Here is a 57,009-nt window from a genome sequence, read left to right on the forward strand (position 1 = left end):
ACTGTTCGGCGAACGCCGCGACGGGTTCTGGCGTTGGTACGGGTTCGTTGGCCCCGCACAGGCAGACCCAAACGGTGACGCCTACCACGGTAAGTCCCGATATCCATCAGGCGCTTGATGTTCATTGACTCCCAGCGCCGGAGGTCTCCTTCGATTTGGTAGGTGCTTTCTACATGAGCCCGCAGAAGTGTCACGTCGGCCTCTGTTAAATCCTTGACGCGAGTGTCGGGATTTACGCCTGTTGCAGCGATTATTTTTTGGGCCCGCGACAGGCCTATTCCGAAAATGTATGTCAGACCTATTTCGACGCGCTTATCGCGTGGAAGGTCTACCCCGGCAATCCGTGCCACACTTTTGTCTCCCTAATTTTCCTGTTTGGCTACAATGTTGAATGAGGCGGCACCTGCGTGCAGCGCCCAATCTTGCTGTTGTCTAACCTTGGCGCTGTTTGTGTTTTGGGTTAGTGCATATCACCATCACTCGACCGCGACGGCGGATGACGCGACATTTTTCACAAATCTTTTTGACAGATGCTCGAACTTTCATCTTTCTTCCTGCCTGGAGAACCCCGCTCTACCGGAACTCAGCCACGCTGGCCCGTAGAGCGGTGGGAGGAGAGGCTGGGCAAGGTGTAGGCCTCTCCTCGATTAAATTGTATAAAGTACGGGTTGTTTATTGAAGGAGCCCGCTTGCACCCACTCCCTTTGTTGGGGTCAAATTCGCTTGCACCCAAATTTGGGCGATCGATACTTTTACCGCGTAGCAGTCACTTAGCCCTCTACGCTGGTGGGTTGTTGACGCCCTTCTCGCCAACACTACAAACGTAGCATTATAGCATAAATTTGAAGCTTTTTACCAAGTTCTCTCTAATAAAACTTAAAATTAGTTTTTAGAAAGTTTTATCTAAGCCTATTTTTTCCGAAGGCGATATGTAATTCTGCCTTTGGTCAAGTCGTAGGGAGTTAATTCGACCTTGACGCGATCGCCGGGCAAAATCTTGATGTAGTTGCGACGAATCTTGCCGGAAATGTGAGCTAGCACGTTAAACCCATTATCTAGGTCAACGCGAAACATCGCATTGGGAAGAGATTCCGTCACTGTCCCTTCCATTTCAATTAAATCTTGCTTAGACAATTTGGTATTTACCTCAATTTTACATTTGATTAACTAGGAGTATCCCGGTATTGGCTTCAAAACCTATTTACCAACTAAGGATCTGCCGATTTTAGATTTTAGATGCTTCGACTTCGCAAGCGAACAAGTTTTGGATTTTAGATTGACTCCACAGAGGCATCAAATGAGCAGAAACTGCGGTCTAAAATCAGGGTTTGCGACGATGATTGTCGGTGGCTTGTATCCGTTTTGGGCGGGTCTAAGGCGAACGGGGCAATAATTCGGGCGACTCGATCGAATGCTTGACTCTAATTAACTTGTTGCTTCAGCTTTACTTGAGTAAAGTTGTGGCAAGTATAATCGAGTTCAATCCTGTTTCTAACAACCCTCACAAAACCCGATCGCACACAAAGCTCCTAGTTAACATATCTTAGCAAAATTTGGTGAGTAACAAGCTCTATTGAGAGGGTTCAAGAGTCGCCAGAGAGGGCTTGTTGCAGTTCAGCAGTGACTAATCCCATATCGCGATCGCCATCAACCGCAACTAACTGTTCGCGAGCGCTGTAAAACTCAATCAAAGGCTCAGTTTGTTCGCGATAAACTTGCAACCGGCGGCGGATCGTCTCCTCATTGTCATCCTGGCGACCCCGCGACAATAGGCGAGTCACCAAAACATTATCAGGTACGTCCAAATTGACAGCTCTGATATCGCAGTCCTTACCAGACGTACTTCCCTCTACACCAACATCACAGAGCAGTTTGTCAAAAAACGCTGCCTGTGCCACAGTGCGGGGAAAGCCGTCGAGAATCCAGCCTGCACTTGCATCTGGTTGATTCATGCGTTCTTGGACGATATCCATCAATAACTGGTCGGGAACCAACTCACCAGCATCCATGTAGGCTTTCGCCTGTAGCCCCAAGGGTGTTTTCGCCACCACGCAGGCGCGTAGAATGTCACCAGTAGAAATGTGCGGTATTTTCCAGAGAGCGGCTAATATTTGAGCCTGAGTTCCCTTACCTGCCCCTGGAGGCCCCATAAAAATCAGTTGCATTGCGATTACTTCACCATTCCTTCATATCGTTGGGAGATGACGTAAGTTTGAATTTGCTTAGCAGTTTCGATCGCGACACCCACTAGAATTAGCAGGGAAGTTGCACCAAAACCTCTAAAAGTTTGCACGCCGATCGCACTTTCTACAGCCGTTGGTACAATAGCCACCAGACCGAGAAATATCGCGCCCAAGAAAGTCAAACGGTTCAAAACCTTCTCCACATAATCGCTCGTTTTCTGACCAGGACGAATGCCAGGAATACTAGCGCCCATTTTCTTCAAGTTCTGAGACATATCTACAGGGTTGACAATCAACGAAGCGTAGAAATAGCTGAAGAACAGAATCAAAGTCAGATAAAAGAGCGCGTAAGCCCAAGGCGCAGGCCCGTTAGGACTCAAAACATTAGCAACTTCAACCAAAAATGGGTTATTCAGAGACTGAGCGAGGAAAGAAGGCACAATCAACACCGAAGATGCAAAAATAATCGGCATCACTCCGCCTTGATTCAAGCGCAGGGGCAGATAGCTGCGACTCTCCCGATAAACCTTGCGTCCGACTTGGCGGCGGGCAGAAATAATCGGAATACGGCGAGTACCTTCCTGAACAAACACAATCCCGACAATCGTCACCAAAAATACCAGCAGCAGAACCACTACGCGACCGACAATCGCGTTATCGCCACTTTGGGCCAACTCAAAAGTTTGTCCCAAAGAGCGCGGCAAAACCGACACAATGTTGATAAATATCAGCAACGACGCTCCGTTCCCGATGCCTCGTTCCGTCACCAATTCCGATATCCACATGACAAACATCGACCCAGCAGTCAGGGCCAAAGCAGTTTGTGCTATGAATAAGGGCGCTGGAGCTTGAGCAAAAGGGCTGACCCAAATCGCAATGCCAATGCTTTGCAGAATTGCCCAGCCCAAAGAAACGTAGCGAGTAATTTGAGATATCTTGCGCCGCCCCGCTTCTCCTTCATTTTTCTGCAAATCTTCTAAACTTGGCAGAGCAGCGGTTAGAAGTTGCACGATAATTGAAGCATTGATGTAGGGCAAAATCCCCAGCGCAAAAATCCCCAATGCTGACAGGCCGCCTCCTGAAAACAAGTCCAAAAAGCCAATTAAAGGGCTATTTTGGACGTTTTGGGCAAAGGCAGCTCGATCGATGCCGGGGACTGGCAAGTGGACACCCAGACGCACTAAAATCAATAAGCCAAGGGTTACGAGGATACGGCCCCGCAAACCTGCAGCTTGAGCCATCTGCATGAATGTCTCTTGTGCAGTTGGCGCTTTCTCTCTACTAACGTCCATAGTTACGATTTGGGATTTTAGATTTGGGATTTTCGACTAAATCATTTTCTGATAGCAAACTTGAGGATTTGAGATTTGGACTTCTTCTCAAACCTCAAATCTTCAGGCAATTAATTCGCAATTTCCGCCTGCGGCTTCAATTTTGGTGCGAGCACCTGCGGTAAAAGCCTTGGCGCGCACTTGCAGGGGCACATTTAGTTCGCCATCTCCTAAGATTTTCAGCGGGCCATTGTCAGCGGTGACAATTTTTGCTTGAAGCAAAGAGGTGAGAGTAACTTCTGTGTTTGCTGGCAGCGATGCTAATTTACTTACATTAATGGTAGTGTACTCTTTGCGGTTCACTAAAGGGAAGCTTTTGAGCTTGGGCAGGCGGCGGTAGAGAGGATTTTGGCCGCCTTCAAAACCCGGTCTAGTGCCGCTACCGGCTCTAGATTTTTGACCGCGCATCCCTTTACCGGAGCTCGCGCCTTGACCGGCAGAAATACCTCTGCCTAAGCGTCGCCGGCGCTTTTGGGAGCCTGCTTTGGGTCGGGCGTCTTGCAATCTCATAGTTTTAGTAATTGGTAATTGGTAATTGGTATTTAGAGAGCCGGCGCGCAGTAGTTTTGAGTGCGTGAGTTTTGAGTTGCGGATTTTTTTGATTCTCAACGCCAGCACTTAACACTCAAAACTGACAGTTTGCCATTCCCTATGCCCTAACCGTAGAGGTTTTCTACTGGGATTCCGCGTTCTTGAGCAACTTCGGACAAGGTGCGGAGGGTGGAGAGGGCGTTGACTGCAGCTCGGGCGTTGTTCAATGGGTTTCCAGAACCTAGCTGTTTGGCTAAGATGTTGCGGACTCCTGCTAGTTCGAGAACTGTTCGGACTGCTCCCCCTGCAATTACGCCTGTTCCGGCTGCGGCCGGACGCATCATGACTTTGGCTCCGCCGCCTGCACCGTTGATGGGGTGAGGGATGGAGTTTGCTTTGGTGAGGGGGACTTCAATGAGGTGTTTTTTGCCGTCAGCGACGCCTTTTTTCACTGCACCGATGACGTCGCTAGCTTTGCCGACTCCCACTCCAACTTGACCGCGTTCGTTGCCGATAATGACTATGGCGCGGAAGCTGAGTTTTTTACCGCCTTTGACTACTTTAGTAACGCGACGAATCTGAACAACTCTTTCTTGCCATTCGGATTCTTTTTCGCGTCCTTTGTTGTTGCTGCTGCTTTTTTTCTTGGTGCGCTGTTCTTTTTGTTCTGCCATAGTTTTGTCTTGGGGAATTGAGGATTAGTAACTGGTAGTCTGCAATGAGGAATTAACTATTAGGAATTAAGAATTTTATTGCTTCTTTCTTCCTTCTTCCTTCTTCATTCTTCCTTTTTCCTTCTTCCTAAAAGTCTAACCCGGCTTCGCGAGCTGCATCTGCGAGGGCTTTAACGCGACCGTGGTAGAGGTTGCCTCCGCGATCGAACACGACTTTGACTATGCCAGCGCTGGAACAGCGTTTGGCAATCAACTGACCGACTTTGGTGCTGGCGCTGCAGTTGTTGCCAGAACTGAGTTCGGCTTTCAATTCTGGATCTAGGGTTGACGCGGCTGCCAAAGTGTGCTGGGCGGTGTCGTCGATTACTTGGGCGTAGATGTGCTGGTCCGATCGAAATACCGCTAATCTGGGACGCTCGGCGGTGCCGAACACCTTGCGCCGCACGCGGCGGTGTCTGCGGTGGACTGATTCTTTGCGAGTAAGCTTCATGTTTACTTCTTACCTGTTTTGCCTGTTTTACCAGCTTTGCGCCGGATGACTTCGCCGCTGTAACGAATGCCTTTACCTTTGTAGACTTCAGGCGGACGCACAGCGCGGATGCGGGCTGCTGTGTTACCTACGAGTTCTTTGTCAATGCCGGAGACAATGACGTTGGTGTTGCCTTCAACTGCCATTGTGATGCCTTCTGGAGGGGGCATTTCAACTGGCTTGCTGTAACCGACGTTTAAAATCAGGTTCCGTCCTTGAACCTGTGCCCGATAACCTGTGCCGACAATTTCCAGACGGCGCTGAAAACCTTCTGATACACCTTCGACCATGTTGGCGACTAGGGTGCGGCACAAGCCGTGCAGTTGTCTGGCGACGCGAGATTCGTCTCGGCGGGTAACGAGTAAAGTCTCGCCTTCGAGTCCCATGAGGATTTCTGCTGGTATCACTCTGGAAAGTTCACCTTTTGGGCCTTTGACGGCTACTTTTTGGCCGTCTAGGGTGATGGTGACTTTAGTGGGAATGCTAATCGGACGCTTGCCAATTCGCGACATATTTTTTGTCCTTTGTTTTTAGTGATTAGTGCTTGATTGTTAGTCTTTAGTTATTAGTCTTTGAGCGATCGATTCTGGAGTTTGTTGCCAATAATCGGCGACTAATGACCCGCAATAAACGGGTACTGTGCCCCGATACTTTTGAGTTGATGCTCCCAAAATGTTAGATTTTTGTTGAAACTCTCAGATTCACTGCGCTGGAGCGTCAATCTAAAATCTAAAATCTAAAATCGAATGACTAATGACTACCAAACATAACAAAGCACTTCTCCGCCCAAACCTTGGCGTCGGGCTTCTCTATCGGTCATAATGCCGCTGGAGGTGGAGATAATGGCGATGCCAATTCCGCCTAATACTCGGGGCAATTCTTTACGGTTCGAGTAAACGCGAAGTCCTGGTTTGCTGACTCGCTTAAGTGCGGTGATAATGGGCTTGCGAGTTTTACCTTTGTACTTTAGAGAAAGCACTATAGTTCGCTTGACCCCTTCTGGTTCTGCTTCTTCAAATTCGCTGATAAAGCCTTCATTTTTGAGGACTTGGGCGATGCTACGAGTCATTTTTGTAGCTGGAATTTGTGTTGTCTGGTGGCGCGCCATGCAAGAATTGCGAATGCGCGTCAACATATCTGCTATGGTATCGTTAGCTGCCATCTTTTGCTTCTTACTCTAGTGCTTAGTTGTCCCGGAACGGCATTCCCATTTCTTTAAGCAAAGCGCGTCCTTCTTCGTCGGTTTTTGCTGTGGTGATAATTGAAATGTCCATGCCTCGAATTTGATCGATGCTGTCATATTCTATTTCTGGAAAGATGAGCTGTTCTCTCAGGCCCAAGCTGTAGTTGCCGCGACCATCGAAGCTTTTGGGGCTGATGCCGCGGAAGTCGCGGATGCGGGGTAGTGCGAGGTTGATCAGCCGATCGAGAAAATCGTACATCCGATCGCCGCGCAGCGTCACCATAACGCCGACGGGTACTCCTTTGCGGATTTTGAAGCCTGCGATCGCTTTTTTCGCCCGTGTCACCACTGGTTTTTGCCCGGTGATGATGCTAATTTCGTTGATCGACGAATCGAGTGCCTTAGCGTTTTGAGATGCTTCTCCCAAACCGCGGTTCACTGTGACTTTGACGAGTTTGGGAACCTGATGGATATTAGTATATTTAAACTGATCCATCAGTGTGGGAACGATTTTTCCTTGATAAAGAACTTTGAGTTTGTCCGGCATAGTTTTTGTGTTTCGTTAACTGTCCCTGGGCTTGGTCAGGGAATTGTTCTTTGTCAGTTGTTAGTTGTCAGTTGTCAGTTGTCTTTTAAGGACTAAGGACTAAGGACTAAGGACTGATGACTAATTATCGAGGATTTCTCCGGTTTTTTTGAGTTGTCGCAGTTTGCGGCCGTCTTCACTAAATGTATAGCAGACGCGGCTGGCGATTTTCTCTTTTTCGGAATAGTGCATGACATTTGAGCTGTGAATGGGAGCCTCAAAGGTGACTATTTTCCCGGATTCTCCCTCTTGCTGGGGCTTGACGTGCTTGGTTCGGATATTTACGCCTTTAACAATTACTTTGCTGACTTTGGGATATGTCTTGAGGATTTCTCCGACTTTTCCTTTTTCTTTGCCAGTAATTATTTGCACGGTGTCGCCTGCTTTGACGTGCATTCTGTAGCGCTGCGGTTCGCTAGTTGCTTTACCCTTTTTTCCGTACATTTTAAAGTACCTCCGGGGCTAAGGAAATGATTTTAGTAAAGTTTTTGTCGCGCAATTCGCGGGCGACGGGGCCGAAAACGCGAGTGCCTTTGGGGTTGCCTTCTGGATTGATGATGACGGCGGCGTTGTCGTCAAAACGAATGCTCATGCCGCTGTCGCGACGCAAGCCTTTGCGGGTTCTGACAATGACGGCTCTGACGACATCGGATTTTTTGACTGCCATATTGGGGATGGCGTCTTTGACGACGGCAATGATGACATCGCCGACTCCGCCGTAGCGACGGTTGCCGCCTCCCAATACGCGGATGCACATTAGTTTGCGGGCTCCGCTATTGTCGGCGACATTGAGGTATGTCTGGGGTTGAATCATGGTGATTGGGGAAAAGGTAGTTTGATGCTTGCTAACTGCTAACTGTGAATTGCTAATGGATGGTCGATCGAGCTCGATGGCCGATCGCGCTTTTGAGCAATCCAGAATTAACTGTTAGCCATTTTTTGCACCGAAAATCTCAGCAACCGTCCAGCGTTTGGTTTTGCTCAAGGGGCGAGTTTCAGTGATGCGGACGCGATCGCCTGGTTTGCACTGATTTTCTTCGTCGTGAGCTTTGTACCGCTTGGTGCGGACTACGATTTTGCCGTACTTACTGTGGGAGGAGCGGTTTTCGATCGCTACTACGACGGTTTTGTCCATCTTGTCGCTGACTACTACGCCAACTCGTTCTTTAACTGCCATAGCTATCTATCTTTAATTGTGCAATTGAGTTTTTTTGAACTACTGTGCGAGCTTCGGCTGCTGCTTACTCGGGACTGACTGCGGTTGCAGCTTGCTGTGCGTCGGCTGCTTTCGATGCGGCTTTTTCGGCTTTAGCTTGAGCGTCGGCTGCGATTTGGCGCTCGCGTTCAACTGTCATTAATTGAGCCAGCCGATGTTTGGCGTGCTTGAACAGGTGAGGCTTTTCCAGGCGGCCGGTAGCTTGCTGGAGCCGCAGATCCATGAGTTGGCGCTTGACGGCTAAAATTTGCTCTGCTACTGCTGCATCGCTTAATTCTCTAGCTTCTTTAATCTTGGTCAAAGACATAATTCTGTGCTTTATCGTGAGCGATCGAAAGAGTGAAGACTTAATTGTCTAGATGCTGAAGGTCGAAGGAAAGAAAAGTTATGAATTGCCGATTTTAAATTGCTGTCGCCCTTTAAAATTCAGACCAATGCCGACCTAACTCTACCTTCGATTTTCGCTATGACTGGCCTTCTTCGCGGCTGATGAACTTGGTTTTAATCGGTAATTTGAAAGATGCCAAACGCATTGCTTCGCGGGCTGTTTCTTCGGCTACACCGCCAATTTCAAACATGATCCGGCCTGGTTTGACGACGGCTACCCAAAACTCCGGCGCGCCTTTACCAGAACCCATCCGGGTTTCTGCTGCGCGCTGGGTGACTGGTTTGTCGGGAAAAATGCGAATCCAGATTTTACCGCCCCGGCGGATATAGCGGGTCATGGCGCGCCGTCCGGCTTCGATTTGGCGGGACGTTATCCAGGCGGGTTCGACGGCTTGGAGCGCGAAGTCGCCAAAGCTAACTGTATTGCCGCGGGTGGATTGACCGCTCATTCGCCCGCGCTGTTGTTTGCGGAATTTTGTTCTTTTAGGGCTTAACATGGCTTTGGGAGTTGGGATTTTGGTATTTGGTAATTGGTAATTGGCAATTGGTAATTGGCAATTGGTTTTAAATGACAATTGACCATTGACAACTAACAGTTAACAATTAGCTAGCCTTCGTTCGATCGATCTTCAAAGTTCTGGCGACGGCGCTTTTGTTTAGTCCGGGGCACGGCTGCGTTTGGTGCAGATTCTTGTTCTTGTCCGGGAATAATTTCGCCTTTGAAAACCCAAACTTTAATGCCCAGAATACCGTAGATGGTTTGAGCGGTGCAGTAGGAGTAGTCGATGTCGGCCCGCAGCGTGTGCAAGGGGACTCGGCCTTCGCGCGTCCATTCGGTACGGGCGATTTCTGCGCCGTTTAGCCGTCCGCTGACTTGAATTTTGATGCCTTGGATGCCGACTTTTTGGGCGCGGGTGATTGCTTGGCGGACTACTCGGCGGAAGGATACGCGCCGTTCTAGTTGCTGGGCAATGTATTCTGCGATCAGTGTGGCATCGGCGTCTACGCGCTGAACTTCGACGACGTTGATGCGAATTTGGCGGTTGTTACCGATTAGCTGTTGCAAACCGACGCGCAAGGTTTCGATACCTGCTCCGCCGCGGCCTACGACAACGCCCGGTCTGGCGGTGAAGACTTCTAGGTCGATTTGATCGGCTTTCCGTTCAATTCTGACTGAGGAAATGCCAGCATTGCTGAGGGTTTTGCGGACGTACTTGCGGATTTTGTAGTCTTCTTGCAAGAGTTCTGGATAGTTCTTCGGGTCAGCAAACCAGCGAGAGCGGTGCTCTTGGGTAATGCCGAGACGAAAACCAATTGGATGTATTTTTTGGCCCATAATATTTGATTAGTTAATTGGGAAAAAGGTAATTGGTAACTGGGAATAAGTTCGAGGGAAGTCGGAAGAAGGAAGATGTAAAAAACAACTGTCTGCGACTCCGTGATTTCCGTGCTTTGAGGAAAAGGTAATTGGCGATCGCCTATTTTTTCAACTTTAAGCTGTTTATTACCTATTACGTTTTTCCTTGGTTTAGTCTTCTAGGATCGGAGCAACTATTACGGTGATGTGACAAGTTGGCTTGCGGATTTGGTAGGCGCGACCTTGAGCGCGGGGTCTGAAGCGCTTGAGGACTGGGCCTTGGTCTGCGTAAGCTTGAGAGACTACTAGCTTACTTTTGTCTAATCCTGCGTTGTGTTCGGCGTTGGCTACTGCCGATCGCAAAACTTTGACGATGGGTTCGCAGGCGCGGTAGGGCATGAATTCGAGTAAAATCAGGGCTTCTTGGTAGCTTTTGCCGCGAATTTGGTCGAGGACTCGGCGTACTTTGAAGGGGGATGACCGAATGTAACGGGCGATCGCCTTAATTTCGGATGTGGTATCTATAACCATTTCGATTTGGGTAAGTTGGTAATTGGTAATTGGGAAAAAGGTAATTGGTAATTGGGAAAAACTTTTTCCAGTTACCTATTACCTGTCACCTAATTTGGCTATCTTTTTGCCTTTTTATCGCTGTGACCTCTAAAGGTGCGAGTGGGGGAGAATTCTCCGAGTTTGTGACCTACCATTTGGTCGGTGAGGTAGACTGGGACGTGCTGTCTGCCGTTATGAACTGCGATCGTGTGACCTACCATTTGAGGCAGGATTGTGGAAGAGCGCGACCAAGTTTTAATTACTTGTTTTTTGCCTTCGGCGTTGAGTTTTTCAATTTTTGTAAGCAGGTGATCTGCTACAAAGGGGCCTTTTTTTAGCGATCGAGACATGGTTTTGGTAATTAGTAATTAGTAGTTGGAATTGAATTGGGAAGAAAGTTGCAGGAATAAAAGAGCACGGAAAACTTTTTCGTTGTTCCTTCTTCCTTCTTCCTTCTCCCTTCTTCCTTCTTCCTTCTTCCTTAACTTTGTCTGCCGCCCTTGCCGCGCTTGGAAGATTTGCGGCGGCGACGGACGATTAAAGAGTCGCTGCGCTTTTTCTTTTTTCGAGTTTTGGCACCCAATGCTGGTTTACCCCAAGGTGTGACGGGCCCAGAGCGTCCGATGGGCGCTCTGCCTTCGCCACCGCCGTGCGGGTGATCTACCGGGTTCATGACGCTACCGCGAACGGTTGGTCTGCGGCCTTTCCAGCGGGTGCGGCCTGCTTTACCGAGGCTGATGTTTCTAGCGTCTGTGTTGCCAACTTGACCGATGGTGGCGTAGCAGTCGGCGCGGACTTTGCGCTGTTCGCCGGAGGGCAGTTTGAGGGTGACGTAGGTACCTTCTTTTGCCATTAGCTGAGCGCTGGAGCCTGCGGAACGGACGATTTGTCCGCCTTTTCCGGGTACTAGCTCTACGTTGTGGATGCTGGTACCGAGGGGGATGTTTTTCAGGGGTAGGGCGTTGCCGATTTCGATCGGCGCGTCTGGGCCTGAGACTATTACTGTACCGACGGTTAAGTTTAGCGGGTGCAGGATGTACCGTTTTTCGCCATCTTTGTAGAATACAAGGGCGATGCGGGCGTTGCGGTTGGGGTCATATTCGATCGACTTGACGGTAGCAGGAATGCTGTGTTTGTCGCGCCGGAAGTCGATGTCTCTATAAAGCCGTTTGTGACCGCCTCCCCGGTGGCGACAGGTGATGACGCCTCGGTTGTTGCGGCCTTGTTTGGTGTGCTTGTTGCTGGTTAGAGACTTTTCGGGTTCTGACGTGGTAATTTCAGCAAAGTCCGAGACAGTTTTTTCTCGGGTGCTGGATGTATAAGGTCGGTAAGAACGAATGCCCATAATCGATTTTAGATTTTAGATTTTAGACTTGGGATTTTAGATTTTAGATTTGGGATTTCAGATTTGGGATGATCAGTTAACTTTGCTGTTTCCTGGATTGGGAATTGGCACGAGCTAACTGCAATCTAAAATCTAAAATCTAAAATCCAAAATTGGCTAAACTTCTGGGAATAGCAGTTTGCGGATCGACTCTCCGTCTAGCAAAGTGACGGTTGCTCGCTTGTAACAAGGTTTAAAGCCGACGAATTTACCAACTCGACGCTTTTTGCGCGGCGGGTTTTGGGTGTTTACGCCGATGACTTTCACCTTAAATAGCTCTTCGATGGCTGCTTTGATTTGAGGCTTGGTCGCTTTGGGGGCTACGTCGAATGTAAATTGATTTAATTCCATCATTCTGGTAGCTTTCTCGGTGAGAATCGGACGCTGGATCAAATCTGCGTAGTCGCGGGGGTCGATTTTACTCACCGTAAATCTCCTGAATTTTTGTGATGGCGGTAGAGGTGACAATGATTTTGTCAGCCGCGAGAACGTCGTAAACGTTCAGGGAAGTTGCCAAGATGACGTTGACTAATTCGATGTTGCGTCCTGACAAATAGACGTTTAGTTGCGGTTCTGGCAAGATTAACAGAACTTTTTTATTTGGGTCGATGCCCCAACGGGCGATCGCGCTCAGCAATTCTTTGCTTTTCGGTCTCGGAAATTGCTCTGCAAATTCTTCAACCACAATCATGTCTTCGGTGCGACTTTGGAATGCTGTCCGCAAAGCGAGACGGCGTTCCTTTTTGTTCATTTTGACTTCAAAGTCTCTGGGTTTCGGCCCGAATATGACACCGCCGCCCCGCCACAGCGGAGAACGGATAGAACCTGCTCTGGCTCGACCGGTGCCTTTTTGACGCCAAGGTTTGCGACCGCCACCTCTAACTTCCGAGCGAGTTTTGGTGCAAGCATTTCCTTGACGGGCGTTATTCAGTTGCCGCGTCAATGCTCTGTGAACGATGTGAGACGCATTTTCTTCTTTGGCTACGCGCAGTTCTAAAGTTGTTTCCCCAACTTCTTCGCCTTGCCAATTTCGCACTACACAATTAACCATATCTTTTGTCCTTTGTCTGTTGTTAGTTGTCTGTTTTTTAGTTTTCGCTTTGTCGCTTTGTCGCTTTGTCGCTTTGTCAGCTTTAAGTTTTTGGCTCTTAGTTCTTCTTGCTACTCGCCCGCCAACTACTATCTACTGACTGCTGACTGCTGACTGCTGACTAACGTCCTACTTTTTTCTCAGGCACAACATTGACTAAGGCGCCAGGTTTGCCGGGAACTGCTCCCTTAATTAGCAACAAATTCTGCTCTGCATCCACCCGGACAATTGTGAGTTTGCGGACGGTGACTTGAACGTTGCCCATACGTCCCGCCATTTTTTTACCGGGATAGACGCGGCCGGGAGTTGTTCCAGGTCCGATCGATCCAGGTTCGCGGTGATTTTTGGAACCGTGAGACATAGGGCCTCGTTTGAAGTTGTGGCGCTTTTGAAAGCCTGCAAAACCTTTACCGATGCTTGTACCGATGACATCTACTATTTGTCCCGGTGTAAAGCTATCTGCTTTTAGTTGTTGACCTAATTCAAAGGAACTGGTGTCTTCCAATCGGTATTCGTGCAAGTGGCGCAATGGAGTCGCCCCCGACTTGGCAAGGTGTCCCAATTTTGGCTGGTTGAGAGCCTTCGGCTTAACGTCGCTGTATCCAACTTGAACGGCACCGTAGCCGTCAGTTTGTTTTGTTTTGATTTGAGTTACTGTACAAGGCCCTGCTTGAATGACGGTGACGGGGATTGCTCTCCCTTCTTCGTCAAACACTTGAGTCATGCCTAGTTTTGTACCAAGAATGCCTACAGACACGGATTTTTTCCTTTTATTTACGCAAGAGGTTTCGGATTGAGATTTTTTTTACGTCAATCCGCTTGCTCTTGTGCAGAAACATTTATTTCAGTGTTCCTGCAATTAACTGTTATCAACCAACAGCTTTCCTCGGTGTTTAAAATTTGAGTTTTAAATTTGGGAGCGAGCTTGTGGAAGTCTTGCAAGGGTTGAGATGCGCGGCTTTTTACCCGATCGCTCTCCGAGTTTTGTCTCGGTCTTGCTTGTTTGCGCCAGGACTTGAGCGGCAAGCTACTCAGTATCCTTAACGGCGACAATTTACAATAGTATATGAAGTGTTTGCCGTTTGTCAAGGCCGCGAGCATAAGTTGATGAATTAACCACCGGTGGCCGGAAACCGGAATTTTTTTAACGACAATACTTTGGTCAAACCGTCAATCAGATTGAAAAACCCGGTTTTTTGATTCGGATCGTCCCGGACTAAACTTTTCGCCTCAGCTTGAGGATTTATAATACTCCAAGCTCGCAATTGGCGATCGACCACATTTAAAACAGCAGGCAAGACAAATTTATGGGACTGATTACGACTGGTTCGGATATGATTCGGGATTTGGAAAAGTCGGGGTCGCTAGCCCTGTACGTTCCTTTAGAGGGAGGATTTGAGGGTCGTTACCTGCGGCGGCTGAGGGCTGCGGGCTACGGTGCCCATACGATTACGGCGCGGGGCTTGGGCGATTTGGCGATGTATTTGACGGGGGTTCACGGAGTGCGGCCGCCGCATTTGGGCAAAAAAACTACTGGCAATGAAGGGGCTGTCGGTTATACGTACTACCTGCCGCCGATGTTGAAAACTCAATTAGACAATTTGCCGCCGAAAGCAAAAGGACTGGTGCTGTGGATTATTGAAGGGCAGGTTTTGTCGAGTCAGGAAGTTGAGTATTTGACTGTTTTGCCGACGTTAGAACCGCGAGTTAAAATAGCAGTGGAGATGGGGGGCGATCGAGTTTTTAGCTGGAAGCCGCTTAAAGAAGCTTTAGTTACAGCTTAAATTCTGCTATTTGCGATCGCAAATCAACTAAAAAACGCAGCGAGCAACGAAAGCTCAACAGCTTCGGCTCGCTGGTTTTCTTCTTTTTTGGAAAAACTTTATTTAATTAACAGGAAAATCTTATGCTTCAGAACCGCGATTATACAATCATCATTGACAAAAGCGGCAGTATGTACACTAAAGATCGGACTGGCGGTAAAAGTCGGTGGGCGCTGATCCAAGAATCGACGATCGCCCTAGCGAACAAATGCGAAGAACTGGATCCAGACGGCATCACCGTTTATGTGTTTTCCGGTCGTTTCAAGCGCTACGACAACGTAACATCAGCTAAAGTCTTGCAAATATTCCAAGAAAACGAACCTTCGGGGAATACAAATTTAGCTGCGGTACTGCTAGACGCTCTAAACAGTTATTTTCAGCGCAAAGCATCCGGTAAGACCAAGCAAAATGGGGAAACAATATTAGTGGTGACGGACGGTGAACCCGACGATCGCAAAGAAGTGATGAAAACGATTATAGAGGCTTCGCGGAAGATCGATCGAGATGAAGAGTTAGCAATTTCTTTCATTCAAGTAGGGAATGCGCCGGAAGCTACTAAATTTCTCAAAATATTAGATGACGAATTACAAAGCGCTGGGGCTAAATTTGATATCGTTGATACCGTGACGATGGACGATCTTGAAGACATGACACTGACGGAAGTATTGTTAAATGCAATCACTGATTGAAGAATCGGGGAAATTTCGCGCGATTATATTTGTGGCTGGTTGCTGGACAGCATTTTTTAGAGGGTTTTAAGTTATGGAATCGATCGATCGCCTGTTAGCTGAACTTAAGGCAGAATATCAAGCATCTCAAAAACTTCGCGAGGTACAAAGTCAGCCGTCAGTGGAAGCACAACCGCTTTCGCAACCAGCAGCAGTGCCGTCAAATAAAACATCAAAAACAACAAATATCAATTTGTATCCTGGTGCTTTAGAGAAGGATTTAGCTGAAATTAAGGCTGAATGCGAAGCACAAAATAAACATCAGGAAGTTGCTGCACAAAAACCGCTTAAGTCTCCGAAAAAAGCAGAAAATAAAGCTCAGGAAGTGACTGCACTAGCACCGCAACCCCCAGAAAAGATTGTGCAGTCAGAGTTAGACATCCAAACCCGCAGGCAGAAGGTTAGGCAAGCTCAAGTTTGGCTGAAAAATTTGGATAAGAATTCCGATGAGAGATATTGGTTCGATCAGTTTGCTTTTAAGTATAGTTCGAGGATAGATGCGGCGATCGACTATTTACAAGTTGTGGACGAGTTTGATTGAATGTTGACTGTTGACTGTTGACTGTTGACTGTTAAATTCTGAATGCGGACTAAGGAATGAAAATTTAATAACTTAAGGGATTTCTCGTTACCAGGAAGAGCCTGGTAATGCAGGTGCGGAGGCTCTCTTTGCCTCCTTCTTTCTCGCAACTTACGAGATAGAGGACTGTAGGAGGTGCTTAAGCTATTAAGTTTTCGATCCTAAAGTCCCCGCTACGAACCAAATGGTCGATCGCCCTTTGGAACAGACGTAGGATTCAGCAGAAATGAAGCTGCTGTTTTTGCTGTGATTTCAGATAGCTGAATTTGTGTAAACTCAACAATACCTTCAGCTATAAAAGAATCTCTCAACTCAGCTTTTTCTCCGCTGTTAAAAACAGTTTCATAAAAAACTTCGCGAATCCCTGCAGAAATGATTAATTTCAAACAATAAATGCAGGGTTCTAAAGTCACGTAAATGCTAGATCCAGCCGTAGATATCCCGTGTTTGGCAGCTTTGGCGATCGCATTTGCTTCAGCGTGCACCGCCCGCGACGGCAAAGTTTTGCTGGCGTCGCAACTGCTTAAACCCGGATAGCAAAAGCCTTGAGTCGTACAGTGTACCGAACCTGACGGCGAACCGTTGTAACCCGTGGCTAAAACTTGCCTGTCTTTAGCAATTACTGCGCCGACGGGGAAAGCCAGACAAGTCGATCGAGTAGCAGCTAATTTTGCTAACATTAAAAAGTATTCGTCCCAATTTGGTCTGTGAGGGGGTTCGTAATTGTCTGGTGTATTGTTCATTTAAAAGCTAGAATGAGAACTGTATTGAAACAAGAAATTTATTGTCATAGTCCAGTTGAGCCAAATCCCTTATCTCCCCTAGAACTCGAACGTAACATTTTAATCTCTTCAATTTCCACACGAATTACTGGCGCTATTACCATTTGAGCAATTTTCATGCCTCTTGTCACTTGAAAGGAAGTTTGACCGTGATTGATTAAGATGACTTTGATTTCGCCTCGATAGCCTTCATCTATGGTTCCTGGTGCATTGAGGACAGTGATTTGGTGCTTGAGAGCTAAACCACTTCTGGGACGGATTTGAGCCTCTGTTTTTTCTGGTAATTCTATTGATATTCCTGTATGAATTAACTGGCTTTCTCCCGGAGTAATTTCTAATTCATCTATAGAAAATAAGTCCATTCCAGCATCAGTATCATGGGCATATTGCGGGATTATCGCTAATTCATGGAGTTGCAGAATTTTTAGTTTCATCTTGTTTGGTATTTACTTGATATCAAATCCTGTAGCATCTGACTTGTAGATGCGGGGGCGGGTTTATGAGAGTGTCTATTATGGCAATTATTGTTGGTGAACCCGCCCCTACAAAATTTAACATCATAGAAGTCCGAAGCGCACAACGGACATGATATTACGGGGCTAGCCTTGCTTTTCCCAGACGAGTAGCTGTGTACCACTTGGCAATGTCCGGTGCCCAATTCTCAAAGTGAGGCCACATCATTTCGCAGAGTTTTTGAATTTCTAGTTGAGCATTTTTCTTGTTTCTTAAGTCGGCAAAATGCAGGAAAGACCTCAAATTGAAACTGACTACAAAATGCTGGCGGTAGTCAAAGGGTAATTTGCCTCTGGCGTGTTCCTCCGACATCCCGCCGTCGAAGTCAATTTTGTAACGTTTAGCGGCTTCTAGACACCACTCTAAATCTTTTTCTCTTTGTTCGGGAGAATAGTAATATTTTTTGCCTTCGCGATCGGTATAATAATCTACTGGACGCAGGTAAAAAATATCTTCGATATCTTTTTTACCGACTGCTGCATCCAGAAATTGATTTCCCGTGTAGCGAAGAGAATTATGTACTACTAAACCATTAGCAACAAAGTTATGCCAGTCACCATCCACTTCTAAGTCGTAAGTCATGTGTTGACCAACATATTCAACACTCTTGACTTTTACGGCATGAGACTGCAATTTTCTTCCCTTGGGCTTGGGCTTAACTTCCCAATCTTGAGGATCTAAAATTGGTGAATAAGCTTGATAAAATTCAATCTCTAAATTATTTTGATGGATATGTTCGTGACATTCTTTACAGACAGTCACTAAATTATCAAAATCATAAGCGAGAGATTGATTTGCAAAAACTGGTATTAAGTGATGAGCGTGAAGACTACCACCCCTCATGGCACATTTTTGACAAATATAATCAAACTTTTTGTGGACTTGGGGTGCAATTTGCCGTGTCCAAGCGCCAATCAATTGTCGCTCGGTAGAAGTGCCACCTTTCCAAAAATGAGACTCAGCACCTCTTTGTGTGTAAATTTTTGCATTTTCTATCCGTTTTTGGCGACTGTCTTCAGAGAGGTTTAGTTCATAACCTCCTTTGCCTTTATTCCAAGGTTCATTGCTCCCTGGTTTTCGCTTATTTAGAGACAGTCCATAAGCATAGACCCATTTTTTAACGACCTCAATTGAGCAGTTAGCTAAAGTCGCCATTTCATCAGCGTGCAATCCTTTCTCAAGTTGCTCCACTAACCAATTTTGGTCGCGATAGAGAGCGTTAGGGTTATAATTCCAGGGCTTATGACCTTCAGGGAAGCGCGAACCTGAATAGGCTAAAGATAGCCCATGTTTGTTAGTCCATGCTTTAATCGTATTGGGAGAGCAGTTAGATAAGTCAGCAATTTTTTTGATTGTCAATCCTTGCGAAATTTTGGTTTCAAGCCATGACTTGTCTGTGTAAATCCTATCATCTGTCACCGACACACCATTACACATAACATGGGAATTTTGGTTAATACGAACCACTGTTTCATCTGCGTGGGTTATTAACCCAACCGCATCTTTCATGGTTTGCCAACCGTCGGGGGTAAATAAACGGTGATTAGCGGTACATTCTAAAGTTTTGCCGTCTTCCAATGTTACCTTATAAACCGGCTGAATACCGCTGCACATTACCTCTTTGATATGACCTACTTCAAACAAGCCTGTTTGTTCATTTAAGACTCGTAGGCGCATTTTACGAATTCTTTGTTTGCAGTCACGACGGTATTCGCCTGGTGGCTCACCATTTCGACCTAGAATAGACCGAGAACGAATCGCTTTTTCCCCATTAGTCCAAAGGTCATAAAGTTCTCCAATTGTTTTGCTCAAATTTTTCTTGCCAGCACTTCCCTTACAATCAACAAAAGTGATTAAGGTATCAGCAGCAAGACATTGAACATCGAATGATACTCCTACACGATGTGTCCTCGCCTGCTGCATGACACTGTGAGGAAAATAGCCGCAATTAAAAATAATTTGGGGATGTTCTAAGGGGCCGTAATGCCCGCGATCGCCCGCTAGGAGTCGCTTAACAATTATTTCGCCACATTCTGCCTCAGAAGGCCACGAATCCCGCTCGTCAAATACAAAGTTCTCAGTATAGTCTTGATGGAGTGCAGCATAAACTACTTGCTGAGGATTTGGTGTTTGAGAAATAACTTCTACTCTGAATCTCTCCATGATATTTTATTTGTGTTCCCAACAGTAGTTTGAAATTGCAACATCCTAGATTGTTTCATATAATAGCATTTATGGCAAGTTATTTTTATGCTAATAATTCGTTAATGTAGCTAATTTTTGGTGGGTTCCCAGTATAGCTTGGGAATAGGGAGCTTGGGAAGATGTGTCGATCGCCCTAGCAGGTGACAAGGGTGCATCGCACTATAACAAAAAGCATTTTTTGTTGTAGTTATAGTAATATTGCTGTAGATAGGTTCTAAGGTCTAAAATTTTGTTTGAGCGGAATTTTAATTACAAACTCCGTGCCTTCTCCCGATTGTGAATTGCAACTTAAAGTACCCTGATTGACCATACTGGGATTTTTCGGTTAACAAAAGTTGAGTTTGTGTGGGGGGCAGATCGCCTTTGGGAACATCACCAATCATCTGTATGCTGCCCCAACACAGCTCGTTTTCTGAAAGTCTTTTACAGCGAGATCCTTCACCGAAATTGAAATCACAAACTCTGTACCTTCACCTAAATTTGAGTTGACTTCTAAAGTTCCAGAGTGTTTCTGGACTACGATTTGACGGGCGATCGCCAATCCTAGCCCTGTTCCTTGGCCCACGGCTTTAGTTGTAAACAGATGATCGAAAATTTTTTGCTTCACATCAGGAGTCATGCCAATCCCATTATCTTGAATTCGGATCGCCACCCGATCTTCAGACAATTGGGTTTTGACAGTAATTTGGTTACAGTTGGCTTTGATCTGAGCAAAACTGCATCCTTGATTTGATTCCTCAACGGCATCGATCGCATTTGCCAACAGATTCATAAATACCTGATTCAACTGTCCCGCAAAGCATTCTACTTTTGGTAAATCACCATAGTCTGTGATGACTTTAATTTCCGGGCGAGATTCATTGGCTTTGAGGCGATGCTTGAGAATCAAGAGCGTGCTGTCAATGCCCTCGTGGATATCGAAAAAAATAGGGCGATCGCAATCAGAACGCGAGAAAGTTCTTAAACTGGTGCTGATCGTGCAAATACGAGCCACTCCTTGTTCCATCGAATCCATCAACTTAGGTAAATCTTCTCGCAAGTATTCCAAGTCTATTTCCTCCACAACTTCCTGTAGTTTGGCACTCGGATGAGATAGTTCTTGCTGGTATAAATCGATTAGTTGAAATAAATCTTTAATATAATCTTTAGCAGGTTTGAGATTGCCAACCAGAAAGCCGAGCGGGTTATTAATTTCGTGTGCGACACCCGCCACTAAATTACCCAAAACAGACATCTTTTCGCTGTTGATTAACTGAATTTGAGATTGTTGGAGTTGTGTGAGTGCGGCTTCTAAATCAGCGGTTTTTTCAGCTACACGCTGTTCTAGATTTTTGGTTAACTGCCGTAGCTGCACATGAGTTTTCACCCGTGCTAGCACCTCAATTTCTTGAAAGGGTTTGGTGATGTAGTCCACAGCACCTAATGCAAATCCTTTCAACTTACTCTCAGCATCGGAGAGAGCGGTCATAAAAATGATAGGAATGCTGGCTGTTGCGGGATCTGCCTTCAGACGCTGGCAGGTTTCAAAGCCGTCAATTCCTGGCATTTGAACATCAAGCAAGATCAAATCGGGAGGATAAGCTCGGACTCGCTTCAGAGCGCGATCGCCGTCGATCGCGGTTGCTACTTCGTACCCCGCATCACTTAAGGTTTCACAAACCACTTCTAAGTTCGCAGGGGTATCATCCACCACCAGAATTAATTCTGGACTAGACATCTGTTTTCTCCTCTGTCAGGTATTGTTTCAGCAATTCTTCAATTTCTTCGGCTTTAAATTGCTTGGCCAGGTTAATGATTTTTGAGGCAAAACCAGCGTAACGAGGGTTGGATTGAGCAAGATGCTCTGTGTATTCTCGCAGCCGTTTTAAGTTGCCTTTGTTTGCCAGATCTAGTAATTCATTTATCTCTAAAATGTCAGGAATTATTATTTCTGGCTTTTCTAAAGTAGTCGTCAAAGTGGATGCTTTAGACTCGTTGGATACTTGAATTTCATATTTCCACTTTAATTCTAAATGAGTGGCTAAAAGGTTAAATAATTCACTGACATTCACTGGTTTGTCTAGGAAATCATTTCCCCCTGCATCTAAACTCATCTGTCGGTCGGCTTGTGCCACCGATGCAGAAGAGACAATAATCTTCTGGTTTCGCAAATTATGTTCGCTGCGAATTTGTTCGAGCAGTTCAAAGCCGTTCATGACTGGCATCATCAAGTCTGTAATCGCTAAATCTGGTGGAGAATGTCGGATTTTTTTCAATGCTTCAAGTCCATTTTCGGCCTCAGTCAGCAGGAATCCGAGTGGCTCTAGCAAGTTGACGAGAACGGCTCGGTTTTCCCAACGATCATCTACTACCAGAATACTGCGTCGTTCTCCTTCGTAACCAATAATTTGTTTTCCAGTTGCGATCGAGTTTTGCTGTGCCCAATCGGTAGCGATCGCCAGTTCCACCTCAAAAAAGAAATTACTACCAACTCCGGGTTGGCTTTTAACTTGGATTTGTCCGTTCATGAGTTGGACAATTCTTTGAGCGATCGCCAGTCCTAAACCGGTACCCTCGGATTGGCGCTGGCGATCGCCCACTTGTTCAAAAGCCTGAAAAATTTTATCCAATTGGTCAGGTGCAATTCCAAAACCGGTATCTTCGACTTGAAATCCGATTCTGCGAGTGGACGGATTGGCATGATTCTCAATGACGTTAACCTTAAGCTTAACATAACCTTGGTCGGTGAATTTAATCGCATTTCCTAGCAGATTGAGCAATACTTGGCGCAGCCGTTTTGCATCAACAAACATCCCTTCAGGCAACTGGGGATCGGGATCGTAAACGAAATTAATGCTTTTTTGGTCAGCACGAATGCGACAGATTTCAGCGACACCTTGAATGAATGAGGGAAAGTGAATCGCTTTAGGTGTAAGTTCTAGTTTGCCCGCTTCAATTTTGGACAAGTCCAACACATCTTCGATCAGCCCCAGCAAATGATTTCCGCACTGGTGCATGATTTCTACCCCATGACGTTCTTTCGCTGGCAACGCGGTACTGCGTTGGAGGATTTGAGCGTAGCCCAAAATACCGTTGAGGGGAGTGCGGAGTTCGTGGCTCATGTTGGCAAGAAATTCACTCTTTGCTTTGTTGGCATTATCTGCTACTTGTTTTGCACACTGGAGTTCGGCGGTGCGTTGTTCAACTCGCTGTTCTAGCTGTTGGTTAGTTTGCTCTAGGGCGGTGAAGGAATCGCGCAATTGCTGCGCCATGCGGTTAAAGGATTGAGCAAGCACATCCAGTTCTTTAACACCAGAGGCGGCGACGTTTTGGTCGAGTTTTCCTTCGGCGATCGCCGACGATGCCTTACCAATCTGCAAAATTGGTCTAGCAATCCAGCGCGAGGTGTAGATACCCAAAACCGTTGCTAATCCTAATGCGCCCAAGCACAGCCAAATCGTGTTGACTGTGTTGGCATTAATTCGTCCCATAAAATCTGATTCGGGCATGGCGACGACTACCAGCCAGTCCAATCCCCATTCATCCTGCCAGGGAGTTACTTGAACAAACTCCCGCTGACTCTGGAGCTGAAAGTCTAGCTGCTGAACAGTTTGAATTCTTTTGAGATCGCCGAAGCGATCGCCCAGATGCTTTGACGTGGCTTGAATTAAAGCGTCCTGACTCTCAAAGCCGCGCAGTCGGTGAGGTTTGCCGTTTGTCACCGAAAATACGGGCGCATCGCTAGAGCTGCCAACGAGAAATCCGTTGCGTTCGAGAATGAACACTTTGCTGGATTTACTAACCTTAATTTCACGTAAAAAGTCACTAATTTGTGAAAGGCGCTGCTCCACTCCCACACTGCCGATCAACTGATTATTCTTGTCATAAATGGGGCGACTCGTGGCGATCGACAGCGGGTAGTTATTGGTCTCCCATTGATAGATTTCGCTCCACCCAGGCTTGCCTGTCTCGGCACCTTTAGCGTACCAGCCTTCCTTCTGGAACTGATACGCTTTGGTGGTTTCAAACATTTTAGTTGGCTGGCTTCGGTCATTCGTCATGTAGTTGTACAAATCAGGATTGCCGTACCGCTTAGGTAGCACCAGGCTAATGTCAGGATTGCCGTGGTTGAGAATGGTTGATTCGCGGTAATATCCCGATGCGATAAAGTCGCCCGTTTTAGAGCCGTAGAGGATATAGCCAACGTTGTAGGTTTTTACCTGCTTTGCAAAGAATTGAGCGAGGCGATCGGCATCCTGTAAGTTCAACAATCCCAGGTCAATTTGCTCGCCGTTAATTTGGGTCAAATAGCGGGTTGCAGCGGCATAGCTGTCGAGGTGCTGATCCACACGGTTACTCACCTCCCTTTGCAACTTAGTCGCTAGTTCATTCACTGCTGTTTGTCCGTTTCGCAGCGACAGATACCCTGTCAATCCTACTACCGCGAAGATTTGCAGGACGAAGGGAACAACCAGACAGGTTCGCAGGGAAACCTTTCTAAAGGCTGGAGTAGTAATTGGGGATTTAGAGAGCATAATTTTTAAAATAGTAAATATAGAGTAGCCCAGAGACGGCGGTCTGCTCCGATAAGTTAGCAGAAAGTTTCTATTTTGTTGAATGATAATAATTTATTCTAATCAATTCCTCAAGTTAACAATTCACTGACTGCGATGCTAAAACCTGCAAGTATAGTTTGGGTGTTAACAACTTCATTCGCATTAAACAAACGCCAGCCTTGGCCTGCATTCACAAATACTAATCTCGCTTCAGGAAATAGCAGCCAGACTTCCTGACAGCCAGATTCCAAATATTCCTGAGCTTTCGCAAATAAGTCTTCGCCGCTGTCTTCCGGCGAAGCAACTTCTGCTATCAGGGGAAAACTTTGGGAAAATGCTGTAAAATTGCCTGATGGCGGCAGCAATTCGGGAGTGATGTAAGCGACATCGGGACGGCGGCCCTGTTTGGCAGTTCGGCAAAGTGTTTCGGTAAGAACTTCTCCTCCCTGTCCGCTGGAGTCTTTGTGAATTCCCCAGTAACGGGCTAATTTAGATTGAGCCACACCGTGTTTAAATGTCATGCCTGTTTTTTCCACTAAGTTACCGTCAACCCACTCCATTCTCTCCGGCGGTTTGACGAGAAATTCTTCCAAAGATATAACATTTTTGGGTTGTGTTTCGGCAGATTGTTCGGAATTTTTAGGAGGTGTTTCTGGTAAGATTAAAGTAGCTGTCATCGTGATTACCTCGCTTTACTCAAACATTCAAATCAATACTTTTACTCAACAAATACTCTATTGCAATGATACTCTCAAGCCGTTTTTCTGAAGCCCTCATCTATGCCGCCGAATTGCACGCAACTCAAATCCGCAAAGGTTCGGGCGTTCCGTATATTGCTCATTTGTTGGGTACTGCTAGTATAGCTTTAGAGTATGGGGCTTCGGAAGATGAGGCGATCGCAGCTTTGCTTCACGATGCGATCGAAGATCGAGGCGGCCCGCCCACCCGCGAAGCTATCCGCCGTCGGTTTGGCGATACCGTCACAGCGATTGTAGACGGCTGTACCGACAGCGACGCAACGCCGAAACCCCCTTGGCGGCAGCGAAAAGAAGCCTACATCGCCCACATTCTCACAGCTTCTGGCTCAGTCAGATTGGTCTCGGCGGCTGATAAACTTTATAATGCGCGATCGATCCTGAAAGATTACCGTCAATGAGGCGATACTGTTTGGGAACGCTTCCAAGGCAAAAAAGAAGGTTCTCTCTGGTATTATCGTTCGTTAGTAGAAGCATTCCGCCAAGCTGAGTTAACGCCGATCGTTGAAGAATTAGACCGCACAGTTTTATAATTAACCAAGCTTTCTGAAGACAAAAAGTAAAAATCAACAACCAATAACTAATAACCAATAACTACTAACAAATGGCCAACGTTCGCTTAGAAAATATTACCAGACGCTACCAAAACGTCACCGCAATCGAAAACATCAGCTTCAAAATCCCGGATGGGGAATTTTGGGTATTAGTCGGGCCCTCCGGCTGCGGGAAATCGACAATTATGCGGACGATTGCAGGTTTAGAAACTGCCACTTCTGGTAATCTTTATATTGGAGATACTTTAGTTAACAACATTCCGGCTAGACAGCGGGATGTCGCAATGGTGTTTCAAAACTACGCGCTTTATCCGCACATGACTGTGGCCGAAAATTTGGCTTTTGGATTGCGGATGCGGAATGTTGACTCGACTAAAATTCAAGAACGTGTCGAAACTGTAGCCCGATCGCTCTCGATCGACCATCTCCTCAACCGCAAGCCGAAACAGCTATCGGGCGGACAGCAACAGCGGGTAGCACTCGGAAGGGCGATCGCCCGCGAACCGCAAGTATTTCTCTTAGACGAACCGCTTTCTAACCTCGACGCGCAACTGCGAGATGATACTAGGGCCGAACTCAAACAACTGCATCAACGGCTGGGAATTACCACGGTTTACGTCACCCACGACCAAGTAGAAGCGATGACTTTAGCGGATAAAATTGTAGTTTTAAATGCGGGGAAAATTCAACAAATCGGATCTCCGCAAAGCATTTATGCCAAACCAGCTAACCGCATGGTTGCAACATTTTTAGGCAATCCAGCCATGAACATTTTGCCGGCAATTTATGCTAACGAATCCTTTATTTTGGGAGATCAATCTTTAGCCTGTCCGCCCTCACTGCAACAAAGATTGCACCCTAGAGAAGGACAAGGATTTGATTTAGGCATCCGTCCTGAAAATATAGAAATTTTTAAGCCGCAAACAACAGAAAAAGATGATTTGAAAATCGATCTTTGGGCTTTAGAAAAAGTCCCTCTGGAGGTAGAGGTAAAAGTAGTGGAACCTCTGGGGCGAGAAACTTTAGTCCGGGCGAGTTTACCTTTGTTGAACGCTGAAACTACTATACAGGTGCAAGTACCCGCGAGTGTTCGCTTGCGTCCGGGCGATCGGCTGAAGGTACAGCTTGACTTCGATCGACTATTTATCTTTGACCCCTCCACGGGCGAGGCGCTGTATCCTTAACTGGATTCAACATCAAATCTCACAATCTCAAATCTTCCATAGATTGTCTCGGAATCACCCTGAGTTCAGAAACCCGGTTTCTTCCTAGATTTCTCGTTCTCAAATCTCACTATCTCAAATCTTCCATAGATTGTCTCGGAATCACCCTGAGTTCAGAAACCCGGTTTCTTCCTAGATTTCTCGTTCCCGACGCAAATTTTGCTCAGAAACCGGGTTTCTCGCCGTCGCAGTGCGTAATTTTTCTCAAATCGACAATGGAAAATCCACCGATCCATCCACAGCCGAAGTCTCGATCGCTCATTACAAAACTTTACACTTGACGTTTCTCAAGTTACAGAGTAATGGTAAAGTTAGTATGTTCGCAAGGAAAAACCGTCCCCGAGAAACTGATATTTCCTGATTCCGGGCGATCGCGATCGATAACTTCGGATATTCCCCCAAAAAGCGGCAACCCCGCCCCATGGGGAGTAACTCGCGAACCAAAAACTCCCAACCGCCTTCTAGCGGCATTTGTAGATGAATCCCGACAACCTGCCTCAAATCCTGCAAACAGGATTTCACCTGACTTTAGGTGCAACTTCTTTTTTCATTGAGACCTTGCAAGATCCCTTAAAGCGAGAAGAAAATCTGGACAAACTCCAGTCAGATTTGAGCCTTCTCGCGGATGAGTTGCTGGAAAAAGGGGAAATGACCGAGAAAGAAGCGCGGAATTTTGTCGATACAATTTTCTCCCCACCGGGCGAGAAGGATAATGCAAGCAGCGACGAATCCGTCTCCCACCAGCAATCCGATACACCAACTGACACTTTTTCGGAGTCGGTTGGACAGGCTGATGTAAAACAGATTCAAGAATTAACTGCACAGATGGCAGCGCTGAGGGTTGAATTGGAAAAGTTGCGCGCCGAAAATTCCCAGGATTAAAGAATTCAAAATTCTTTAACACCGCCGGAGTTTAGTTGCAAACTTACTTGCAAATTTATTTAACGGAACTAAACTTTAGTCATTGTCCCATTTTTCAGAACCGATCAGGTCGCCGATGCGATCGCGCAGCAAGAAGTCCCATTTTTCTAGTTCTCCCTCGACGCAAGACCACTCTCTGGGCGGGATGAACTGACAAAGCGTGTAGATTGGTTGTTGTCGGCTAAGTACGCCCTCACGCACGAGATGGCGCGCTTCATCTTGGATAACATCTAAAGAGTAGTGAAGTTGGTTAATAGTTGAGTTAATCATGATGCGCCCTCAAGGTTTTACTAAAAAAATTATGTCCCTGGTAATAATATAATCCAAACTTCCGAATATGTAAGTTATTTTTTTTCTGTATACACATATACTCTTCACCGATCGATTTAAAAAAGTTATAGGAATGATGAGCAAGCGATCGGATCTGTTTTCGGATTTTGAAACGCAGCAGATGTTCCAGGCTAGCAGGCGGCGGATGTGCTACAAAGCTGCATTACAACTCAGACATCAGTGTCCGATTCCCGGTTGCTGAATGCTTTGCCGCCAGCAGCAAAATTTCTGGGGACAAACCGGGTATATCGATTCAATTGCTTAGCCTGCAAAGGAAATATTCAGGAGTCCGACTGTTCAACTATTGCCCGTTTTGTCAGTACCGAACAGCAATTCTAAAGCGAGGGATTGCGCGGCCGGCATTTGCCCGAAACAAAATACATAAGGAATACTGGGAGGCAAATGTGGTAAAAATTGCTCTAAAACGTAGGGACTGCCGTAAATTAGCACAGCTTGCAGTTCTCCGGTGCTTAATAATTTCTTAAACCAATCTCTCGCTGCTTGGGTTAAATCGGCACTGCCTCGGAAACAATTACCGCGAATAAAAATTTGTAGCAGTGTCGGAGAGAAATACTCTGCACTTGCATTATGGGCGATCGCACCTGTGCGATCGTCAATTAGTTGCAATTCGTAACCCAACTCTTCGGGCCGGGCGATCGCCGGAGTGTGTTTTCCCAAAAACTCGCAACCCAAAACATCATCTACAATAATCAAATTCCGCAAAAACTGGTTTTCTGAGGGTTTTTTCGCTATTAAAGGTAGATTTCCCCCAAACTTTAAAGAATCTCGCAAAATATCGGCTGCCGTTGCCCTTGCTTCGGGATTGGCCAGCAAACCTAAGTCGATCGAGTCGATCGACTTTGAATTCTTGCTTTCTATATCAACAACAGCAGTTTGATTCTTACTCCCCCCCTTAGCAAGGGGGGGTTGGGGGGGGTCAAAAATCGACAAACCTACCTTAATTTTCGCCTGCCAAATTCGCTTGACAGATTCCTTGATTTGTGCTATTGAAATCCGTCCTTGAGTGACAGCTTCACAGACAGCCAAAATCGCCCCTTCCGGGTCAAGCGGCATCAGCAAAATATCAGCACCAGCCTCAGCCGCCAAAACAGCAGCCTCGTTATGGCCGTACTTATTGGCGATCGCGCCCATCACCAAAGCATCAGTCACGATCAAACCTTCAAATCCCAACTCTTCTCGCAGCTTCCCGATCAAAATTTTGCGAGAAAGAGTAGCAGGAAACTCGGAATCCCAAGCCGGAATCAGCAAATGAGCGCTCATCACAGCATCGACTCCGCTGGCGATCGCCCGGACAAAAGGAGGCAACTCAACCTCGGTCAATCTCGCTGGCGAATGCGGCAAAACCGGCAATTCCAAGTGAGAATCAACCGCAGTATCTCCGTGGCCGGGAAAATGCTTAGCTGTTGTCAAAACCGGGTGTTCGCCTGCGCCGCGAATAAAAGCACTGGCTAATTTGCCAACAATTTCCGGCGTTTCGCCAAAAGCGCGGACGTTAATCACGGGATTGTCGGGATTGTTGTTCACATCAACGACTGGCGCGAGAATCCAATTAAGACCGATCGCCCTAGCTTCGATCGCAGTCACAGCGCCCATTTGTTCAGCATAGCGATCGGCCGCTGCTGCATCGTGCCGCGCAATTTCGGCAATAGCCATCGGTGGCCCGAACCAAGTCGCCCCGGCGAAGCGCTGGCCGACACCTTCCTCAATATCAGCCGCCAGCAGCAGCGGAAATTTTGCCCAAGACTGCAATTGGTGCGATCGAACCGCCAACTCAGCAGCACTTCCCCCCACCAAAATCACCCCGCCCACGCCCAATTTTTCCAGATAATAGCGGAGTTTGCTAGCCGTTGGTTCCCATTCGGGATAGCGAATTTGGTGGTCGAACAAGCAGCCGGAAGCCCGCACTACGAACATCTGGGCTACCAATTCGGGCAAGGAAAGATTGTCAATAATCATGAATTTGTCAGTTGTCAGTTGTCAGTTGTCAGTTGTCAGTTGTCAGTTGATAAGAGCGGTGGATGGTGCGTGCGGGCCCTCTTAGTTGTCAGTTGGCGGTTGTCAGTTGGCGGTTGACTAGCTTCAGATACTAATCCTCGTCTGTTTTCACATCTTCATCATCATCATCATCATCATTTTCATTGCCATCCGCCAATTCTTCGTCATCAAACATACCGGGTTTGCGATCGGCAGAAAGCTGATTTAGCAGTATCAGCATTTTATCCCCGCGTTCTAGGGAACGGTCTTCGAGAAATATCACTTCCGGCGTCCGGCGCAGTTGCACCCGTTGGCCTAACTGGTTGCGGACATAGCTAGTTGCCGATTTCAAACCTTCCATAGTCTCGGCCTTTGCCTCATCAGTACCGTAAATGCTGACAAAGATTTTGGTATGCTGAAGGTCTCCCGAAACAATTACATCGGTAACGCTAACCATACCTGCACCTACCCGATCGTCCTTAATGCCGTTCAGCAGCATCAGGCTAACTTCCCGCTTAATCATTGAAGCTACGCGCTCAATGCGACGACTTGTAGCCATACCAACTATCCCCTACTTTTAGATCGGCCGTTTTCATCCCAATAGACAATTGTAGCGCGATCGGTCAGGGGTGTTACGGGCGATCGTCCGAGTTAGGGGTGAGACACAGCTAGGAAAAAAATGTTTGATAACCGCTGTGGTGAATATATAGCTAATATAGAGACCTAGATTGAGATACAGCTTAGAGGGAAAAAATGTTTGATTGGATTGTCAAAACCGTAGCCGATGCTTCAGGGGTAACTAACCAGCTAAAGATAGCTGAATGGGCAAGATTGAACAGGACTAACCCTTTCGACATGGGAGCCAAAAACTACCAACGATGTGTTTATGACTTAGGATTAGGGGGAAAATATCATGAACTTGAATATAACAAAGATGGCAGCCTAAAATATCAATGATTTTGCCGTACTTTCCTTGATTGTGCTTCATAATTCCCATTTTATTGTCCATTACTAATTAATCAATCAAACACAAACATTCCTTTCCCATCCGCCGCTTGGGGACTAATTTTTTTTCAATTTTATAGAATAAACCCAACTTTGTAAAACTCCATAACATTGGAGAGATAGTAAGATTATTAAATCCATCCGCGTATCCGTGTTAAAATTCCTTTATCGCCGTGTTTTTTTTAGGGCGCAAAACTCATGGAAAAAGAATTTGCTATCGGTCAAAAAGTGCGAGTTGTGGCGATGCCGCCCTACGTGAAAACTGCCGAACCTATGCCGATGCTGCGGCCTGCAAATTTAATTGCGATCGGCGCTGAGGGTGTTGTACTCGATCGGCGTCCCGGCAATTATTGGGGCATTCGCTTTGAAAAAGGTGCTTTTCTGTTAGACAGTCAGTACATAGAAGCAGTTGACAGTTGACAGTTGACAGTTGGCAGTTGGCAGTTGGCAGTTGGCAGTTGGCAGTTGGTAGTTGTCATTGGGAATTGGGAATTGGGAATTGGGAATTGATATCACAATTAAAATCTGCCTTTTCCTTTTTGCCTTTTGCTTCTTATCTAGACTTATTGCATAAATCTTTATTTAATTGATATGTCAACAGCAGATGCAAGGCCGATTAAGACTGATAGACGCAGATAATTTAAAAAAATGATCTCGAATTAATGTATAGCCTTTCTCAAAAAAGTGAGATATGCCCTATGCCCTATGCCCTATGCCCTATGCCCTATGCCCTATTCCCTATTCCCGACACTACCTCATCTTTCGCTTGAAAGGCTATAATAGGTGTTCATTACATCCGTTAAATTTGCTAAAATATTCGTTGCCAAACTTCCATTTTTAAGAAGCTAACTTTGCTTCCAAAGTTAGAGGATTAACCGGAAAATCTTCCAATACTTCCTCTATATGGGGAGATGTAAAGTTACAGGGTTGGGGTTTTCCTAAAAAATAACCTTGAGCGTAATCTACCCCAAGTTCCTTGATCTTATCCATAATCGCTTGATTTTCGACATATTCGGCAATAGTTTTAATTCCCATGACGTGAGCAATCTTGGTGATAGCTTCCACCATTGCGATATCAATAGGATTATCTGTAATATTTTTAATAAAATTACCATCAATTTTGATATAATCAACGGGCAAGCTTTTCAGGTAAGCAAAGGAAGACATCCCGCTGCCGAAGTCGTCTAAGGCAAACTTGCAGCCGAGTTCTTTGAGTTTCCAAATTAAGCTTGCTGCTTTGCTGAGATTGGCGATCGCCACGGTTTCGGTAATCTCAAAGCAAATTATTTGTGGCGGTATTTGATGGATAGAAAACTGCTCCTGAATAAACTCGATCAACTTTTCTTGGTTGATGCTGTCGCCAGAAAGGTTGATTGCATAAAGGCTGGGATATTTGCCAAAGGAGGATTGTAAATTAGATTGGGGATATCCAGCAGGCAAGGTAACAATTCGAGCGCTTTCTGCTTCTGGGTTTTGGACTAATAAATTGGCTGTAAATAATTGAGATAAGTTGCTAAATAAAGTGCGAATTACCCAGCGATCGATCGTCTGCATCAAGTTGTAGCGTTCGGCGGCGGGAATAAACGCCATCGGCGACACTAACTGACCGTTTGCAAGCTGGAGGCGCAGCAAGATTTCGCAGTGGATGCCGGTGGCTGACGGGTTGAGCAAATGTACGATCGGCTGAGAGTACAAGCGCAAGCGATTCTCTTCTAAAGCTTGATTAATTTGCACTACCCACTGGGTTTCGCCGTGCTGTTTGATTAATTCCCGATCGCCCGATCGATAAATCTGCACCCGGTTGCGGCCTTTATTTTTAGCAGCATAGCAGGCTAGATCGACCGCGCTCAACACCGCAGATGTCGATGTTGTTTTGCGATTAATTGCCACCAAACCGATACTAACGCCGATCGAAAAAGTTTTGTCCTGCCACCCAAACCGGAATTTTTGAATGCTTTGCAGCAGCAATTTTGCAACATCTAAGCCCTGTTCTGGGGGGAAATTGTACAGGAGTACAGCAAACTCATCGCCGCCGATACGCGCCAAAATATCGGTTTTGCGGATATTGCTTTTAAATAGCTGGCTGACTTGGCGGAGCAGTTCGTCGCCTGCAACGTGACCTGCTGTGTCGTTAACTATTTTGAAGCGATCGAGATCGAGGTAAAGCATTACGTGTTCTTCGCCGTAACCTTGAGCGCTGTGCAGGGCGTGTTCTAGCTGATATTCAAATTCGCGGCGGTTGACCAATTGCGTCAAGGGGTCGTGAGTTGCCTGCCAGGTTAGCTGCCGCGCTTGAGTTCGCACTTGGGTGACATCTCGGAACACAACGACGGCCCCGATAATTTGGCCGTTGCTGGCGTGGATGGGGGCGACGCAGTGGTCGATCGCAAATTCGCGGTTGTGGCGAGCAATCAGCAAGCTGTTGTTTCCTTGGTCAACTATTCGACCTTCGTACAAAGCGATTTCGGCGATATTTTTGATCGGCATCCGGGTAGTTTCGTCAACTATTCTCAGCACGCTGGCGAGGGGCAAACCTTTTGCTTCCGAGGTTGACCAACCGGTGAGTTGTTCAGCAACTGGATTGAGGGTAGAAATGAAGCCGTTGCTGTCAGTAGCGATTACGGCATCGCCGATCGATTGTAGAGTAACTTGAGCGAGTTCTTTTTCCTCAAAAAATGCTTGTTCCATGCGCTTGCGATCGCTAATATCCCGCTGCACGGATATCCAGTGAGTGACTTTCCCCAACTCGTCAGCAACGGGTACGCTGTTGAGTTCCACCCAATAAGTAGAACCGTCTTTGCGGTAGTTGATCAATTCCAAGCGCAGCGGTTCAAGGCGAGAGAAAGCGCGGCGAATTTTGGCAACTTGAGCGCCGTCGCTGTCGGGGCCGCGCAGACAACTGGGTGTTTGGCCGATAATTTCTTCGGGCCGATAACCGGTCATTTGGGTAAAAGCTTCGTTGACGTATATGATGGCGGGATCGGAGATATCGCTGTTTCCCGCATCCATAATCACGATCGCATCGTTAGCGTTAACTACGGCCGATTCTAGGAGTTGCAGTCGCACCTCGGCCTGCTGGCGGGTAGCGATTTCCGTTTCCAGCCGGCTGTTAGTCAAGCTGAGGGAGACAATCGCTTTTTGCAATTCGCTAGTTTGTTGTGCGACTAAATCGTGCAGCAGATCGATCGCCCCGGACATTTCCATCGGATCGAGCACGCGCAGCAAGCTACTTTGAGTAACTATTCCCAACAGTTCTCCGCGTTCGCCCCTTACTAGCAACCTGCGGACTAAACGCTGCTGCATTTCCTGATGAGCTACCCACAGCGAGTCTTCTGGCTTGAGACTAAATAAGGGGCTACTCATCACTGTGAGGGCGATCGTTTGCGACAAATCTATATCTAAAGCTTGAAATTCCACAATATCCCGTTCTGTGACGATACCTACGGGAATTGGGAACGGCAAATTCATCGATAACTCTCTGGGTTCTGTAATTACCACGCAGCTAACGCGGTGCTGCGCCATCAACTCAGCTAAACTCAGAACAGACGCTGAGCGAGGCGCTTGAATGACTTCTGCGGTCATTACTTCTTTGACGCTGTGCATTTTTAAGATATTTGCCGGTTGCACCATTGCTTGGCGAATACTTTCTGGGGTAATTACTCCTAGGAGTTGACCGCTGCGATCTAATACTGGCAGGTGGTGAATTTTATGTTGGCTAAGCAGAATTAGGGCGCTAAAAATGTCTCGATCTTCATCATTTGTCAGCGTTGCCGTCGGCTGTCGCATCACTTCTGCGATCGTAATATGTTTTAAATTTTTGCCGGAAGCAATCAAATCGACGAGATCTCTCTCGGTAAAAATTCCTTGTAATTGACAATTTTGAGCAGATTGCCAGTTTGATTTTTCTAGAGATGTTTCCACCACAAAGACGCAGATCCCTCTGGCATCTCTGAGGATGTTTGAGGTGTGCGGATCGGCAATTTCTGTTAGCTGCTGGTAGAGATTGGTTGTTGGAATATCTGCGTTTAGAGGACAAGTCGGGCGCTGTTGGCCCATGAGCGTAATTACTTCTGCTAATGGGGTATCTGGCGCAACTGTCAAGGGGGAGCGGTCAATTACTCGATCTAAAGTTGGCAGATACTTGGAGGAATCGTTTTTGAACATAATTTAATAGATTTTTGCGATCGCGCTGGCTCTGCGACATTCCAAAAAAGCCCTGCTTTCCAAGCACTAGCTGGAGTTTTACAGCGCTGCTGAGACAGCATAAAAATTTCTTGTAAAAAATGCACCTGTTGTTTGGCCCGGTAGCAGGCCGGTGACGGCTCTAGCTCTACCTACAAAGTTATAAGCCGATCTTTATTTTAAGTTAAATTTTGAGTCTCGTGACACTTTTATTAAAAATAGTGTGTTGGTTTTGATTTTTTTGGCGATCGAGTTACCTGCTACAACGATCGATCGCGTTATCAATCATATCCTTCTTTAGAAAGACACATTTACGGACGATTTTGGCTAATATAGAAGATGTTACTACAAAAAAGCACTGTCTTAAAGTTGGGCATTGTTAAGTTTTGCGACATTACATTTTGCGAGCTTTAGAAAACCATCTGTGCGCTGTCAGAGGCAATCGATATCACAGTAGATATGTGATATAGATTGCAAGTTGCGAAAACAACCGTGGTAAAATTGTAGATATAAACAGTAGAACTTAAACACATAATAGGCAGAGGCAAAAAATATGAAACGTTATCTATTAACCGCAACTCTTTTAATTGCTCCCTTACTGTTCGCCGGCCAAACCCGTGCCGAAAATCCGGCTCAAGTAAAACAGTTACTGTCAACCGGCCAATGTTTTCAGTGCGACTTGTCTGGAGCAGATTTGACCGGTGCTCATTTAATTGGTGCAGATTTGAGAGAAGCAAATTTGCAAGGTGCTAACCTCTATCGCGCTAACCTCGAAGGTGCTGACTTGACGGCTGCTAACTTGACTGGTGCTAACTTAACCGCAGTTTTCTTGACTAACGCCAGTTTAAATGATGCAGACCTCGATCGGGCAAATCTGACCGCAGCCATCATCAACACCGCCGACGTATCTGGTGCATCAATGGAAGATATGACCATTACCGATGCCAAAATCTACAATACCAAAATCGGTGTCGGCGGCAGCTACGACCAGTAAACTCTTTTTAAAGAAAGAATGCAAAGCACCCTTTTTCAGTTAAAAAACCCGGTTTCTCCCCAGAAACCGGGTTTTTAGTTTTTAGCGAGGATTTTAGTCCTTTATTTGTTTCTTTCTTTCTTTCTTTCTTTCTTTCTTTCTTTCTTTCTTTGTTTGCGGACTGAATTCCGAACGATCGAACCTGATTGGGGTTATTTTAGCCGATAGCAAATCAGATTTTCTCGGTATGTCCTGAAAAAAATCTAAAAACCCAAATCCACAGCAATTCGGTGCGCGCAAGCAAATCCAGAAAACGCCACTGCATTTAAACCCTGTCCCGGAAACGTACTGTCGCCCACACAATACAAACCAGGCATAGAAGTTCGATTAAACGGCATTCCCAACAAACCCATTAACTTTTGTCGCGGAATCGGCCCGTAAGTTCCGTCTTCGCGGCCCAAAAAGCGGCGGTGAGAACGCGCAGTCCCCACTTCCATATAATCCAAACCAGCATCTAAACCGGGGAAAATTGTTTCTAATCGGTCAATAATTCTCCCCGCAGCCTCTTCTTTTTTCTCCTCGTATTCCTGCGCCGCCAGTCCTTCCCACTCTTCCATCCAACTCGAAGTAAAAGCGTGAACGATGTGATATCCTGCCGGAGCTAAATCCGGGTCTAGCACGGTCGGAATTGAGACTAAAATAGTTCCCTCCGGCGCTTCCATTTTGTCCCAAGCTTCTAACAAAATGTGGTGGCAGGCAGTACCGGCAGGGATGGCGCTTGCTTCCACTCCCAAATGTAAACTCAGGAAACTGGGTGCTTTTTGATAGCGCTGCTGCCATTTCTTCTCGCTAGCTGGCATCTCTTCTGCCGGCAGCAATTTTTCAAAAGTATCCCAGCGCGTGGCGTTAGAAACTATTCGCTTGGCGCGGTAAACTTCGCCCGTTGCGAGTTCGACTCCGACAGCGCGGCCGTTTTCTGTGATAATTTTTTTTGCTTTAGCTTTGTATTGAATTTTTCCGCCGCATTTTTCTAATCCTTCGACTAATTTTTGGGCAATTTGACCGACTCCGCCTTTGGGATAATTTATGCCGCCGTAATGTCTGTCGGAAAATACCATTCCGGCGTTAATCATCGGTGTTAAGTCTGCGGGTACTACAGACCAGTAGTAGCATTCCATGTCGATAAATTTCAGTAAAGTCGGGTCTTTTATGTAGCGCCGCGCAATGTCGCCAGTATTTTGAGGCAAATATTTTACTAATCCCAAACAGGCTAAAGGATTTTGAAAGAAGACTCGCACCAGATATCCGGGTTCTTCTAGGGATAGCAATTCCATGCCGTTGAGGCAGTTGAAGACGTTCCAGCATTCGCCATAAAATTTCTGGATTCCTTGGCGTTCGTGGGGGAATCTGTCGATTAATTCTTGCAAGTATTTCTCATAAGGCTGGGGAACTTCCAAATCCAAGCCGTCGGGTAGGTGATAGTGAAGCTGTACGGGGTCGGGAATTGTTTCTAGGGTGACGTTGACTGCTTTGAGGGCGCGGGTGAGGAGGTTGGTGGTGCCGCGCTGTCCGAATCCAAATATCATGGAGGCTCCGACATCAAATCTGTAGCCTTCTCGATCGAAATATCCAGCACTACCGCCGGGAATTGTGTAGCTTTCGAGCACCAAAACTTTGGCTTTCTTGGCTGCTAGCTGGGTGGCTGTCACGAGTCCGCCAATGCCGGAACCGATGACTATCACATCAAACTCTTGCTCTGTAGGGCCGGAGTTGGGAGAGAATAACTGGGATTGAGTAGGAGCTGACATTGGGTTAAAAATCTTAATATTGAGATAATTTTACAGTCGATCGCCCTTCCTGAACTCTTGCCTCTACGATTTTCCCTCTACCTCTGGTGTGTAAGCCTGTTCTAACCTATAGCTTCTAGCTTCTAGCTTCTAGCTTCTAGCTTCGGATGCCTTCTTGTGTCTTCCCTCTTCCTTCTTCCCTCTTCCTTCTTCCCTCTTCCTTCTTCCCTCTTCCTTCGGATGCCTTCTTCCCTCTTCCTTCTTCCGACCGACTTACATCCGTTACATCCGTTACATCCCGTACATTGCTCGTTGCCGAACTTCCCTCTTCCTTCTTCCCTCTTCCTTCGCAAGGCTTCTTCCTTCCAAAAAAAAATGCGGGGACAGTCTACCATTGCCGACTGCCCCCGTCTGCCGATCCTTTGAGAGGAGAACACTAAAAATTACTATAGCCTTGTTGCTAATTAATGTCAATACTATTGGAAAAATATTTCAATAAGTTGGCGGCGGTCGGCAAACCAAGCCAGTTGTAGGATTTGAGATGTTCCATTTTCGATTTGAGATTTTCGATTAACTAACAGCCGGGAAGTCCCTCGGTATATTTAGAGGGGATATCTCGGAGCGCTTGCGCGGAGTACCCCGAATAAATTACCGCAGGGATGTCCAGAAGCGTCGGTCGTCGCGGACGTAGCCCGACAATTATATTTTCAATGTATTTTCCAAAAAGTGAAGCAAGGAAAATGGTAAATTAAAGTAGGTCGAAAAAAGGAAGTTTCCAATGCAGCTAACGTACAAATACCGCCTCAAGCCCACAAAAGCCCAACTGACAACAATTGCTGCCCACCTAGAACTCTCTCGCAGACAGTATAACTACCGCTTAAGTTAAAGATTTAGATGGTGGGAAGCAACAAGAACACCTGTCAACGCCTGCCCTCTGACAGCATCTATAGTCCCACTTGAGGAAATTTATCAAAATATTCCTTTAACCAGAACGCAAACGAGGGATGGTAGAAAAAAGGATGATTCAGGCAACTCTCTCACTAAAAAGGGTGATATTTTCTCGAATATTGAAGCTGGTTATATTCAATGGTTGAATATTCAGTTAGCTGATCTAAAAAACACCAAGAAGCTATTTCCTGATTACAAAAGCTTGGATTCCCAAGTTTTACAGGATGTGGTTAACAGAGTGGAAACTTCCTTTTCAAACTTTACGACCCCCGATAAAAACGGCAACCGTAGAGGCAAACCCAAATTTAAAGGTTTCCACTACTACAAATCGTTTACTTATCCTCAATTAGATCATCTCAATCTTATCAAGGATGAACCAAACAGAATTTGCATCAACCTTGCAAAGATAGGTCAAGTGCCAATAGTTTTTCATAGACCAATACCGACAGGATTCAAGGTCAAGACGGGAACAGTTATCAGAGAAACCGATGGGTGGTATATTTCCCTAGCGCTAGAAGACAAAACGGTTCCCGTAACGGTTGCAGAAATTCAACCGACCGTAGAAAATAGTATCGGTATTGATTTGGGAATCAATAATTACGCTTACCTTTCTAATGGCGAAAGGGTTGAAAATCCTAAATTCTTGAGAAAGTCTGCTGAGAAGTTAGCAAGGCTTCAAGCGAAACTCGCCAACAAAGCTAAAGATTCTAAAGCTTGGCAGATTATCAAAAGTAAGATTTCTAAGCTTCATCAATTTGTCGCTAGAGCGAGACTTGATTTTCAATTCAAAACAGCGCCTTACTTATTTAGCAAGTGCGATGTTTTAGTAATTGAAGATTTGAGTATCAGGAATTTGACCAGACGTGCCAAAGTCAAGACAGATATTGACAATGGTAACTTGGTTTATTTACCAAATGGTCAAGCGGTTAAAAGTGGTTTGAACAAATCAATGCTTGATGCTGCTCATGGTGAATTTGCTACCGTCCTCAAATATGTTGCAGGGAAATTGGGTAAAAACGGTTTATTTATTGACCCCAAGGGGACTTCTGGGCACTGTTGGAATTGCCTCAATAAAGTGCCGAAGGAATTATCCGACAGATGGCATTCTTGTCAGTGCGGAGAGTCTTTGGATAGAGACGAAAATTCAGCCAAGCTTAGAAAAAAGATTGGATTGAGTTATGAAAGTGGCGGTGGTTCTACGTCACTCAAAAAAGCCTTTGCAAAAAAGGAAAAAGAAGCCTGCGGTTTAACGGTACTCCGTTAACCGTCAGGTTTGTTCACAGATTGTGATAAGTTGCACAGAGCGATCGTTAGCGAAGCCCGCCCCTACGGGGGCTACAACGAAAACGATCGCTCTGTGCATAAAATCTCTGAAACCTAGCAATCTCGGCAATTTCCTCATGTCCCTGCAACTGCGCGTTTACGTTCCTCCACATCCGTTAATCAAACACTGGCTGGCTGTCGCCCGCGACGCGGCCACCCCATCGGTACTTTTTCGTTCTGCGATGACAGAATTGGGAAGGTGGCTGGCCTACGAGGCAATTCGAGAGTGGCTCCCGACTGTGGAGACAACGGTGCAGACACCTTTGGCACAATGTCCGGCGACGTTTATCAACCCGGAAGCTCCGTTAGTTGTGGTACCGATTTTGCGGGCGGGTTTGTCGCTGCTGGAAGGAATTCAGACGGTGGTGCCGCTGGCTTCGGTTTACCACCTCGGTATGGCAAGGAATGAGGAGACGCTGCAACCGATTTGTTATTTGAATAAATTGCCGGCGCAGTTTAACCCCCAGACGCGGGTGATAATTAGCGAGCCGATGCTGGCAACTGGTGGGACGATTGGAGCGACTATGCGGGAGTTGACTTCGCGGGGAATTGATCCGAGCTTGATTCGGATTATTTCTGTGGTGGTTGCTCCTCCAGCTTTGAAGATGCTGAGTGCAGAGTACCCGAATTTGATTATTTACACGGCGACGATCGACGAAACAGTCAACGAACAGGGTTTTATTGTACCTGGTTTGGGTGATGCGGGCGATCGAACTTACGGCACCTAATACAATTTTAGATTTTGGATTGTGGATTTTGGATTGTGGATTTTTGATTGAAAAATTGATTCCACAGATAAATCTCGCGGTTATATCATTTTTCCCCAATCGTGCAACTGTAGGGAAGTGTCATATCATGTGCGATCGATTACCATAACAAAAATGGAGCGCGCGTGCCGAATGCGAGTCCGCACCGCAAGAGCGGACACCATGACGTACTACGAACCTTACTGATTGCGGTCAATCCATCGGACATGATATCAAACCCATATCCAGTGAATCATCCCCAATCTAAAATCTAAAATCTAAAATCTAAAATTGTCTGGTTCGATTTCTCCGTATTTAGGCGCGGTGAGTGGTTTCTGGAATCAGTTTCTGGAAACTCCGGTAAAAAAGATTACCCGGACGCCAGTAAAATCAGGCACAGAGAAAGTTAAGATTAAAACTATAAGTCAAAAATAAATAGCGTTTAGCACTCATTGCCCGTGAAACTTGATTCTTTACCGCCAAGCTTGTCTGGTTCTGACTCACCCACCCCCAATTCCGACTTGCCGCAACACCTACAAACACAAATAATAGAGGCTTCTAAGAGTTGTGCTGCTTTAACCCCGGAGCAGGTTGAACTCTCAGTGAGTACAAATGCCGATATTTGTCATGAAGAAAAAGGACTGAAGCCCAACCACTGGGCAATTTTTGCTTCGACGTTTGCAACTATTTTTTTTGCTGAAATTGGAGACAAAACTCAGCTAGCGATTTTGCTGATGACGGCTGAATCTCGGAATCCTTGGATTGTTTTTGCGGGTGCGGGTTCAGCTTTGATAGCAACCAGTTTGCTGGGGGTTTTGCTGGGAAGGTGGATGGCTAGTCGGATTGCTCCGAAAACTTTGGAGAGAGCTGCTGGGGTGATTTTGCTGGTGATTGCGGCGGCTTTGCTGTGGGAAGTGCTGGGATAAATGATTTTAGATTTTAGATTTTAGATTGAAGAATTGGTAACTATATCACGTCCAGTTGCACTCATACATGATGTTAACTGTTAACAGTCAACAGTCAACAGTCAACAGTCAGCAGTCAACAGTCAACAGTTAACAGTCAACAGTCAACAGTCAACAGTGAATTTACTATTCGGATGAAGAGAGGATTTGATATTACTGATTGGGTGGGGATAAGTTGCAAGAAACCTGGTTTCTGGCTGCATCTTTGGGTGAAACCGAAGATTTTGGAGAGAAACCTGGTTTCTGGGAGCCTGTGGGTAAGTCTACAAATTCAATCGGTGCGCGTTGTGCGCCCTACAAATTCATAACTAAAAAATAAACATGGATTGGCAACTTTTAGGAATAACTTTTATGACGGTGTTTTTGTCAGAATTGGGTGACAAAAGTCAATTAGCTACGATCGCCCTTGGTAGCAGTTCTAACTCGCCCAGGGCTGTATTTTTCGGCACTGCGTCGGCGCTGTTGCTGGCTAGTTTAATCGGTGTTTTGGTTGGACAAGGTACGGCGGAGGTGTTACCGGAACAATTGGTAAAGACGATCGCGGCGATCGGATTTGCGGTGATGGGCTTGCGGTTGCTGTGGCCAAAATCTGATGAGGCGGAAGCTTCCGAGTAGGATTGACTGAAATATATAAAGATGGCTAAAATTTCCAAAAATTAACGGCGGGTGTGAATTCACGCCCGCCGCTAATTTTTGAGTTTTTTTATCAACTCAACCTCAGATGATTGTGTCGGTTAAACTTGGTTTTGGTAGCACCAGCCCACCAAGGTAGCGCCGAGGGTCAACTTTACAGCTTCCAAGACAAAATATCCTTGGTGCAGTAAATTCATCCCGGCGGGGACTTCTGCTGCTGAATCGAACAGATTTAGCTGCATTCCCAAGGCGCTCATTTGAGGTGTGAGGCTGTAGGTGTCAATCAGGGCGATCGCCAGAAGTACCAATGATAATATGATTGCTGTGCGACTGCGCTTGCCGAAGTCACCGAATAAATTGCTCAAAACCATCAAACCCGTTGCTACCAAGCCCGAACAGATCAACTCAACGCGGTTGAATCCCCAGAACATCATATTTCCGGCTGTTGCAAACTCAGGAGATGTCATCATTCCCGATACAAACAGGCTGGGCATAATTACTAAATCCATAATCAGGCTAGCGCTGAGCCAGAAAATTAGGGCTACCATGACAATTGCTTGCCAGCGCGGTTTGATTGATTCCACTCTTGATGTTGTAATAGCTGTCATATAATTGACCATCTAAAATTTTTTTCTGCCTTTTCTAGAGTTTAACTAACTTTTCTAGAAAATTGTGTTAAGTATTTTTAAATGAATGGTAACTTTTTTAACTGACTTAGAAGAATTGTTAAGCTGGCGTAAAAATGTTCGATCGCGCGATCGAACATTTGTAATTTTAGGCGCAACCGCAGCGGATTGTTTTATAGATAATTAACGGCTAAAAGCTGACGCACGCTACTAATTTAGTCGGTTGTAGGGTGGTGCGTCAGCGGCGGATTGTTCGATCGATATATTGACCGCTACAAGCTGAGACACCCTATTAATTTACCACTAATTGCTAACTCCATCGACCTACAATCTGCTGTATATGCCTAAATTGAAATTTCAACTATCATCTTGGCTTCCCCGTCTCCCCACTCAAGTCTGGATTCTCGCCGCAGGCAGATTCCTCTCGCAAAGCGGCACCGGTTTTACTTTATTTTACGCGCCGATCTTTTTTGTCGATCGCGTCGGTTTATCTGCCACTGCTGTTGGTATCGGTTTGGGTATCGGTTCAATTGCGGGAATATTCGGCCGCGTTTTGGGCGGTTCTTTTTGCGATTCTAAATTTTGGGGAAGGCGGCGAACTTTATTGCTGGCGACAATGATTGCGGCTGTCGCTTCTTTTGTACTGGCGGCAACTAATAATTTCGCCGGCTTAGTTGCAGGAAATGTACTGATGGGTTTTGGCGTGGGTTTGTATTGGCCTCCAACGGAGACAATGGTGGCGGATTTAACGGAGGGCGATCGGCGACAGGAGGCTTTTGCTTTGACGCGGCTTGCTGATAATTTGGGTTTGCAAGTTGGGATTATTTTTGGCGGTGTTTTGATTGCGATAACGGGGAATTATCGATCGCTCTTTATTATCGACGGTATCTCGTTTATAGTGCTGTTTGCGGTGGTGGCGATCGCGATTTCAGAAACCTATAAACCTTCTACTGCAACAACAGATGCAAGCCCAAAAAATCTCAAAAATGGCTGGATGGTGGCGTTGAACGATCGCACTTTGCTAGTATATGCCTCGGTAAATATTTTGTTCACTCTCTACATTTCCCAAATTCAAACCACAATGCCGCTGTATTTTAGCAAGTTTGTGCAGGTGGGGACATCGGGAACAGGCTTTTCTACAGGTACAATTACCGTTTTGTTTGCTTTTAGTACATTTTTAACGGTAGCTTTGCAACTGCCGGTTGTGAAAGCTTTGAGGCGGTTTTCCCATCCAAAAGCTTTGATGATTTCGGCGCTGCTGTGGGGAATGGGATTTATCGCGATCGGCTTGACGGGAATGGCAGCAACTGGCAATCTATTTTTAGCTGTTTTAGGCTTGAGCTTTTTATCCTTAGCGACAGTTGCTTATACGCCTTTTGCTTCGGCTTTGGTGGTGGATTTAGCGCCGGAGTCTTTGCGAGGCGTGTATTTGGCGCTTAATTCTCAGTGTTGGGCGATCGGCTATTTAATCGGGCCGCCGCTGGGCGGTTTCGCCTTGGATCAGGGTAAATGGGGGGCGGATAATTTTTGGTTGGGTTTGGCTGTTAGCGTGATATTGGCGATCGCGATTTTGCGAAAGCTCGATCCCATGTTGAAAGAAAAAATCATTGCAAAAAAACAACTTTTGTGATATATAAACTAGACAAATAAATAAATTTCCAACAATGCCGATCGCCCTCAAACTGCGATCGGCATTTTGGCATACACACCCGAACCAAGAAACCAGATTTTGGAACCGAAATAGAAAGTTTTAAGCAAATATTGTGCCGAAAAACCCGGTAGAGCGATCGTCGCCCGTGCCTCCGCGAACTAAAGCAATTATTTTATACACAGTCCCCTCCGCACACACTCTATCTTTATGATACTTCGGCGTATCTTATCCCTACCAAGAACACAGCGACACCATTTTTGCGTAAACTCTTACAGAGCTTATTAAAGATATAAAAAATCTAAAAGTTATGAATTTAAAACTTGTGATTTTGGCTGCCGAATAGATTTACAATCGCTAAAAAGCTACTAGCAATTTTAGAATTTATTGGTGAGGAGTCGCAATGAAAACACATTTACTATTTAGTGCCGGCGGAGCAGGTTTACTATATCTACTTGTTGGTTCTTTACCATTGGCAGCCATGCCACCGATTGCAGATCGAGAAACATTAAGCACTCAAGACTTCAAAGAGTCAGATGATAAAATTAGCCTGAATACAACTGTTGAAAATCCGCTCAAAATCCCTCAAACATCAGAATTCAAACAAATCGAGGAGCCACCAGTTGACAGTACCACCTCAACAGACGATCGGCTAGCCAACCTCAATCAGCCAGAAACAGCAGCATTAACCGCAGCAAATCCCCCAAAAGATTCATTAAACTTAGCCGAAACACCAGCCAACCAAGCCCCCGCCGAAATCGCAGAAACCACATCTGCGATTTCCGCCCCAAACCCGCAGACACCAGCCGAAGTCACAGAAACCACATCGGCGATTCCCGCCCAAAACCCGGCACCAGCCGAAGTCACAGAAACAACATCGGCGATTCCCGCCCCAAGCCCGGCACCAGCCATTGCTCAAACACAAACACCTACTTCAGAAAAGTTAGCTGAAATCGAAAACAGCGCTTCCTTAGAGCCCGCACCAACCAACAGCCAAACTCCCGAATCTACCGAACTCGAACAAGTAACATCTGTCTCGCAACTCTCCGACGTGCGCCCGACAGACTGGGCATTTCAAGCCCTGCAATCTCTCGTAGAAAGATACGGCTGCATAGCGGGATATCCAGACGGCACATTCCGAGGCAATCGGGCAATGACTCGCTACGAATTCGCCGCCGGTTTAAATGCTTGCTTGGATAAGGTAACAGAGTTAATTAAAAGCGGTACGGGAAATTTAGCAACCAAAGAAGATTTAGCTTCTCTCCAAAGATTGCAAGAAGAATTTGCCGCAGAATTGGCAACTTTGCGCGGTAGAGTCGATGTTTTAGAATCCCGCACCGCCGAATTAGAAGCAAATCAATTTTCGACAACAACTAAACTCAGCGGCGAAGCCATTTTTAGTGTTGCCGACACAACCAAAAACAATAACAGGGATACTCAGACAGTCTTCAATTACCGAGTGCGGCTGAATCTCCTTACCAGTTTCACCGGCAAAGACACATTAATCACAGGCTTGCAAGCTTACAACATTCGCAGCTTCGGGCCAGATTTGGGTTTGTCAACGGGAGCATTTAGCGGTTTATCTGACAGTCAGGCAAGGCTGAGTTTTGAGCCGCAATTTCCAGGAATCAACCCTCAAAATTTATCTAGCAGCGGCGCTAACACAGTTGAACTTTACAAACTGCTTTACGTCTTCCCAGTTTCTAACAGCATTACTTTATTTGCTGGCCCGAAGGCGGAAACTTCCGATGCTTTTCAAGCAATCACTCCTTTTGCAGGAGAAGGGCAAGAAGCTATTTCTAGGTTTGGAGGTTACAACCCTGTAGTGCGCGTATCGGGCGGCACTTCTGGCAGCGGTTTGGCATCGGCTGGCGGGTTTATTTGGAACATTTCTAAAAAGCTCAATCTCACAGCTTTGTACGGCAGTGTAAATGCTGCTTTGCCAAATGATTTAGGTTTTCCGGGTACTCCGTTGGGGGCTGGTTTATTTGAGGGAAGTACGGTTGCTGCGGCGCAGTTAACGATCAAACCAACTAGCAGTATTGACATTGGTTTGAATTACGCTTACAGCCGCCACCAATTGAATATTCTGGCTACAGGATTATCTGATGCGGATTTGGGTTCTATTTTGGGAAGAGATAGAGAACCTGTTAACGGTGGCGTGAGGATGAATTCGTTTGGCGGTACTGCAACCTGGCGGCTTTCTCCGAAAGTTGCTGTTTCTACCTATGGAGCTTGGATAATTGCTGATGCTGAAAGAAGCAATGCTTCTACAACTTTCAACAGTTGGATGGTTGGTTTACATTTCCGAGATTTGTTCAAATCAGGAAATAATGCAGGTATTCTGTTTGGACAGCCTTTGGATCGCGATTCGGTAAGGGGCGGTGCTCGTTTTCAGGCCAACAAAGCAACTCCTTACCATTTGGAGGCTTATTATCGTTTCAAAGTTAACGATAATATCAGCATTACACCGGGGGCTTTTGTGTTGTTCAATCCTGAAGGTACTAAGGATAATGACACTGTAGGGGTGGGCGTTCTTCGCACTACTTTTACTTTCTAAAAAGTGGCGACACTATTATCTGTTTGTAGTAAGGACTTCAATTTTTTGTCATAAATTTAGGCAACTTAAGGATTAAAGTCCTTACTACAAATGATTATTTTCTGCGATCGCCCAATTTGCGATATACTTCTCTCAAATCAACTTGATGGTGAGCCAAAGCAACCAAAGCGTGATAAAATAAATCCGCAACTTCCCCAGCGATCCCGTCTTTGTCGTCATCTTTGCAAGCCATCACAACTTCCGCCGACTCTTCGCCAATTTTCTTGAGAATCTTGTTGTCGCCGCCCGCAAACAACTTGCAAGTGTAAGATGTTTCGTTAGGATTGTCTCGCCGATCGCAAATTACGGCAAATAATTGAGATAACATATCTCCAGGCGGCGGTACAATTTCCCCATCAACTTGGTGAAAACAACTTCTTTCTCCCGTGTGACAAGCAATATCTCCGACTTGTTCCACTGTCACTAGCAAAGCATCGCTATCGCAGTCGTAACGCAGCCCTTTGACATTTTGAAAGTGTCCCGAAGTCGCGCCTTTGGGCCACAACTCGGCGCGAGAACGACTCCAGAACCAAGTTTGACCGGTTGCGAGGGTTTTTTGCAGCGACTCGCGATTCATCCACGCCATCATCAATACAGTGCCGTCTAAGTAATCTTGGACGATCGCCGGCACTAAACCGCGATCGTCGTAACGAATCTTTTCAATGGGAATCGATCGGCTTAAACTAGACAAATCCGTAGCAGACATAATTTTATTTCAACTTTGATAGTAGAGATTTACGCTTTTTTGTCCGACAATTCTTTTCATTAACCGCAGAGGACGCTCTTGAGACAGAGAAACAAAAGAAAAGAAGAGATAGCTAATCTTTAAGCCAGAAGCGAGTTACTGAAGACACAGCTTTTTGGCGATCGATACCTGTGGCAACATAGCAAGTTAGGGACAAATTGTCAACAACAATTTTACAAAAAATTACAATTGAGTGCGATCGGTGCCAGCAGTACAAAGCCTGAAAAACCCAACCTAGTATTGCTACGGATTGGTTTGTATCCTAAAATCAATTAACATAGTTTCTTTAAATCGACCTAACCATTATCCTGAAGTCGCTATAAAAGTATCCTACCAACAACAGACCTTCACTAAGGAGAAAACATTGGTTTCCACAACACACTTGAAAACCACCAAATCAGAAGAAATCTTTGCCGCCGCCCAGAAGTTGATGCCCGGTGGCGTCAGTTCCCCCGTGCGCGCCTTCAAATCCGTAGGCGGAGGGCCAATAGTCTTTGACAGGGTAAAAGGAGCCTACATTTGGGATGTTGACAGCAACCAATACATTGACTACGTAGGCACTTGGGGCCCAGCCATCTGCGGCCACGCCCACCCAGAAGTCATCAAAGCCCTTCACGAATCTCTAGAAAAAGGCACAAGTTTCGGAGCACCCTCGCTGCTGGAAAACGTGCTCGCCGAAATGGTCATCGATGCCGTTCCCAGCATAGAAATGGTGCGATTTGTCAATTCCGGCACCGAAGCCTGCATGGCCGTTTTGCGGCTGATGCGAGCCTTCACCGGACGCGATAAATTGATTAAATTTGAAGGCTGCTATCACGGGCACGCCGATATGTTTTTGGTAAAAGCCGGTTCCGGTGTCGCAACTCTCGGCCTTCCCGACTCTCCGGGAGTGCCAAAATCCACTACCGCCAACACCCTCAACGCTCCGTACAATGACTTAGAAGCAGTCAAAGCTTTATTTGCCGAATATCCGGGCGAAATCGCAGGCGTAATTCTCGAACCAGTTGTAGGAAATGCCGGATTTATTGTACCGGATGCGGGTTTCCTCGAAGGTTTGCGGGAAATTACCAAAGATAACGGTGCTTTGTTAGTTTTTGATGAAGTAATGACCGGTTTCCGCATCGCCTACGGCGGAGCTCAGCAAAAATTCGGTGTCACCCCAGATTTGACAACTTTGGGTAAAGTTATCGGCGGCGGTTTGCCGGTGGGAGCTTACGGCGGACGGCGCGATATTATGGGAATGGTGGCTCCAGCGGGCCCGGTGTATCAAGCTGGTACGCTTTCGGGAAATCCTTTGGCGATGACTGCTGGGATTAAAACTTTGGAATTGCTGCAAAAACCTGGCACTTACGAACAGTTGGATAGAATTACGAAAAAACTGTCTGACGGATTGCTGAAAATTGCTAAGGAAGCGGGACACGCGGTTTGTGGCGGGCAAATTAGCGGGATGTTTGGCTTGTTTTTTGCGGCGGGCCCGGTTCACAATTACGATGATGCTAAGAAGTCGGATGTAGCAAAGTTTGGCCGCTTTCATCGCGGAATGTTGGAGCACGGTATTTATCTGGCTCCTTCGCAGTTTGAGGCTGGATTTACTTCTTTGGCTCATACTGATGAGGATGTCGATCGCACTTTGGCGGCCGCGCGCGAAGTGATGGCTAGTATTTAAAGTGCGATGGTTGCGAATGCAAGTCCTTAAAACTCAGGGATGAAGGATTAAAGTCCTTGCTGCAAAAAACTGCAAGGACTTTAATTTTTAACAGATGATATCGTTTCCGGTAACATCGTCAGGTGATTTAACCGGCGCTAGGGCGCAGAGAACACAGAGGAATACAAGAGAGAGATGAATACAGAACTATGAAGCGCGGATTTGATCTGACTCGATTTTATAATTCCGATGCTACCGGATTTGATATGATTCGGCGGTTGAAACCGCCAGAAAGTCAAACAAAGTCGGCCTGCGCCGACTGGTTCATAAAGGGTATCCAAAACCCAGATTTAGTATGACTAATGACTACTGACTACTGACTACTGACTACTGACTACTTCACTCGTTTAAAAATTCACCTTCACAGATAATCGAGTCTCTGCTTTCCAAATCTTCTTGATTCCAAATCGAGTTTAATGCTGCCGAACTTAGAGAAGTTGACATTGTATTTAATGTTGTGTTGTAATATTCCACAGCATTATTCTGTTCCATCTGCGGCGCTTCCTTGAAGTAGGAATTAATGTCCGGCGTGCAGCGCTGGGCTTGGTAGTATAAATAAGCTTCGGCATTAATGCACATGACGTGGTAAAAATCCTTGTTGGCTGCTGCGATCTCTCCGAGTTTGTACAGCGCTAAACCTCGGTTGAGATAAGCTTTGACATAATTTGGATCTAGTTCCACTGCTTTGTCAAAGTCTTCTATTGCTAGCTGCATTTGTTTTAATTTATAGCGCACGCATCCTCTGTTGTAATACGCATAAATATTTTTGGGATCGATTCCTAGTGCAGTGTTGTAATCGGCGATCGCCTGCGTATTGTCTTTTAGTTGGTGGTAACAGAGGCCGCGATTGATGTAAGCTTTGATATATCTAGGATTCAACCGCAGCGTTTCGTTAAAGTTCTCTATTGCTGCCTCTTTTTCTCCCAAAAGGTAGTAAGCCCGCCCCCGGTTGTAATAGGTTTTATAATTGTGGGAATTGATAGAGAGAGCTTGATTGTAGTCTTCTATTGCTTCTTCGTAATGTCCTAAATTAGCAAGTACGAGTCCCCGGTTGTTGTAAATAGCGTGACTGTCAGGTTTGTTTGCTAAAGCGCAGTTGAGATCCTCAATGGCTTTGTCGTTTTCTCCGAGATGCCGCCAAGCATTGCCTCGATTCAGATAGGCCTCGAACAAATTAGGATTGATATCTAGTGCTTGGCTGAGGTCTGCGATCGCCCTTTGGTAATCTTTCATGTAATAGTAGACTAAGCCGCGATTGTTATATGCTTTGGCATCAGCGGGATTTTCCTGCAGTATCTGATCGAAGTCTTCGATCGCCGCTTCGTAGTTTCCTTTCTTGGCGCTATGTAAACCGCGCTTGTAAAATTGTTTGAGGTTCATAGGTCAACTTTCAGCATTGCTTGATTCTGGGGGTTGATTTCTTGGCACTCAGTTTTTCAACGAAAAACTGTTAAAATTCTCTTTTTTTGCCACCCGTTATTAGATTACCCTCAAATTGATTGTAGCCTATCTACCGGAAACAGGATTTTAGGTTCATTTTAACAGCTCTTCGAGCTTCTGGAAACCGTCAATACGTCGGCTTGATTTACTTTACCAGTTCGATTATTGACTATCTTGAGTTTCAGTAAAAAGTCTGATTTTAGTCGAAATCCTGTTTCCCATTCTCGGGCTGCGATCGAAGCGATTGTAAAACTTAGTATCAATTGTTGCACTTATTTTCTAAGTGTAAATTTTCGATATTTTTAACAAACTCGCTATGAATAACCAACATCAAACTTTAAAACGCCGACATAGTGGATTAGAAACTCGATCAATAAATTGTTGGTGTCCAGCAATGCCGGCAGCATAAGTCGTTGTGTTGCCTGCAATCTTGATTGATACAGTTCCTCCACAACAACTGTTGCTTGTGCGCCCCCTAGCAGGCAGAGCATTTAAGTGCGCTGGTTCTGAATCGGGAACGCTGTCTGCACAGTTGCTTGATAGCTGAGTACATAAAATATGAGCGGTTGGCAAAGAAGTAACTACACCTTCTACTATGTCTTGGCGGGGATTTCCAAATCTCCCCCGACCGATCGAGAATACTACTACATTAGGTTGGACTAAATCGCACAACTGCTGAGCAAATGCTTGGCTATCAGCACCGCCCGGTCTACCTCCATGATGCGGAAAAACCAAGATATCAGCTTTCAAATCACTTCTCTCCTCTAGGAGATTATTCAGTCCCACTTGGTCAATATCTCCTGCCAAGATAGCTACTCTATGAGAATCGTGAACCAAACCAATAACAGCCGATGTCGAGTTGGGGTTCAATCGGCGTCCTTGCAAATCTTGTCCGCCCGCGCCACTCATTGCTAATTCAGGGGTCGGTGCAAGAATTTCTACCTTAACTTGTCCGACATTCAATTGATTAGTCAACTCCGTAGTTAGTCCTACTACAACTCTAGTTCCCGAACGCTGGCGCGCATCTCTTACAGCACGTCGCAAAGCTTCCCAAGTTCGAGTTTTCCTTTGAGCATCGGAGTTTATGTATATGTTAGTAACTTTAATATTCCTATCCAATAGTATATCGATAATACCTGCAATATGATCTTCGTCAGCATGGGAAATCAAAATATGCGAAATTTCTCGAATAGATAGATGAGCAAGGGTTTCTATCAATGTAGCGCCGTGGGCACTGTCAATAACAATCACACCTTCTGTATCTCTCACAATAGCACAATTACCATGACCAATATCTAGAATAATCAGCTCAGGCAAGTCCATCATTTTCATCTGGTTCAAGTGTTAATTCAAAGTGTTCAAAATAAAGATCTTCAGATTTTTCTGCTCCCGTGTTAACATCAGCCAATAGCCACCTATCTACTACCAATGCACTATGTAGTGTCTGTGGAATCAACGCAACTGGCAAACGAACAGCCTTATGAGGATTCCAACTAGGAACAATGACATCTATTACTTTTTCGTTAGATTCGTTAGTAATATGGGTTATATTCAAAAGTGTTCGGTGAGGGATTCTCGTAATGGGTATTGTTCCACCCAGTTCTAAAATACAGTCTTCAATTCCTTTTTTTATTGTCGTAGCATTGGCTTCATCACGACTCAAAAGGACGGGAATTTTGCGCCGATGCTTTCTAATAGATACGTCGGCATCTATGTCAGTGTACTGAGTTATGAGAATGGAGGGAATCTTTCGATCGTACAATTCTGCCAATAATGTCGATCCTGAAAAATTAGTCAGGCCATAATTAGCTAAGCGATGGTCGCACAAGACACCTTGAGCATTTTCCACAATATACCTAGCAAGTACATCGACTTCATTGAAAGGGCCATCTATTATCACAGGTTCAAAACCAGCATCCTCTACGTCCCATCCAGTTGATTCAGCTAAGTTTGGTTCATCATCAACTATTGCTATTTTTTTGAGTGAAACTTGTGCAATCATAATAATTAATTTCCAGAAAGCGGTAATTCTACCAAAAACTCAGCTCCTCCCAACTCGCCATTTCCGATCGCCCTTACTTTTCCTCCCATATCTCTAACAGAATCCTTGACAATTGTCAAGCCAAAACCGGTACTACCGGGTGTAGTCGTGAGGCCGGGCAACCAAATTTCATGTAATTCAATATCCTTAATACCCAGACCATTATCTGAAACTTTTAGACCCACATAATTTCCTAAAATTTCAGTGCTGATAATTATTTGCCTCCCTTGATTGCACGCGCCCTCAACGTTGAAAGCATTGATAGTATTCGTCAGCAGATTTGTCAGAATAGCCTCTACGAGGGCTATGCTGCCACGAATATGGGGTATTTGCTCAGCTTTATGTTTTTTTATTTCAATTTTAGCATCGTCAAAAAAAGGTTGGAACAGTTCAACATTAGCATCAATAACACTGTGAATATCCACCACACCGGAACGGCGTTTTTCTCGCTTTAATAGATGCAGAGGAAAATTAGAAAATTGCTTCCAAGAACTACTTATTTGATAAAGCATTTCTACAGGTCTTTGCAGAGAAGTGGGATATTTATCTTGGAGTAATTCTTTTCCTTTACTTTCTATTCTCTTAGCTATTTTTTCTATCTGAGTGACTGGCTTACTAGATTCGTGTGCAAAAACTGCTGCCGTTGTTCCCGCTGTAGCCAAACTGCGATAAAGCTGAAGATCGTCGCGCAATGCTTTTATTTCTCGCTCTTTTGCAGTTTCATACTGTTTAACGACTTGGCGCACTTTCGCACGATTTTCTTCTTGCGGTATTTCTTCTTCTATCACCTGTTCAAGACGTATTTTGACATCCTCAACATCTTGACTAGATTCTTGCTTGATGTCCTCTCGTTTCTTTTCTGTTTCTTTCAACCGCTCTTTAGCCATCCATTCCAACACATCGACAGCAAAGCGTCTCAGCTCTAAAAAAGCTTCATTTTCTATGAAACCGAGCCGATCTGTTTTTTGAACTAGGAAGTCATCAGGATCGATCGCAATTACTCGGCCAATAACCGTGCTGGTGGAAGGACGCACCTCAGGGTTCCTAGCCCGTGCTAAATTGATATTCAGCCAATCATCGGTGCGATCGCCGTAAGGCTTTACCCGCAAACCTCGGTGGTAAAGATGAACACCTCCTACCTCAGTCAGCCAACTTCTGACTTCTGCGGAAGAAACTTTTTTGGCTGAGAAATTTTGAGGATTTAGCAGAAAAACCCACATCTCAAATTCCGCTGGAACACTTTTGTAAACTGCTTTAGAAATATTTTCATGCTTGGCACTAAAAAGTTCATCTCCCTTCCAGTCTAACAGCCTTGCTTCAACAGTTCCCTCCGCGTTCAAACTAGCTTTTAAATGATATTGAGCGGCCTCAAAGTAAGCCTCATTTACTTTTTTTTCGATATCGGAAAATCCTGGAGCTATCAGCCGAGGACGGAAAGCGACACTATTATCAAATGGATCGGCTAAAAGTAAAAGTTCTCTTGCCAGTCTTTTAATCTCAAGTCTTCCCAACTTAACTTTTAAGTTATGAATTGTAATATCAGTTCCTTGACTTTTTTCAGTAGAATTTTTTTGAGCATCAAAAGAGACATCTTCTACAACATCAGCGCCTTCAAAAACATCCCAGTTAATTATGAGACTGTACTCAAATCCCGGCTCATTTTTAGGTCTGGTTTTTAGGTAAACTTGAGAACCTTGCCTCAAAGCAGCTAGCCTGCCTAATCCTTTATCGCCAACAGGTAAACGTCCCAGCAGTGTGGGCTGTCGGGCTGCTTTTTTTGAGCGACCCAGTACCAACCATCCCTCACTAATGGCATCGGTATCCATACCTGTACCGTTATCTGAAATAATTATTGAGCCACCTATATTGCTAGTATTTATAAGCTCTACGGTGCATTTTGTAGCATCAGCATCATAAGCATTCTTAACTAACTCTATAATACCTTGATCCGGGTTCGGGATCAGTTCCTCGCCTAGCCTGTTGAGGATGTTTGGTGAAAACTTAAAGTGCATAATATTGTCCGTTATTTAATATCACCAAGAGTAGGCAACAATCTCAGGATTTATACAGAACTTGTATATGTATTATGCGACCAGCACCTTACCCGAACCATTTAGTAAGATACAGCCGAACAATTGCCTAATTCCTCATTCCCGATTACCAATTACCGATTACCGCTCGACTTCCTCTTCCACATAAACTCTCAATTTCTCCAAATCTGGAAGTTCGACCAATTCTTTTTCCTTTTCCTGAACAGAGATTGGCATCATCACAGGTTTGCGGTGTTCTATCCAGCAACTCGCCAGCGGTAAAGTTTGTTCCAAATCTTCCAAAGGCCTCGGAATTACCATCACCGCGTTCAACTCGCCAATGCGTTCAGCTTCGTACATCCCGGCTTCTACGGCGACTGCGACATCTGCAACTGCACCGCGAATAATTGCCGTACACAAACCTGCACCAATTTTCTCGTAGGCGGCCAAGTGTACGTCTGCGGATTTGAGCATAGCATCGCAAGCACCGACCATTGCCGGAAATCCCCGCGTTTCAAGCAAACCGATCGCCTGATTGCTCAGTCGCGAATAATTGCCGCTTTCGGAGAGTTCAGTCAGCCGAAAGCCGATCGGCAAAACCACTTCCAAATTAGCCAAAGGTCTGGCAATCACCAATTTAGAAACAAACTGTCCGAACTGTTCTGCTGTCTGAGCTCCCGCTTCCACAGCCAAACGCACGTCCGAAATTCTGCCCCGGACGATCGCCGTACAGTGACCGGAACCAATTTTTTCGTATCCTACTAAAATCACCCCCGCCGACTTCAGCATCATGTCAGCAGTCCCGACAATCGCCGGAAAACTCTTGGTAGATACCAAACCCAAAGCAGTATCTTTGAAATATTCTTGGCGCTGCGAGTGATCGGGGTCAATTTTACGATCTATTTGTCCGTCCATCTTCAATTACCTTTAGAAACTTCTCAAAATTAAAATTTGTGGATAATTGTAGTTTCTCAGATGACAAGACAGACTGCACGAGCTGCCAGACACAGATTTCTGTTGCAAAGCCTTAAAAATTGCTGAGCTACCAATAATATAAGATTACCTATTTATATTTTTTTATTCTGCCTTCAGCATAGCTGCCTTTTGCTGAAATGACCACGCCCCAACATTGTCAATACAAGCCCTTGACAGTTTTGAGGGTCAAGCCCAAAATTCAGACAAAATTTCAATCTCTCAGATCGATCTGCGAAATAAATCTCAAATCTCAAATCTAAAATCGACTTACCGCTACCCGGAACCGCCCGAGAGAGTTTGACCGTTTTCCTCCGATCGATTAAAAGCTTGTCGGTGCGGAAACAGCGTCCCCAGCAGCCGATTGATGTGAGCTTGGCCGTACAGAATAGTTGGGGTATCTGCTGGTTGGGGCTGGTCTGAGGCAGTGTCTTGCAGCGGTTGTGGGGATGTCTCCGGCGGTGTTTGAGGCTGTGTAGGGGCGGCGGCGGTTGGCTCATCGATCGGTCGATCGACGGCTGGCGTACTAACTGGGGGAGGTTCCGGTTCCGGTTCCGGGGCTGCTTCTGCTTCTGCTTTTGCGGTTACTTCTGCTGGTACTTGACGGCTGGTATCTCCGATCAGAGAACCGGCTGGCAAAATTTGCAGTTTGTCGATAGAAGGATTAATCAGGGTTGTCGCCGCGCCTATACAG

The 57,009-nt window shown here is 45.8% G+C and carries 59 protein-coding genes and 1 pseudogene (2 of these 60 only partly in view); 16 read left to right on the forward strand and 44 right to left on the reverse strand.

Features of this window, described 5'->3' with window-relative positions:
* The 24 genes from rpsM to QT998_RS19045 all read right to left on the reverse strand — a co-directional run.
* On the reverse strand, positions 1 to 350 hold the 5' portion of the coding sequence (gene rpsM / locus QT998_RS18930; protein ID WP_106333882.1) for a 30S ribosomal protein S13. The gene continues 34 nt to the left of window position 1, outside the view; 350 of the gene's 384 nt are visible here — the first part of the coding sequence; its start codon is at positions 348 to 350; the stop codon falls past the left edge of the window.
* Between the two features lie 82 nt (positions 351 to 432).
* A complete protein-coding gene (gene rpmJ, locus QT998_RS18935; protein ID WP_015178722.1) occupies positions 433 to 546 on the reverse strand; it encodes a 50S ribosomal protein L36 in 114 nt (37 codons plus the stop codon).
* Positions 547 to 909: 363 nt separating this feature from the next.
* Entirely contained in the window at positions 910 to 1,134 is a 225-nt protein-coding gene (infA, locus tag QT998_RS18940) for a translation initiation factor IF-1 (RefSeq protein ID WP_006276978.1), read from the reverse strand.
* Positions 1,135 to 1,583: 449 nt separating this feature from the next.
* Complete coding sequence (locus tag QT998_RS18945; RefSeq protein WP_333092060.1) at positions 1,584 to 2,165, reverse strand: adenylate kinase; 582 nt, start codon at positions 2,163 to 2,165, stop codon at positions 1,584 to 1,586.
* 5 nt (positions 2,166 to 2,170) lie between these two features.
* Complete coding sequence (gene secY, locus QT998_RS18950; protein ID WP_333092061.1) at positions 2,171 to 3,475, reverse strand: preprotein translocase subunit SecY; 1,305 nt, start codon at positions 3,473 to 3,475, stop codon at positions 2,171 to 2,173.
* Between the two features lie 102 nt (positions 3,476 to 3,577).
* Positions 3,578 to 4,024, reverse strand: a complete 447-nt coding sequence (gene rplO / locus QT998_RS18955; protein WP_333092062.1) for a 50S ribosomal protein L15 — start codon at positions 4,022 to 4,024, stop codon at positions 3,578 to 3,580.
* A gap of 146 nt (positions 4,025 to 4,170) precedes the next feature.
* The gene (gene rpsE / locus QT998_RS18960) at positions 4,171 to 4,719 is read right to left on the reverse strand and encodes a 30S ribosomal protein S5 (RefSeq protein ID WP_333092064.1); all 549 of its coding nucleotides are present in this window, start codon (positions 4,717 to 4,719) and stop codon (positions 4,171 to 4,173) included.
* A 127-nt stretch (positions 4,720 to 4,846) separates the two neighbouring features.
* On the reverse strand, positions 4,847 to 5,209 hold the full coding sequence (rplR, locus tag QT998_RS18965) for a 50S ribosomal protein L18 (RefSeq protein WP_333092066.1): 363 nt from the start codon (positions 5,207 to 5,209) through the stop codon (positions 4,847 to 4,849).
* A gap of 2 nt (positions 5,210 to 5,211) precedes the next feature.
* Positions 5,212 to 5,760, reverse strand: coding sequence for a 50S ribosomal protein L6 (gene rplF / locus QT998_RS18970; RefSeq protein WP_194010354.1), 549 nt, complete (start codon positions 5,758 to 5,760; stop codon positions 5,212 to 5,214).
* A gap of 245 nt (positions 5,761 to 6,005) precedes the next feature.
* On the reverse strand, positions 6,006 to 6,410 hold the full coding sequence (rpsH, locus tag QT998_RS18975) for a 30S ribosomal protein S8 (protein WP_194010353.1): 405 nt from the start codon (positions 6,408 to 6,410) through the stop codon (positions 6,006 to 6,008).
* Positions 6,411 to 6,432: 22 nt separating this feature from the next.
* Positions 6,433 to 6,978: a 50S ribosomal protein L5 gene (gene rplE / locus QT998_RS18980; protein ID WP_333092068.1), complete on the reverse strand. Its 546-nt coding sequence runs from the start codon at positions 6,976 to 6,978 to the stop codon at positions 6,433 to 6,435.
* 120 nt (positions 6,979 to 7,098) lie between these two features.
* Positions 7,099 to 7,461 (reverse strand): 50S ribosomal protein L24, encoded by a 363-nt coding sequence (gene rplX / locus QT998_RS18985; RefSeq protein ID WP_228041975.1) that lies wholly within the window; start codon positions 7,459 to 7,461, stop codon positions 7,099 to 7,101.
* A gap of 1 nt (position 7,462) precedes the next feature.
* On the reverse strand, positions 7,463 to 7,831 hold the full coding sequence (rplN, locus tag QT998_RS18990; protein WP_194010351.1) for a 50S ribosomal protein L14: 369 nt from the start codon (positions 7,829 to 7,831) through the stop codon (positions 7,463 to 7,465).
* A 114-nt stretch (positions 7,832 to 7,945) separates the two neighbouring features.
* Entirely contained in the window at positions 7,946 to 8,194 is a 249-nt protein-coding gene (gene rpsQ, locus QT998_RS18995; RefSeq protein WP_194010350.1) for a 30S ribosomal protein S17, read from the reverse strand.
* Between the two features lie 64 nt (positions 8,195 to 8,258).
* Entirely contained in the window at positions 8,259 to 8,540 is a 282-nt protein-coding gene (rpmC, locus tag QT998_RS19000; RefSeq protein WP_194067217.1) for a 50S ribosomal protein L29, read from the reverse strand.
* 157 nt (positions 8,541 to 8,697) lie between these two features.
* Complete coding sequence (gene rplP / locus QT998_RS19005) at positions 8,698 to 9,117, reverse strand: 50S ribosomal protein L16 (protein ID WP_194010369.1); 420 nt, start codon at positions 9,115 to 9,117, stop codon at positions 8,698 to 8,700.
* A gap of 110 nt (positions 9,118 to 9,227) precedes the next feature.
* A complete protein-coding gene (rpsC, locus tag QT998_RS19010; RefSeq protein ID WP_194010348.1) occupies positions 9,228 to 9,956 on the reverse strand; it encodes a 30S ribosomal protein S3 in 729 nt (242 codons plus the stop codon).
* Between the two features lie 192 nt (positions 9,957 to 10,148).
* The gene (gene rplV, locus QT998_RS19015; protein ID WP_194010347.1) at positions 10,149 to 10,508 is read right to left on the reverse strand and encodes a 50S ribosomal protein L22; all 360 of its coding nucleotides are present in this window, start codon (positions 10,506 to 10,508) and stop codon (positions 10,149 to 10,151) included.
* 98 nt (positions 10,509 to 10,606) lie between these two features.
* Positions 10,607 to 10,879, reverse strand: a complete 273-nt coding sequence (rpsS, locus tag QT998_RS19020; protein ID WP_194010346.1) for a 30S ribosomal protein S19 — start codon at positions 10,877 to 10,879, stop codon at positions 10,607 to 10,609.
* A gap of 131 nt (positions 10,880 to 11,010) precedes the next feature.
* On the reverse strand, positions 11,011 to 11,874 hold the full coding sequence (rplB, locus tag QT998_RS19025) for a 50S ribosomal protein L2 (RefSeq protein WP_194010345.1): 864 nt from the start codon (positions 11,872 to 11,874) through the stop codon (positions 11,011 to 11,013).
* A 156-nt stretch (positions 11,875 to 12,030) separates the two neighbouring features.
* Entirely contained in the window at positions 12,031 to 12,339 is a 309-nt protein-coding gene (locus tag QT998_RS19030; protein WP_194010344.1) for a 50S ribosomal protein L23, read from the reverse strand.
* Entirely contained in the window at positions 12,332 to 12,964 is a 633-nt protein-coding gene (rplD, locus tag QT998_RS19035; RefSeq protein ID WP_333092072.1) for a 50S ribosomal protein L4, read from the reverse strand. Before rplD ends, QT998_RS19030 begins: the two co-directional genes overlap by 8 nt.
* Positions 12,965 to 13,124: 160 nt before the next feature.
* Positions 13,125 to 13,760: a 50S ribosomal protein L3 gene (gene rplC / locus QT998_RS19040; RefSeq protein WP_333092074.1), complete on the reverse strand. Its 636-nt coding sequence runs from the start codon at positions 13,758 to 13,760 to the stop codon at positions 13,125 to 13,127.
* Positions 13,761 to 14,115: 355 nt separating this feature from the next.
* Complete coding sequence (locus QT998_RS19045; protein WP_333092076.1) at positions 14,116 to 14,301, reverse strand: hypothetical protein; 186 nt, start codon at positions 14,299 to 14,301, stop codon at positions 14,116 to 14,118.
* Between the two features lie 9 nt (positions 14,302 to 14,310).
* On the opposite strand from QT998_RS19045, the gene QT998_RS19050 reads away from it, so the two are divergent.
* From QT998_RS19050 to QT998_RS19060, 3 genes are all read left to right on the forward strand, one after another.
* Positions 14,311 to 14,787 (forward strand): NAD(P)H-quinone oxidoreductase subunit N, encoded by a 477-nt coding sequence (locus QT998_RS19050; protein WP_333092078.1) that lies wholly within the window; start codon positions 14,311 to 14,313, stop codon positions 14,785 to 14,787.
* A gap of 122 nt (positions 14,788 to 14,909) precedes the next feature.
* The gene (locus QT998_RS19055) at positions 14,910 to 15,515 is read left to right on the forward strand and encodes a vWA domain-containing protein (RefSeq protein WP_194067210.1); all 606 of its coding nucleotides are present in this window, start codon (positions 14,910 to 14,912) and stop codon (positions 15,513 to 15,515) included.
* A gap of 73 nt (positions 15,516 to 15,588) precedes the next feature.
* Positions 15,589 to 16,095, forward strand: coding sequence for a salt stress protein, Slr1339 family (locus tag QT998_RS19060; RefSeq protein WP_333092080.1), 507 nt, complete (start codon positions 15,589 to 15,591; stop codon positions 16,093 to 16,095).
* Positions 16,096 to 16,307: 212 nt separating this feature from the next.
* Here the strand turns inward: QT998_RS19060 and QT998_RS19065 are convergent, their stop codons facing one another.
* From QT998_RS19065 to QT998_RS19090, 6 genes are all read right to left on the reverse strand, one after another.
* Complete coding sequence (locus QT998_RS19065) at positions 16,308 to 16,877, reverse strand: deoxycytidylate deaminase (RefSeq protein ID WP_333092081.1); 570 nt, start codon at positions 16,875 to 16,877, stop codon at positions 16,308 to 16,310.
* Between the two features lie 44 nt (positions 16,878 to 16,921).
* Positions 16,922 to 17,350, reverse strand: a complete 429-nt coding sequence (dut, locus tag QT998_RS19070; RefSeq protein ID WP_333092083.1) for a dUTP diphosphatase — start codon at positions 17,348 to 17,350, stop codon at positions 16,922 to 16,924.
* Positions 17,351 to 17,507: 157 nt separating this feature from the next.
* A complete protein-coding gene (locus QT998_RS19075) occupies positions 17,508 to 19,592 on the reverse strand; it encodes an FAD-dependent thymidylate synthase (protein WP_333092084.1) in 2,085 nt (694 codons plus the stop codon).
* Positions 19,593 to 20,013: 421 nt separating this feature from the next.
* Positions 20,014 to 21,351, reverse strand: coding sequence for a sensor histidine kinase (locus QT998_RS19080; RefSeq protein ID WP_333117036.1), 1,338 nt, complete (start codon positions 21,349 to 21,351; stop codon positions 20,014 to 20,016).
* Positions 21,344 to 24,148 carry a hybrid sensor histidine kinase/response regulator gene (locus QT998_RS19085; protein WP_333117033.1) on the reverse strand — a complete coding sequence of 935 codons (2,805 nt, stop codon included), beginning with the start codon at positions 24,146 to 24,148 and terminating at the stop codon, positions 21,344 to 21,346. The genes QT998_RS19080 and QT998_RS19085 overlap by 8 nt, the downstream gene beginning before the upstream one ends.
* Positions 24,149 to 24,258: 110 nt before the next feature.
* Positions 24,259 to 24,846, reverse strand: a complete 588-nt coding sequence (locus tag QT998_RS19090) for a Uma2 family endonuclease (RefSeq protein ID WP_333092088.1) — start codon at positions 24,844 to 24,846, stop codon at positions 24,259 to 24,261.
* Between the two features lie 65 nt (positions 24,847 to 24,911).
* Between QT998_RS19090 and QT998_RS19095 the strand changes: the two are divergent.
* From QT998_RS19095 to QT998_RS19105, 3 genes and pseudogenes are all read left to right on the forward strand, one after another.
* Positions 24,912 to 25,457 (forward strand): annotated as a pseudogene (locus QT998_RS19095) (HD domain-containing protein).
* 71 nt (positions 25,458 to 25,528) lie between these two features.
* On the forward strand, positions 25,529 to 26,662 hold the full coding sequence (locus tag QT998_RS19100; protein WP_333117031.1) for an ABC transporter ATP-binding protein: 1,134 nt from the start codon (positions 25,529 to 25,531) through the stop codon (positions 26,660 to 26,662).
* A gap of 516 nt (positions 26,663 to 27,178) precedes the next feature.
* Positions 27,179 to 27,583 carry a hypothetical protein gene (locus QT998_RS19105; protein ID WP_333092095.1) on the forward strand — a complete coding sequence of 135 codons (405 nt, stop codon included), beginning with the start codon at positions 27,179 to 27,181 and terminating at the stop codon, positions 27,581 to 27,583.
* A 75-nt stretch (positions 27,584 to 27,658) separates the two neighbouring features.
* On the opposite strand, the gene QT998_RS19110 is transcribed toward QT998_RS19105, so the two are convergent.
* From QT998_RS19110 to rbfA, 3 genes are all read right to left on the reverse strand, one after another.
* Complete coding sequence (locus QT998_RS19110) at positions 27,659 to 27,892, reverse strand: DUF4327 family protein (RefSeq protein WP_228049921.1); 234 nt, start codon at positions 27,890 to 27,892, stop codon at positions 27,659 to 27,661.
* Between the two features lie 357 nt (positions 27,893 to 28,249).
* Positions 28,250 to 29,929 carry a glycoside hydrolase family 3 protein gene (locus tag QT998_RS19115; protein WP_333117028.1) on the reverse strand — a complete coding sequence of 560 codons (1,680 nt, stop codon included), beginning with the start codon at positions 29,927 to 29,929 and terminating at the stop codon, positions 28,250 to 28,252.
* A gap of 130 nt (positions 29,930 to 30,059) precedes the next feature.
* On the reverse strand, positions 30,060 to 30,506 hold the full coding sequence (rbfA, locus tag QT998_RS19120; protein ID WP_333117026.1) for a 30S ribosome-binding factor RbfA: 447 nt from the start codon (positions 30,504 to 30,506) through the stop codon (positions 30,060 to 30,062).
* Positions 30,507 to 31,150: 644 nt separating this feature from the next.
* Between rbfA and sipA the strand changes: the two genes are divergently transcribed.
* Positions 31,151 to 31,372: a regulatory protein SipA gene (gene sipA / locus QT998_RS19125; RefSeq protein ID WP_333117021.1), complete on the forward strand. Its 222-nt coding sequence runs from the start codon at positions 31,151 to 31,153 to the stop codon at positions 31,370 to 31,372.
* A gap of 417 nt (positions 31,373 to 31,789) precedes the next feature.
* On the opposite strand, the gene QT998_RS19130 is transcribed toward sipA, so the two are convergent.
* The gene (locus tag QT998_RS19130; RefSeq protein ID WP_333117016.1) at positions 31,790 to 35,116 is read right to left on the reverse strand and encodes an EAL domain-containing protein; all 3,327 of its coding nucleotides are present in this window, start codon (positions 35,114 to 35,116) and stop codon (positions 31,790 to 31,792) included.
* Between the two features lie 571 nt (positions 35,117 to 35,687).
* Between QT998_RS19130 and QT998_RS19135 the strand changes: the two genes are divergently transcribed.
* Positions 35,688 to 36,128 carry a pentapeptide repeat-containing protein gene (locus QT998_RS19135; protein ID WP_333092102.1) on the forward strand — a complete coding sequence of 147 codons (441 nt, stop codon included), beginning with the start codon at positions 35,688 to 35,690 and terminating at the stop codon, positions 36,126 to 36,128.
* 242 nt (positions 36,129 to 36,370) lie between these two features.
* On the opposite strand, the gene crtH is transcribed toward QT998_RS19135, so the two are convergent.
* Both crtH and QT998_RS19145 read right to left on the reverse strand, forming a co-directional pair.
* A complete protein-coding gene (gene crtH, locus QT998_RS19140) occupies positions 36,371 to 37,915 on the reverse strand; it encodes a carotenoid isomerase (RefSeq protein ID WP_194010220.1) in 1,545 nt (514 codons plus the stop codon).
* Positions 37,916 to 38,037: 122 nt separating this feature from the next.
* Positions 38,038 to 38,289, reverse strand: coding sequence for a hypothetical protein (locus tag QT998_RS19145; protein WP_333117014.1), 252 nt, complete (start codon positions 38,287 to 38,289; stop codon positions 38,038 to 38,040).
* A 383-nt stretch (positions 38,290 to 38,672) separates the two neighbouring features.
* Between QT998_RS19145 and QT998_RS27555 the strand changes: the two genes are divergently transcribed.
* The 5 genes from QT998_RS27555 to QT998_RS19165 all read left to right on the forward strand — a co-directional run bounded on the left by QT998_RS27555 (position 38,673) and on the right by QT998_RS19165 (position 42,491).
* On the forward strand, positions 38,673 to 38,780 hold the full coding sequence (locus QT998_RS27555; RefSeq protein ID WP_333117011.1) for a helix-turn-helix domain-containing protein: 108 nt from the start codon (positions 38,673 to 38,675) through the stop codon (positions 38,778 to 38,780).
* Positions 38,781 to 38,984: 204 nt separating this feature from the next.
* Complete coding sequence (locus QT998_RS19150) at positions 38,985 to 40,106, forward strand: RNA-guided endonuclease InsQ/TnpB family protein (RefSeq protein ID WP_333092104.1); 1,122 nt, start codon at positions 38,985 to 38,987, stop codon at positions 40,104 to 40,106.
* Positions 40,107 to 40,242: 136 nt separating this feature from the next.
* Complete coding sequence (gene upp, locus QT998_RS19155) at positions 40,243 to 40,893, forward strand: uracil phosphoribosyltransferase (protein ID WP_333117104.1); 651 nt, start codon at positions 40,243 to 40,245, stop codon at positions 40,891 to 40,893.
* Between the two features lie 476 nt (positions 40,894 to 41,369).
* Complete coding sequence (locus QT998_RS19160) at positions 41,370 to 41,837, forward strand: TMEM165/GDT1 family protein (RefSeq protein ID WP_333092106.1); 468 nt, start codon at positions 41,370 to 41,372, stop codon at positions 41,835 to 41,837.
* Between the two features lie 360 nt (positions 41,838 to 42,197).
* The gene (locus tag QT998_RS19165) at positions 42,198 to 42,491 is read left to right on the forward strand and encodes a TMEM165/GDT1 family protein (RefSeq protein WP_194067192.1); all 294 of its coding nucleotides are present in this window, start codon (positions 42,198 to 42,200) and stop codon (positions 42,489 to 42,491) included.
* A 119-nt stretch (positions 42,492 to 42,610) separates the two neighbouring features.
* On the opposite strand, the gene QT998_RS19170 is transcribed toward QT998_RS19165, so the two are convergent.
* Positions 42,611 to 43,117, reverse strand: a complete 507-nt coding sequence (locus QT998_RS19170; RefSeq protein ID WP_333092108.1) for a hypothetical protein — start codon at positions 43,115 to 43,117, stop codon at positions 42,611 to 42,613.
* A 358-nt stretch (positions 43,118 to 43,475) separates the two neighbouring features.
* Between QT998_RS19170 and QT998_RS19175 the strand changes: the two genes are divergently transcribed.
* A complete protein-coding gene (locus QT998_RS19175) occupies positions 43,476 to 44,765 on the forward strand; it encodes an MDR family MFS transporter (protein WP_333117008.1) in 1,290 nt (429 codons plus the stop codon).
* A gap of 421 nt (positions 44,766 to 45,186) precedes the next feature.
* A complete protein-coding gene (locus tag QT998_RS19180) occupies positions 45,187 to 47,343 on the forward strand; it encodes an iron uptake porin (protein WP_333117007.1) in 2,157 nt (718 codons plus the stop codon).
* Between the two features lie 94 nt (positions 47,344 to 47,437).
* On the opposite strand, the gene hisIE is transcribed toward QT998_RS19180, so the two are convergent.
* Positions 47,438 to 48,088, reverse strand: coding sequence for a bifunctional phosphoribosyl-AMP cyclohydrolase/phosphoribosyl-ATP diphosphatase HisIE (gene hisIE / locus QT998_RS19185; protein ID WP_333092113.1), 651 nt, complete (start codon positions 48,086 to 48,088; stop codon positions 47,438 to 47,440).
* 403 nt (positions 48,089 to 48,491) lie between these two features.
* Between hisIE and hemL the strand changes: the two genes are divergently transcribed.
* Positions 48,492 to 49,793, forward strand: coding sequence for a glutamate-1-semialdehyde 2,1-aminomutase (hemL, locus tag QT998_RS19190; RefSeq protein WP_333092115.1), 1,302 nt, complete (start codon positions 48,492 to 48,494; stop codon positions 49,791 to 49,793).
* Positions 49,794 to 50,171: 378 nt separating this feature from the next.
* On the opposite strand, the gene QT998_RS19195 is transcribed toward hemL, so the two are convergent.
* From QT998_RS19195 to QT998_RS19220, 6 genes are all read right to left on the reverse strand, one after another.
* Positions 50,172 to 51,212, reverse strand: a complete 1,041-nt coding sequence (locus QT998_RS19195; protein WP_333092116.1) for a tetratricopeptide repeat protein — start codon at positions 51,210 to 51,212, stop codon at positions 50,172 to 50,174.
* 390 nt (positions 51,213 to 51,602) lie between these two features.
* Positions 51,603 to 52,598: a ComEC/Rec2 family competence protein gene (locus tag QT998_RS19200; RefSeq protein ID WP_333117006.1), complete on the reverse strand. Its 996-nt coding sequence runs from the start codon at positions 52,596 to 52,598 to the stop codon at positions 51,603 to 51,605.
* The gene (locus QT998_RS19205) at positions 52,582 to 53,274 is read right to left on the reverse strand and encodes a hypothetical protein (RefSeq protein ID WP_333117004.1); all 693 of its coding nucleotides are present in this window, start codon (positions 53,272 to 53,274) and stop codon (positions 52,582 to 52,584) included. Before QT998_RS19205 ends, QT998_RS19200 begins: the two co-directional genes overlap by 17 nt.
* A gap of 5 nt (positions 53,275 to 53,279) precedes the next feature.
* Complete coding sequence (locus QT998_RS19210; RefSeq protein ID WP_333117001.1) at positions 53,280 to 55,325, reverse strand: sensor histidine kinase; 2,046 nt, start codon at positions 55,323 to 55,325, stop codon at positions 53,280 to 53,282.
* A gap of 159 nt (positions 55,326 to 55,484) precedes the next feature.
* The gene (locus tag QT998_RS19215; protein ID WP_333093521.1) at positions 55,485 to 56,258 is read right to left on the reverse strand and encodes a carbon dioxide-concentrating mechanism protein CcmK; all 774 of its coding nucleotides are present in this window, start codon (positions 56,256 to 56,258) and stop codon (positions 55,485 to 55,487) included.
* Between the two features lie 333 nt (positions 56,259 to 56,591).
* On the reverse strand, positions 56,592 to 57,009 hold the 3' portion of the coding sequence (locus QT998_RS19220) for a carbon dioxide concentrating mechanism protein (RefSeq protein ID WP_333093522.1). 260 nt of this gene lie beyond the right edge of the window; the window shows 418 of its 678 coding nt (coding positions 261-678); its start codon lies off the right edge, out of view — the gene reads right to left on this strand; it ends in the stop codon at positions 56,592 to 56,594.

Source organism: Microcoleus sp. S1D4, from assembly GCF_036700765.1.
GTDB lineage: Bacteria > Cyanobacteriota > Cyanobacteriia > Cyanobacteriales > Microcoleaceae > Microcoleus.

Excerpts from the sequence above, each read along its gene's own strand:
- QT998_RS19050 (WP_333092078.1), top strand. The coding sequence starts at position 14,311 with ATGGGACTGATTACGACTGGTTCGGATATGATTCGGGATTTGGAAAAG.
- QT998_RS19215 (WP_333093521.1), bottom strand. The coding sequence starts at position 56,258 with ATGGACGGACAAATAGATCGTAAAATTGACCCCGATCACTCGCAGCGC.
- rplD (WP_333092072.1), bottom strand. The coding sequence starts at position 12,964 with ATGGTTAATTGTGTAGTGCGAAATTGGCAAGGCGAAGAAGTTGGGGAA.
- QT998_RS19180 (WP_333117007.1), top strand. The coding sequence starts at position 45,187 with ATGAAAACACATTTACTATTTAGTGCCGGCGGAGCAGGTTTACTATAT.
- crtH (WP_194010220.1), bottom strand. The coding sequence starts at position 37,915 with ATGTCAGCTCCTACTCAATCCCAGTTATTCTCTCCCAACTCCGGCCCT.
- rplR (WP_333092066.1), bottom strand. The coding sequence starts at position 5,209 with ATGAAGCTTACTCGCAAAGAATCAGTCCACCGCAGACACCGCCGCGTG.
- rpmC (WP_194067217.1), bottom strand. The coding sequence starts at position 8,540 with ATGTCTTTGACCAAGATTAAAGAAGCTAGAGAATTAAGCGATGCAGCA.
- rplV (WP_194010347.1), bottom strand. The coding sequence starts at position 10,508 with ATGGTTATAGATACCACATCCGAAATTAAGGCGATCGCCCGTTACATT.
- QT998_RS19200 (WP_333117006.1), bottom strand. The coding sequence starts at position 52,598 with ATGATGGACTTGCCTGAGCTGATTATTCTAGATATTGGTCATGGTAAT.
- rpsS (WP_194010346.1), bottom strand. The coding sequence starts at position 10,879 with ATGTCTCGATCGCTAAAAAAAGGCCCCTTTGTAGCAGATCACCTGCTT.
- QT998_RS19115 (WP_333117028.1), bottom strand. The coding sequence starts at position 29,929 with ATGATTATTGACAATCTTTCCTTGCCCGAATTGGTAGCCCAGATGTTC.
- QT998_RS19105 (WP_333092095.1), top strand. The coding sequence starts at position 27,179 with ATGAATCCCGACAACCTGCCTCAAATCCTGCAAACAGGATTTCACCTG.
- QT998_RS18945 (WP_333092060.1), bottom strand. The coding sequence starts at position 2,165 with ATGCAACTGATTTTTATGGGGCCTCCAGGGGCAGGTAAGGGAACTCAG.
- rplP (WP_194010369.1), bottom strand. The coding sequence starts at position 9,117 with ATGTTAAGCCCTAAAAGAACAAAATTCCGCAAACAACAGCGCGGGCGA.
- rbfA (WP_333117026.1), bottom strand. The coding sequence starts at position 30,506 with ATGGCTACAAGTCGTCGCATTGAGCGCGTAGCTTCAATGATTAAGCGG.
- hisIE (WP_333092113.1), bottom strand. The coding sequence starts at position 48,088 with ATGTCTGCTACGGATTTGTCTAGTTTAAGCCGATCGATTCCCATTGAA.
- rplF (WP_194010354.1), bottom strand. The coding sequence starts at position 5,760 with ATGTCGCGAATTGGCAAGCGTCCGATTAGCATTCCCACTAAAGTCACC.
- QT998_RS19075 (WP_333092084.1), bottom strand. The coding sequence starts at position 19,592 with ATGGAGAGATTCAGAGTAGAAGTTATTTCTCAAACACCAAATCCTCAG.
- QT998_RS19060 (WP_333092080.1), top strand. The coding sequence starts at position 15,589 with ATGGAATCGATCGATCGCCTGTTAGCTGAACTTAAGGCAGAATATCAA.
- QT998_RS19135 (WP_333092102.1), top strand. The coding sequence starts at position 35,688 with ATGAAACGTTATCTATTAACCGCAACTCTTTTAATTGCTCCCTTACTG.
- rplO (WP_333092062.1), bottom strand. The coding sequence starts at position 4,024 with ATGAGATTGCAAGACGCCCGACCCAAAGCAGGCTCCCAAAAGCGCCGG.
- rplN (WP_194010351.1), bottom strand. The coding sequence starts at position 7,831 with ATGATTCAACCCCAGACATACCTCAATGTCGCCGACAATAGCGGAGCC.
- QT998_RS19195 (WP_333092116.1), bottom strand. The coding sequence starts at position 51,212 with ATGAACCTCAAACAATTTTACAAGCGCGGTTTACATAGCGCCAAGAAA.
- QT998_RS19210 (WP_333117001.1), bottom strand. The coding sequence starts at position 55,325 with ATGCACTTTAAGTTTTCACCAAACATCCTCAACAGGCTAGGCGAGGAA.
- QT998_RS19110 (WP_228049921.1), bottom strand. The coding sequence starts at position 27,892 with ATGATTAACTCAACTATTAACCAACTTCACTACTCTTTAGATGTTATC.
- QT998_RS19065 (WP_333092081.1), bottom strand. The coding sequence starts at position 16,877 with ATGAACAATACACCAGACAATTACGAACCCCCTCACAGACCAAATTGG.
- QT998_RS19100 (WP_333117031.1), top strand. The coding sequence starts at position 25,529 with ATGGCCAACGTTCGCTTAGAAAATATTACCAGACGCTACCAAAACGTC.
- QT998_RS27555 (WP_333117011.1), top strand. The coding sequence starts at position 38,673 with ATGCAGCTAACGTACAAATACCGCCTCAAGCCCACAAAAGCCCAACTG.
- QT998_RS19085 (WP_333117033.1), bottom strand. The coding sequence starts at position 24,148 with ATGCTCTCTAAATCCCCAATTACTACTCCAGCCTTTAGAAAGGTTTCC.
- sipA (WP_333117021.1), top strand. The coding sequence starts at position 31,151 with ATGGAAAAAGAATTTGCTATCGGTCAAAAAGTGCGAGTTGTGGCGATG.
- rpsC (WP_194010348.1), bottom strand. The coding sequence starts at position 9,956 with ATGGGCCAAAAAATACATCCAATTGGTTTTCGTCTCGGCATTACCCAA.
- QT998_RS19175 (WP_333117008.1), top strand. The coding sequence starts at position 43,476 with ATGCCTAAATTGAAATTTCAACTATCATCTTGGCTTCCCCGTCTCCCC.
- secY (WP_333092061.1), bottom strand. The coding sequence starts at position 3,475 with ATGGACGTTAGTAGAGAGAAAGCGCCAACTGCACAAGAGACATTCATG.
- rpsQ (WP_194010350.1), bottom strand. The coding sequence starts at position 8,194 with ATGGCAGTTAAAGAACGAGTTGGCGTAGTAGTCAGCGACAAGATGGAC.
- QT998_RS19145 (WP_333117014.1), bottom strand. The coding sequence starts at position 38,289 with ATGGTAGACTGTCCCCGCATTTTTTTTTGGAAGGAAGAAGCCTTGCGA.
- QT998_RS19055 (WP_194067210.1), top strand. The coding sequence starts at position 14,910 with ATGCTTCAGAACCGCGATTATACAATCATCATTGACAAAAGCGGCAGT.
- QT998_RS19090 (WP_333092088.1), bottom strand. The coding sequence starts at position 24,846 with ATGACAGCTACTTTAATCTTACCAGAAACACCTCCTAAAAATTCCGAA.
- rplX (WP_228041975.1), bottom strand. The coding sequence starts at position 7,461 with ATGTACGGAAAAAAGGGTAAAGCAACTAGCGAACCGCAGCGCTACAGA.
- rplE (WP_333092068.1), bottom strand. The coding sequence starts at position 6,978 with ATGCCGGACAAACTCAAAGTTCTTTATCAAGGAAAAATCGTTCCCACA.
- QT998_RS19080 (WP_333117036.1), bottom strand. The coding sequence starts at position 21,351 with ATGTCTAGTCCAGAATTAATTCTGGTGGTGGATGATACCCCTGCGAAC.
- QT998_RS19205 (WP_333117004.1), bottom strand. The coding sequence starts at position 53,274 with ATGATTGCACAAGTTTCACTCAAAAAAATAGCAATAGTTGATGATGAA.
- rplB (WP_194010345.1), bottom strand. The coding sequence starts at position 11,874 with ATGGGCATTCGTTCTTACCGACCTTATACATCCAGCACCCGAGAAAAA.
- rpsE (WP_333092064.1), bottom strand. The coding sequence starts at position 4,719 with ATGGCAGAACAAAAAGAACAGCGCACCAAGAAAAAAAGCAGCAGCAAC.
- rpmJ (WP_015178722.1), bottom strand. The coding sequence starts at position 546 with ATGAAAGTTCGAGCATCTGTCAAAAAGATTTGTGAAAAATGTCGCGTC.
- rpsH (WP_194010353.1), bottom strand. The coding sequence starts at position 6,410 with ATGGCAGCTAACGATACCATAGCAGATATGTTGACGCGCATTCGCAAT.
- QT998_RS19165 (WP_194067192.1), top strand. The coding sequence starts at position 42,198 with ATGGATTGGCAACTTTTAGGAATAACTTTTATGACGGTGTTTTTGTCA.
- QT998_RS19130 (WP_333117016.1), bottom strand. The coding sequence starts at position 35,116 with ATGTTCAAAAACGATTCCTCCAAGTATCTGCCAACTTTAGATCGAGTA.
- dut (WP_333092083.1), bottom strand. The coding sequence starts at position 17,350 with ATGAAACTAAAAATTCTGCAACTCCATGAATTAGCGATAATCCCGCAA.
- QT998_RS19170 (WP_333092108.1), bottom strand. The coding sequence starts at position 43,117 with ATGACAGCTATTACAACATCAAGAGTGGAATCAATCAAACCGCGCTGG.
- upp (WP_333117104.1), top strand. The coding sequence starts at position 40,243 with ATGTCCCTGCAACTGCGCGTTTACGTTCCTCCACATCCGTTAATCAAA.